Here is a 45250-nt window from a genome sequence, read left to right on the forward strand (position 1 = left end):
CTACTACACCGACCCGGCCGTCTTCCCGAACTCGTGTCTCGCCCCGCTGTGGGCACCGCCGTACTACGCCTTCAAGATCGTGCCCGGCGACCTCGGCACCAAGGGCGGCATGGTCACCGACGCCCGTGCGCGCGTGCTGAGGCCCGACGGTTCGGTCATCCCAGGGCTGTACGCGGCGGGCAACGTGAGCTCGGCCGTGATGGGCCACAGCTACGCCGGTGCGGGCTCGACGATCGGGCCGGCCATGACGTTCGGCTACATCGCGGGCAACGACGTCTAGGCTGTTCCGACAGGACGCTGCGCTTCGCTCCCGCAGCCCTACTGGCTCAAGGTCCCCGCGCCAGCTCCGTCGTTGTGGAGCGGGCGCCACGCGGCCTACCCACGCACCGTGGTGGTGTGGACGCCTACCTGCTCAACCTCACGATCCCGGCCGCTGTGTGCCCGACACCAGGCCCCGCCCGGTGGTCAGCGGCAGGTCGAGTGCGGTGAGCAGGCCCGGTGGGGCGTCCACGACCGCGGGGACGGCGTTGACCAGGCGCATGGCCGTGGACGCCACACCCGCCGTGTTGTGGTCGCCGTCGCCGCCGGTCAGTCTCAGGTCGAGCACGTAGTTGGGTTCACCGGTGATCTCCACGCGGTAACAGCCGGTGCCGGCCGGCTGCGGCCAGTCCGGGGCGAGGTCGGGCCGCAGCCTGGTGACGTGTTCGAGCACGAGCACCGGCCGGTCCGCGACCATGCCGCTGACGGTGAACCGCAGTGCCGCCATGGTGCCCTCGGCGATCGTCCGTCCCGCGGCCGGGAACGACTCCGGCGCAGGGAACCGCTCGTACTGCTCGACGACCGCGTCCAGCGTGACGTCCAGACCGGCGGCCAGCTGGCGGACCACGCTGCCCCAGGCGAGCGTGAGCACGCCGGGCTGCAGCAACAGCGGAGTGTGGTCGGGCGAGGTGCCGAAACCCATGATGTCGAACAGCACCAGCGGGTTGTCGTAGGTGGAGTAGTCCGTGATCTCCGAACAGCGGACCTGGTCGATCCGCTGACACGTGCCGGACAGCAGGAGGGGGAGCCAGTCGTTGGCCCAGCCGGGGTCGATCCCGTTGACCCACAGCGAGCTTCCGCCTTCCGCGGCGGCCTGGCGCACGGGCTCGACCACCTCGGGCGGCACGGTGCCCTCTGGATAGGACAGGAACACCGGGCCGCTGGCCACGACGTTGATGCCCGCGCGCAGCAGCCGGCACAGGTCGTCGACCGCCTCGGTGAGCCGGTTGTCGGCCATCGACGTGTAGACCACGCAGTCCGGCCTGGCGGAGATCAGCTCGCCGGCGTCGGTGGTCGCGGTGACGCCGACGAGGCGGTCCAGGCCGGCCAGGTCTCCCGCGTCCCGGCCCTTCTTGGCGGGATCGGACACCCACACGCCCGCCAGGTCCAGGCCGGGGTGGTCGATGATGCCCCGCAACGCCCATCTGCCGACGTTGCCGGTGCTCCACTGCACCACGCGAAGTGCCACCAGCGTCTCCTTCTCGAGTCTCAGAGATCCGGGAGGTCGAAGTCGAGGTTGGGCGCGCCGATCCCGCCGTCGACCCGCAGCACCGATCCGGTGGTGTAGCCGGATGCCCGGGATGCCAGGTAGAGCACCGCGGCCGCGACCTCGTCGGGCCGTCCCAGCCGGCGCAGCGGGGTCGCCTGTTCCATCGAGGTCCTGATCTTCTCGTCGCGGGCGACCACGTCCAGCGCGGAAGTGTGGACCGAACCGACGTCGATCGCGTTCACCCTGATCCGCGGCGCGAGATCCACCGCGGCCAGCCGGGTGTAGTGGGTCAGCGCGGCCTTCGCCGTGCCGTAGGCGAGGAAACCGCGACCGGCGAGCCTGCCCATCACGGAGGCGATGTTGACCACCGAACCGCCGCCGTGGCCGAGCATCAGCGGCACCGCCGCGCTCGTCAGCGCGTGAGCGGTGGTGACGTTGAAGTGAAAGGCTTCTTCGAGGTAGTCCGGTGTCGTCGTGAGGAACGTGTTCGGCATCGTGCCGCCGACGTTGTTCACGACGACGTCCAGTCGCCCGAACTGTTCGGCGGCCAGGTGCGCCAGCCCGGCCGCGGCGTCCACATCGGACAGGTCTGCCGCGACGACGACCGCCTTCCGTCCCAGCGCCTCGATCTTGGCGGCGACCTCGGCCAGCTGTTCCCCGGTGCGCGCGCTGATCACCACGTCCGCACCCGCCTCGGCGAGCGCGATCGCCGAGGCCGCACCGATGCCGCGTCCCGCGCCGGTCACCACGGCGACCGCGCCGGGCAACCCGAACATCTCCGTTACCACTCGGCCAACCTCTCTAGCGACCTTTGAACTCCGGCTTGCGTTTCGCGGCGAAGGCGCGCGGGCCCTCCTTCGCGTCCTCGCTGCGGAACACCTCCATGCCGAGCCGGGCGTCCACTTCGAACGCCTCGTTCTCGTGCACGGCCTCGGTCTCCCGCATGGTCTTCAGAATCGCCCGCACCGCCAACGGCCCGTTCGCGGTGATCAGCTCGGCGAGCTCCATGGCCTTGTTCAACGCCTCGCCGTCCGGCACGACGTGACCGATCAGGCCGATTTCCTTGGCCTCGGGTGCTTTGATGTGCCGCCCGGTCAGCAACAGGTCCGCCGCCACCGTGTAGGGGATCTGGCGCGGTAGCCGCACGGCCGACCCGCCGAGCGGGAACAGGCCCCAGCGCGCCTCCGAGACGCCGAACCGCGCGCTCTCGCCGGCCACGCGGATGTCGGTCGCCTGAAGGATTTCCGTGCCGCCCGCCACCGCAGGGCCTTCCACGGCGGCGATGAGCGGTTTCGTCAATCGACGACCTTTCAGCAGCGGTTCGATGACCGAGAAGTCGAACTTCCCGTCGGACTCGCTGGGGTGGTTGGTGGTCATCGCCTTGAGGTCCGCGCCCGCGCAGAACGACCCGCCCGCGCCGGTCAGGATGCAGACGCGCACGTCAGGATCGTTGTCCACGCGGTCCCACGCCTCGCGCATGATGGCCATCATCGGGCCGGACAAGGCGTTGCGGACCTCGGGCCGGTTCATCGTGACGACCAGAACGTTGCCGACCAGGTCCACCAACGCGTGGGGTTGGGTCGTAGTCGTCATTCGGGCGCCTCCTGGATCGAGTCTGACCGCACGGGGGATTGTCCAGAACAGTAACACGTTCTACTTTGCCTACCATGGCCCTCAACGTCGCAGACCTCGTTGAACACGCCGTCGACACCGTGCCCGACCGGACCGCGCTGGTGTGCGGGTCCAAGAGGGTCACCTATGCCGAACTGGAGACACGAGCCAACAAACTGGCTCACCACCTGGCAAAGAACGGCGTGACCCAGGGGTCGCACGTCGGGCTCTACGCGCGCAACTCGATCGAGCTGGTGGAGTGCCTGCTGGCGGTCTACAAGCTGCGTGCGGTGGCCATCAACGTCAACTACCGCTACACCAAGAACGAGTTGCAGTACTTGTTCGGTGAGGCGGACCTGGTCGCTCTCGTACACGAACGGCGGTATTCGCCGTTGGTCGCGGAGGTGGGCTCTCCCGGGCCCACCGTCGTGATCGACGACGAGTCCGACGAGGAGTTCGCCGGCGTCGAGTACGAGGCGGCGCTCGCGGAGGAGTCGGGGGAGCGGGACTTCGCGCCGCGCAGCCCCGACGACCTCTACATCCTGTTCACCGGCGGCACGACCGGCATGCCCAAGGGCGTCATGTGGCGGCACGAGGACGTGTGGCGCACGCTCGGCGGCGGCATCGACTTCGTGACCGGCGAACGGCTCACCGACGAGTGGCAGCAGGCCAAGTCGGGCAAGGACTACGGCCTCGTCCGGCTGTGCCTCCCGCCGCTGATCCACGGCGCCGCGCAGTGGGCCGTGCTGGGCGCGCTGTTCTGCGGCAGCACCGTGGTGCTGGTGCCGAAGTTCGACCCCGCCGAGATCTGGCGGGTGATCGAGAGGGAGAAGGTCCAGGTCGCGGCGATGACCGGCGACGCGATGGGCCGGCCGTTGATCGAGGAGTACCAGCGGGGCAACTACGACGGGTCGTCGTTGTTCATCCTCAACAGCAGCGCGGCGCTCTTCTCCTATCCGGTGAAGAAGCTGTACCAGGAACTCCTGCCGCACACGACGCTGCTGGAGTCGATCGGGTCGAGCGAGACCGGGTCGACCGGCATCGGCGCGGTGCCCAAGGAGATCGTGAAGACCGACGGCACCAAGGTGAAGCTCAACGAGGACACCATCGTCATCGACGACGACGGCAACAAGCTGGAACCGGTGCCGGGCGTGATCGGCAAGCTCGCGCGCGGCGGCCACATCCCGTTGGGCTACTACAAGGATCCCGAGAAGACCGCGCGGATGTTCGTCGAGGTCGACGGCAGGCGGTTCACCGTGCCCGGTGACTACGCGCGCTTCGAGGAGGACGGTGACATCACGTTGCTCGGCCGCGGCAACACCTGCGTGAACACCGGTGGCGAGAAGGTGTTCCCGGAGGAGGTCGAGGGTGTGCTCAAGTCGCACCCGGACGTGTTCGACGCGCTCGTGATCGGCATTCCGGACGACCTTCTGGGCGAACGCATCGGCGCGATCGTGCGACCGCGGGACGGTGCCACGCCGACACTGTCCGAACTGGACGCTCACGTGCGCGAGACGCTCGCCGGCTACAAGGTGCCGCGGTCGCTCTGGCTGGTCGACGAGATCGGCAGGACGCCCAGCGGCAAACCCGACTACCAGTGGGCCCGCCGCCACGTGGAGGAACATGCGCACCAGCCTGTGTGACCAGCTCGGCATCGAGCACCCGATCTTCGGCTTCACGCCGTCCGAGCACGTGGCGGCGGCGATCAGCCGCGCGGGCGGGCTCGGTGTGCTGGGGTGCGTGCGGTTCAACGACGCGGAGGACCTCGACCGCGCGTTGACGTGGATGGACGAGAACACCGACGGCAAGCCGTACGGGGTCGACATCGTGATGCCGGCCAAGGTGCCGACCGAGGGCACCCAGGTCGACCTCTCGCAGCTCATTCCGCAGGGACATCGCGACTTCGTGCAGCAGACGTTGCTGAAGCTCGGTGTGCCACCGCTGCCGGAGGGTGAGGACAGCGAGGGCGTCCTCGGCTGGCTGCACTCGGTGGCGCGGTCCCACGTCGACGTGGCGCTGGAGCACCCGATCCGGTTGATCGCGAACGCTCTGGGCTCGCCGCCGGTCGACGTGATCGAGCAGGTGCACGCGGCCGGGGTGCCGGTGGCTGCCCTTGCGGGCAAGGCTTCCCACGCCCAGCGCCATGTCGAGAACGGCGTCGACATCGTGGTGGCGCAGGGCTACGAGGCCGGCGGGCACACCGGCGAGGTCGCGACGATGGTGCTCGTGCCGGAGATCGTCGACGCCGTGTCCGTCCCCGTGCTCGCCGCGGGCGGCATCGGGTCAGGACGTCAAGCTGCGGCGGCGATGGCGTTGGGCGCGTCCGGTGTGTGGATGGGCTCGTACTGGCTGACCACCGCCGAGTACACGCTGGGCAACTCCAGCACGCAGCAGGCTTTGCTGGCCGCCGGTTCCAGTGACACCGTGCGCACCCGCATCTACACCGGCAAGCCGGCACGGTTGCTGAAGACGCGGTGGACCGAGGCGTGGAGCGATGAGGCGGCGCCGGAGCCGTTGCCGATGCCGTTGCAGAACCTGCTGGTGAGCGAGGCGCACCTGCGGATCGCCCGGTCCGACGACCCGTCCGTGGTGTCGATGCCGGTCGGACAGGTCGTCGGGCGGATGAACGAGGTGCGCCCGGTCGCCGAGGTGATGGCCGGGTTGCTGCGGGAGTTCGACGAAGCGGTCGAACGCCTCACAAAACTGCGCTGAGCTTCAGGAGCTGGGCGGTCGCCCCGCCCAGCTCGAACTCGGCACGCTTCGCCGCGGTGAAGTACCTGTGCACCTCGTGGCTCATGTCGATGCCCGTGCCGCCGTGGACGTGCACGGCGGTGTGCGCCACGCGGTGTCCGGCGTCGGCGGCCCAGAACTTCGCCGTCGCCACCTCGGCGGCCGCGTCCAAGCCCTCGGAGAGCCGCCACGCTGCTTGCCAGAGCGTCAAACGGATTGCCGCCACGTCGATGTACGCATCAGCGAGCCGTTGCGCCACCGCCTGGAAGCTGCCGATCGGGCGGTCGAACTGCACGCGGGTGCGGGCGTACTCGGCGGTCAGCTCCAGCGCGCGTTCGGTGACGCCGAGCTGGAAAGCGCACAGCCCCACCGTGTAGCGCGTGATCAGCCAGTCCGGGGTGAGGCCCTCGATCAAGCGGCCGCCGGTGAACTCGAACGTGCCCGCGTCCGAGCCGTCCACCAGCTCCTGGACGCTGATGTCGAGGTCGCCGGCCTCGGCGAGGAACACCTGGTCGTCGTGAGCCACCAGGATCGCTGAGGCGGAGGTGGCGAACGGGACGGCCGTCTTCGCGCCGTTCTGGTCCTCGGCGAGTGCCACCGACAGCACGGTTCCGGGACGTGGGGTGTCGAACCGTGCCAAGGCCTGCTGGGCCAGGACCGTCGGCAGGTAGGGGACCGAGGCGACGGCACGACCCAGCTCGACCAGGACCGCGCAGTGCTCCAGGACGCCGAAGTCGTCGGGCGATTCGGGTACCACGCCCGACTTCACCAGGTCGAGCCACGGCGTGTCGGAGGAGTCGAGGATCTTGCGGGTCAGCGCGGCCAGTTCCCGTTGCGCCTCGGTCAGCGTGAAGTCCATGGCAGTCTCCCTTTACCGAGGAACCGCGGGCAGCCCGAGGTCGACGCGCGCGATGATGTCCCGCTGGATCTCGTTGGTGCCGCCGCCGAAGGTCAGGATCAGCGACGACCGGTGCATGCGCTCGACCCGGCCCTGCAGCAACGCGCCCGGCGAGCCGGAACGCACGATCCCGTTGGCGCCCAGCACTTCCATCAGCAGCCGGTAACCCTCGGTGGCGAACTCCGTGCCGAACACCTTGGTCGCGGACGCTTCCGCGGGGGAGGGTGCCTCGTCGCTGCCGGAGGCGATTCGCCAGTTGACGAGCTTCAGGAACTCGGTCTTGGCGTGCACACGGGCGAGATGCAGGCGCACCCACTCCTGTTCGACAGCACCGGTTTCGTCCGCCCATTGACGAACTTCACGCAGCGCGGTCTGCAGCGGCGCGGCCGAGCAAAGGGCGACGCGTTCGTGGTTGAGCTGGTTGGTGATGAGCTTCCAGCCCTTGTGCTCCTCGCCGATCAGGTTCGACGCCGGCACGCGCACGTTGTCGTAGAAGGTCGCGCTGGTGGTCGGCCCGGACATGGTCGGCACGGGCGTCCAGGAGAAGCCGGGTGCGGTGGTCGGCACCATGATGATGCTCAAGCCCCTGTGCCGCTGCGACTCCTGGTCGGTGCGGCAGGCCAGCCAGACGTAGTCCGCGTACTGGATGAGGCTGGTCCACATCTTCTGGCCGTTGATCACGTACTCGTCGCCGTCGCGAACCGCGCGCGTGCGCAGACCCGCCAGGTCGGTGCCCGCTTCGGGTTCCGAGTAGCCGATCGCGAAGTGGATCTCGCCGGACGCGATCTTCGGCAGGTAGAACGCCTTCTGCTCGGGCGTGCCGTACGCCATGATCGTCGGCCCGATCGAGTTCAGCGTCAGGAACGGCACGGGCGCACCGGCCGCCGAAGCCTCGTCCAGGAAGATCAGCTGCTCGATCATCGGCCGGTCGCGGCCGCCGTACTCCTCGGGCCAGCCGATGGTGAGCCAGCCGTCGAGCCCCATCTGGCGGACGGTGTCCTGGTAGACCTCGGCGTTCCCGTAGTCGCTGCTGCCGGCGAGCCCTGCCCGGCGTTCCGGCGTCATGAGCGCGGCGAAGTACGCCCGCAACTCCTGGCGCAACTGCTCCTGTTCGGGCGTGAAACCGATGCGCATGACCGCTACTCTAGAACAAGTTCTACTTGCTGTCAGGAGGCCGCGATGAAGGTCGGCGTCGACCCTTCGGTGTGCGAGGCGCACGGTGAGTGCATGTCAATCCTGCCTGAGGTGTTTGACCTTGATGATGACGAGGTTCTGCAGATCCGGGAGGGTGAGCTGAGCCAGGCCGAGATCCCGCTGGCCGAGCGTGCCGTTGCTTCGTGCCCGATGGGCGCGTTGAGGTTTACACGCTGATGGGCCTTGTCAAGAACAGGAACAGATTCTAGTGTCCGTCGGGTCAGCCGTGAGCTCAGCGAGGAGTGATACCGGTGAAAGCTGCCGTGCTCAACCAGGTAGGCGACGACAAGCTCGAGCTCCGCGACGACGTGACGACCACCGCGCCGGGGCCGCAGGAAGTCAAGATCAAGATCAGGGCGTGCGGGGTGTGCCACAGCGATCTGTCCGCAATGGACGGAACGCTGCCGGCGCTCGCCCCAGGCGTCATCGGCCACGAAGGCGCCGGTGAGGTCGTCGAGATCGGGAGTGCCGTCACGCAGCTGGCGGTCGGCGACCACGTGGCGATCACGTTCGTGCCGCCGTGCGGGAAGTGCGCCCAGTGCGTCACCGGCCAGTCCCACTTGTGCTTGATACACACCATTTCCGCGTTCACCTCTCCACGCTTCGTCGTCGGCGGCAACCCGGCGTTCGGGTACGCGGGACTGGGTGCGTTCGCCGAGGAGATGGTCGTTCCGGCCGACGCCGCGGTGAAGATCGACGACGACGTGCCGTGGGAGGTCGCCGCGCTGCTGTCGTGCGGTATCCTGACCGGCGTCGGCGCCGTGCTGAACACCGCGAAGGTCGAACCGGGCTCCAGCGTCGCGGTGATCGGCTGCGGTGGCGTCGGCGTCGCGGTGATCCAGGGCGCGCGGCTCGCGGCGGCGGCGAAGATCGTCGCGGTCGACCCCGTGGTCGAGAAGCACGAGGTGGCGCAACGGTTCGGCGCGACGCACGCGACCGCACCCGACGGCGTCGCCGACCTCAACAACCAGCTCAACATGGGCATGGGCTTCGACTACGTGTTCGACGTGGTCGGCATCCCGGCCACGATCCGCCAGGCGTGGGATCTGACCCGCCGCGGTGGCCACACGGTCGTCGTCGGCGCCGGACGGGCCGACGCGATGGTGTCGTTCAGCGCGCAGGAACTCTTCCTGCACGACAAGACCTTGCACGGCTCGTTCTACGGGACGGCCAACTTCCGCCGCGACGTACCGCGCATGATCGCGCTGTGGCGGCAAGGCAGGCTCGACCTCGAAGGCATGATCAGTAAGCGGATCAAGCTCGAGGACGTCAACGAAGGTCTGCAGGCCTTGCGCGGCGGAGGTTCTCTGATCCGCCAGGTCATTCTCTTCGACTGAAACATTTCCTTTGGGAGTCTCAAGTGGACCTTGCGGGGAAGGTCGCGATCGTCACCGGCGCGGGTGCCGGGCTGGGGCGGGCGGAAGCACTGGAGCTGGCGAGAGCCGGTGCTTCGCTCGTCCTCAACGACCTGCCGGGCTCGGCCGACGCCGCTGCGGCCGAGATCGAGGAGCTGGGTGCCAAGTGCGTCGTGGTCGAGGGTGACGTGGGCGAACGCAGCACCGCGGACTCCCTCGTCAGCGCCGCGATCGAGCACTTCGGCGGGCTGCACGTGCTGGTCAACAACGCCGGTGTGCTGCGCGACCGGATGCTCTTCAACATGACGGACGAGGAGTGGGACCTGGTGATCAAGGTCCACCTGCGCGGCCACTTCCTGTTGTCGCGCAACGCGGTCTCGCTGTGGAAGCAGCAGTCCAAGTCGGCCGGCGAGCCCGTCTACGCGCGGATCGTCAACACCTCGTCGGAGGCGTTCCTGCTCGGCAGCGAGGGACAGGCGAACTACGCGGCGGCCAAGGCGGGCATCGCGGCGCTGACAGTCGCGACCGCGCGCGGTACGTCCAGGTATGGCGTGCGGGCCAACGCGATCTGCCCGCGTGCCCGTACCGGCATGACGGCGCACGTGTTCGGCGACGCACCGGAAGGCGACGACTCACTGGCTCCGGAGCACGTGGCGAAGTTCGTCAAGCACCTGGCCGGCCCACGAGGCGACAAGATCAACGGTCAGGTGTTCGTGGTGCACGGCGGCATGGTCGCGCTGATGGCACCGCCCACAGTGGAGCAGAAGTTCGACGCTCTCGAAGACATCGACGGCTACTTCGCCGACCGCGATCCGCAGAAGACCTTTGCCTGTACTGAAACGATGGCCCTGTAGGAGGAGCTGTGACGCTCACCGTCCAACCGCATCGCGAGACGCTGGGCCTGAAGGACGGCCGGCTCCTCATCGGTGGCGAGTTCCGCGAGGCGGACGAGAGCTGGACCCACCACCACCCGGCGACCGGCGAGGAGATCGGCAGCTTCGCGGTCGCCTCGGCGAAGGACGTCGACGCCGCGGTCCAGGCCGCGCGCAAGGCGTTTGACGAGGGCACGTGGGGGAAGTCCAAGGCCGGCGAACGCATCAGGATCCTGCGCAGGTACAGCGATCTCCTGCGGGAGCACGAGGAAGAGTTGCGCGGCCTGCAGGCGCTGGACAACGGCGTGCCGCTGTCGTTCGGCCAGATCTACGCGACCTCGGTCGGCATCGCGGCGGACATCTTCGACCACCACGCCGGCTGGATCGACAAGGTCGGCGGCCAGACCCTGCCGCCGTACCAGGGCGGCGACCACCTGGCGATGACGTTCCGCGAACCGGTCGGCGTCGTCGCGGCGATCCTGCCGTGGAACGCGCCGTTCGTGCTGTTCGCCCAGAAACTCGCACCAGCGCTGGCGGCCGGTTGCACCGTCGTGGTGAAACCGAGTGAGTACGCGAGCTTCTGCGTGATCCGCATGGTCGAGCTGCTGATCGAGGCCGGACTTCCCGAAGGCGTGATCAACCTCGTCACCGGACCGGGCGACCCGACCGGCGAGGCGCTGATCACCCACCCCGGCGTGGACAAGATCAGCTTCACCGGCAGTCGCGCGATCGGCCGGCGGATCGTCGAGGCCAGCGCGGGCACGATGAAGCGCGTTTCCCTGGAACTGGGCGGGAAGTCGCCCGCACTCGTGTTCGCGGACGCCCCGAACGTCGGCCTCGCCGCGATGACCTGCATGGGCATGGTCACGATGGGCCTGTCCGGGCAGGCCTGCGTCGCGCACACCAGGGCGTTGGTGGCACGCGAGGTCCAGGACGAGTTCGTCAACATGGCGACGATGCTCGCGAGCGCCGTGACGTTCGGCGACCCGTTCGACCCGGCCGTGCTCGCCAGCCCGTTGATCAACGCCAAACAGCTCGACCGCGTTCTCGGCTACATCGAAAAAGGCCAGGAGGACGGCGCGCGACTGGTCACCGGCGGCACGAGGCTCGACGGCGACTACGCGTCCGGGAACTTCGTCGCCCCCACGATCTTCGCCGACGCGACCAACGACATGACGATCGCCCGCGACGAGATTTTCGGCCCGGTGCTCACGGTTGTGCCGTTCGACGACGAAGAAGAAGCGATTCGACTCGCGAACGACACGGAATACGGCCTGGGCGCCGGCGTCTACACCAACGACGTGCGCAGGGCGTTCCGCGTGTCGAAGCGGTTGCGCGTCGGCATGGTCGGCATCAACGGGTTCCAGCTCGAACCGCACGTGCCGTTCGGCGGCTACAAGCAGTCGGGTCTGGGCCGTGAGGGCGGGCAGAGCGCCTACGAGGCCTACACCGAGCTGAAGACCGTGATGATGCCGCTGACCGACGAGCTGATGTAGATGCGGCTCGACGGCAAGATCGCCCTGATCACCGGCGCGGCCCGGGGTCAGGGCGCGGCCGCCGCGCGCCGGTTCGTCGAGGAGGGCGCGCGGGTGATGATCACCGACGTCCTCGACGACCAGGGCAAGGAGCTGGCGGCCGAGTTGGGCCCGGAGTTCAACGCTGCGTACTGCCACCTGGACGTGTCGAACGAGGACGAGTGGGCCGAGGCGGTCGCCTTCACCATCAGCACGTTCGGCGACATCACGGTGCTCGTGAACAACGCGGGCATTCTGCACTTCTCGGCGTTGGCGGACACCACCCTCGCGGACTACCAGCGGGTGGTCGGCATCAACCAGGTCGGCACGTTCCTCGGCATGCGCGCCGTCGTGGAGTCGATGACGCGGGCCGGCGGTGGGTCCATCGTGAACGTGTCCTCGGTTGAAGGCCTCGGCGGCATGCCGTACCTGGTCGCTTACACCGCGAGCAAGTTCGCCATCCGCGGCATGACCAAGGTGGCCGCGATGGAGCTCGGCCAGCACGGCATCCGGGTGAACTCGGTGCATCCCGGCGCGATCAACACCCCGATGGTCGGCGAGGCGCTGGGCCGTCCGGTCGACATCACGCCGATCGGCAAGAAAGTGGCGTTGCGCCGGGTAGGCCAGCCGGACGACGTCGCGAACGTGGTGTTGTTCCTGGCCAGCGACGACAGCGCGTACTGCACCGGCGCGGAGTTCACTGTGGACGGTGGGGCCACGGCCACTCACGCGCTGAGCTGAACCCAGGTGCTCGGCCCGCGGGACACGACCGTGGAGAAGTTCGTGCCCATCGGCACGCGCTTCTGCGCGAACCTCTGGGAGAACACGGGCGGCGGGTACGCGTTGCGCGGGGCGCCCTGCATCACCATCCGCTGAAATCAGGTGCAACCTCGGGTACGACCTCGGCGTCTTGATGATCGAGAGGTCAGACCTGGGGAGCTCAATGTGAAATCACTGCTGATCACGGCTGCGCTGGTGATCGGGCTGGCACCGGCTGCCGGCGCTGCGGAAGAAGCCGCTACACCCGTCCTGGCGTGGCAGGACTGTCAGGACGGGTTCCAGTGCTCGACCGCGAAGGTGCCGCTGGACTACGACCAGCCCTACGGCACGAAGATCGACCTCGCGGTCATCAAGCTGCCTGCGACGGATCCGTCGAAGCGCATCGGCTCGCTGTTCGTCAACTTCGGCGGGCCCGGTGCGTCCGGCGTGGAACGGCTGCGGGGTCGCGGCAAGTGGGAGTGGCTGTTCTCGCCCGAACTGCGGGCGAGGTTCGACCTGGTGTCGTGGGATCCGCGCGGCATCGGGCGTTCCGCGACCGTGCGGTGCTTCGACAGCGTCGAGGAGCAGCAGAACTTCCTCAACTCGCTGCCCGTCTACCCCGACACGGCGGCTCAGGAGCCGGCGTTCTACGAGGGGTACCGGGAGTTCGTGCGGCGTTGCGAGGCGAAGTCCGGCGACCTGCTGGACCACGTCTCGTCCGCCAACACGGCGCGGGATCTCGACCTGCTGCGCAAGGCGGTCGGGGACAAGAAGCTGACGTACCACGGCATCTCGTACGGCACGCACCTCGGCGCGATCTACGCGAACATGTTCCCGGACAAGGTTCGCGCGCTCGCGTTCGACGGCTCGCTCGACTTCGTCGGCAACGCGACCGGGCACGGCGACCAGGGCACCACGGTGCCGCTGGACACGCGTCAGGACGTGCCGCGCGGGGTCGCCGAGACGTTCGACCAGTTCCTGAAGCTGTGCGCGGCTCCTGGGGCGAAGTGCGCGTTCGCGGGTGGCGACCTGAAGCAGAAGTGGGCTTCGCTGGTGGAGAAGGTGACGGCCTCGCCCGTCACCACCCCGGACGGCCGGTTCGACCGCGTCACGCTGATCAGCACCCTCTGGGACGCGCTGGCGCAGCCGGAGACCTGGCAGGACACCGCCAGGATCATGCAGGGGGTGTGGGACGCACCGGCAACGCTGCGTGCGGCCGGCGAGCCCTACATCACCAACCGGTTCGAGAGCTACAACGCGGTGCAGTGCGCGGACAGCAACTTCCCGCGTGACACCGCCGCGTACACGGCGTACGGCAAGAGCGAGGACGAGCGCGTGCCGTACTGGGGTCGTCCGGTGGTCTACGACATGATGGCCTGCGCGTTCTGGCAGGCTCGTGACAACGACCGCTACACCGGTCCGTGGAACCGCTGGACGTCGGCGCCGGTCCTGTTCATCAACAACAGGTTCGACCCGTCGACGCCATTGCACGGTGCTCGCGACGGTGCCGCCGAGATGTCCCGCACCGGGTTCCTGACGGTCGAGGGCTACGGGCACACGTCGATGTACGTGCACAGCGCGTGCGCGGAGAAGGTGAAGCGGGAGTACCTCTTCACCGGTGTTCTGCCCACGCAGAAGACGTGCGGCATCGACAAGGGACCGTTCGCCTGAGGTAGTCGCAACGAGAGAGGGGCCTCACCCGTACCGGGTGGGGTCCCTCTTGCTTTGCCGGGAGCGCCGTGGCTACGGTAAGGAAATTGAACCGGTAAGAAAACTGAACCAGGAGGATCTCGTGCTGGCTGCCGCGCAGACCGTGGCCGATCTGGCCCGTTCGGTCGCACCCGAGACGGAGGCCGGCCGGGCGCTGGCCCCCGAACTGCTGGACCTGCTGCGTTCGGAGCGGATGTTCGGGCTCGGCGTGCCGCGGTCGCTGGGTGGGACCGAACGCCCGCCGGGCGAGACGCTGGCCGTGGCCGAGACGATCGCGCGAGGTGACGCCTCCGCCGGGTGGTGCGTGTCGATCGCGGCGACGAGCGGGCTCCTCGGCGCCTACCTGCCTGCTGCCGGTGCGGAGGAGGTGTTCGGGGATCCCCGGACCGTGGCCGCGGGGGTGTGGGCGCCTCGTGGGCGTGCGGTCGACGTCGACGGTGGTGTGGTGGTGTCGGGCCAGTGGTCGTTCTGCTCCGGGATCGGGCACGCTTCCTGGTTGTTCGCCGGGTTCGTCGACCCGGCCGGGGCGTTGAAGGTGGCGGCGCTGCCCAAGTCGTCGCTGGAGGTGCTGGACACCTGGCACACGACCGGGTTGCGCGGCACCGGCAGTCACGACTCGGTGGCGCGTGACGTGTTCGTGCCTGCCTCGCGGATTCTGTCCGTTGTGGACGGTCCGCCGCCGGACGCGCCCGCGCTGTACCGGTTCCCGGTCTTCGGGTTCTTCGCCCTGTCGGTCGCCGCGGCCGCGCTGGGCAATGCCTTCGGCGCACTGGACGACTTCGTCGAGCTGGCGGTGGGGCGCAGTCCGATGGGATCCAGCCGGACCTTGGCGGAACGGTCGTCGACCCAGGCCGCGGTGGCGGAGGCGTCGGCTTCGCTGCGGGCTGCCCGGGCGTTGTTCTACTCGGCGGTGGACGAGGCCTGGGAAGCAGCACAGGGAGGTTCGGTGTCCGTGTCTGCCCGGGTGGCGTTGCGGCTGGCGGCCACGCACGCGACCCGGACGGCGCGGTCGGTCGTCTCGAGCCTCTACGACCTCTCGGGCGGCGGTGCGATCTACGACGGGGCGGCGATTCAGCGGCGGTTCCGTGACGCGCACACGGCGACCGCGCACTTCCAGGTGAACCTCGCTTCGTACGAGCTGCCGGGCAAGGTGCTGCTGGGGTTGCCGGCGCAGACGGGGCAGCTGTGAAGTCCGTTGGTGTGGTGACCCCGTTCTGGCTCGACCGTCCGCCCGCGGAAGCTCTCTCGATCGCGGTGGCCGCGGACGAGGCCGGGTTCGGGAGGCTGTGGATCGGGGAGATGGCCACGTTCGACGCGTTCGCGCTGGCGACGGCGATCGGTGCGCGGACGTCGGACATCTCGTTGACGGTCGGCCCGCTGGCGGCCGGTGTGCGGAGTCCTGTCGCGCTGGCGCTCGGACTGTCCACAGTGGTCGCTTGCACTGGTAGGCGAGCCGGGTTGGCTTTGGGTGCTTCGAGTCCGTTGATCGTGTCCTCGTGGCACGGGAGGCCGTTCACGCCGGTTGGCTCGGTGCGCGCTGCCGTGCGTGACGCGCGGGCGCTGCTCGACGGCAACCGGGTCGATGGTTTTCGTCTGCGGCAACCGGTTCCGGGCACGTCGATCTCAGTCGCGGCGTTCGGCCCGGCGCTGATGCGGGTTGCCGCGGCAGAGGGTGACGAGGTGGTGCTGAACCTGGTCAGCGTTGATCAGGTCGCTCACGTGGTGGAGACGCTCTCCGAGCTGACGCCTGTTCCGCCGCCGATCGCGGTGTGGATTCCGGCAGCGCTCGAGCCCGGAGCTCAGACGTTGCGGCAGTTGCGGTCGCAGCTCGCCGTCTACCTCGCGCCGCCCGGCTACGGCGAGATGTTCACCGCGCTCGGGCACGGTCCATTGGTGGAACGTGCCCGGGCCGGTGAACCCCGTGCGTCGCTGGCCGCCGACATTCCGACGGCACTTCTTGAAGCCGTCGGTGCCATCGGGTCCGCGTCCGCCATCGCCGATCGCGTCTCCGCGTACTTCGAGGCGGGCGCCTCGCACGTCGGCCTGGTGCCCGCGACGGCAGAGGACCCGGCCGGCGCGCGGCTGCTGACCACGCTCTCCCCACTGCTGACGAAGGGACACCTATGACCGACTCCCTCGACCGCCGGTTCCGCGGCGAGTCCGTCGGACGGGCGCTGGACATCGTGGGGGAGCGGTGGACGCTGCTGATCCTGCGCGAGGCCTTCTTCGGCGTGCGCCGCTACGGCCAGTTCGTGCGGAACCTCACCATCCCGCGCCCCACGCTGTCCGCTCGCCTGAAGTCACTGGTGGACTTCGGGTTGCTGCAACGGGTGCCCTACGCGGAGGACCGCGAGGAGTACCGGCTGACTCCGGCGGGGCTGGAGCTGTTCCCGGCGATCGTGATCCTGATGAAGTGGGGTGACCGGCACGTGCCGGACCCCGACGGGCCGCCGATCCTGCTGGAGCACACCGTGTGCGGGCAGGCCGGCGACGCGTACGTGGCGTGCCGGTGTTGTGGAGAGGAGATCACCGCCCACAACGTGTCGGCCCGGTCCGGAAACTAGGCTCCGAACCACTGCCGGACGACTCGGTCGAACGCTTCCCGGTCGGGTTCGCCCGCCCAGGCGACGATGCCGTCGGGCCGGATCAGGACCGCCCCGAGCCCGAAGTCCTCGACGGCGGAACCGGCCGCGTACCGCAGCTCGTTCTCCCAGGCGAGTGCCGGACTTTCCAGGTGCCGATCGGCGCTGAAGTCGAGCACGACCCCTCGGCCGTCCTGCATCAGGTCGCCGAGACGAGTGCCGTCCTCCAGGCAGAAGTCCGGGGAGTTGCGTCCCACCAGCGGGTGTTCGCTCCCGAGGTCGTACTTGGTCGAGTAACCGGCGATCTTCTGCAGCACGTAGTTCGTGCCGTCCCTGGTCGCGAGCAGATCCCGGATCACGGCCTGGATCGCCTGGCCGTGCGGATCGGGCCGCATGATCGCCACCTGCGCGCGAGTCCAGTCGAGTGCCCACGCGCCAACGGGATGGCGTTCGCCGGTGTAGGTGTCGAGCAGGCCTTCCGGCGCACGCCCCTGCACGGTCGCGGCGAGCTTCCAGCCCAGGTTCACGGCGTCGCCGAGGCCGGTGTTGAGGCCCTGGCCGCCCAGGGGAGACATGATGTGCGCGGCGTCGCCCGCGAGCAGCACGCGTCCCCGCTGGTAAGTCGTCGCCTGCATCGCCCGGTCCGTGAAGCTGGAAGCGAGCTGGACGTCGGTCAGCGTCACGTCGAGGCCGGACACGCGGCGCAGCACGGCCTGGAGATGCTCAGGCGTGAGTTCCTGCGTGCGGTCGAACGCGCCGCCGTCGAAGTCCATCATCCCGATGTGCCCCGTGGAGGGCATCTGGATGTACATGCCCGTCGGCGTGAGGTTGAAGCCCGGCTTGAGCTGCACCGGCTCGGCGACGGCGGCGAGCATGACGTAGCCGGTGAAGTTCGGCCCGGTGCCGGCGAAGCCGAACTCCGCGAGCTTGCGCACCGCACTGCGGCCGCCGTCGCAGCCCACGACCCAGCGTGCCGGGTATTCCTGTGCGCCGTCGCTCACCACGGCGGCTTCGCCGTCCTGGGTGATGGAGGAAACCTCGGCGCCGTACCGGATTTCGACGCCGAGCTTGACGGCTCGCTCGGCCAGCACGGTCTCGACCGCCGCGAGGTTCGTCATCAGGACGTCCGGTACCGGGCCGGCCAGCCGGAACGGCAGCGCGTCGATGTCGGCGTTGGCCGGATCGAGCACGATGCCGGCGAAGTGTCCCGCCCCGCGCGGCCGGTCCTCCGCGTGGAACGACAACGCCGAGTCCAGCAACGGCTCCAGCACGCCCCGGCGCGCAAAGGCGTGGAGCGAGGCGGAGAACAGGCCCCTCATCCCGAGAGGCGCGGCCCGCCACGGCGAACCGGGCTCCGGCTCCCGTTCGAGCACCAGGACGGAGACGTCCCTGAGGCCGAGCTCGCAGGCCAGCAGCAGGCCGACCGGGCCCGCGCCCACGATCACCACGTCGTGCATGTCTGAAATCCCCCTCCGCAGCCGGATCTCGGCAACGCGGTCAGGTTGCCGAGATTCGCTGTCACGCCGCGCACAGGACGCTGTCATGTGCGCACAAGCGCTGCTCAGGCGATCTTGTACGCGCGGATCACCGTCACCTCGGAGCTGTGGCCCAGATCGCGCCGGGTCAGCCGCGGGTGCGTTCGTAGTGCCGGGCGACGCGGGCGCGGTTGCCGCAGAGGTTGGCGGTGCACCACACGCGGCGCTTGTTCTCGGCCAGGAACAGCATCGAACACGCGGGGTTCGCACAGCGCCGCAACGAGGACAGCTTGGCCGGATCGGACAGCAGCCCGATCGCCCCGCCCGCGATCGCCGCGAGCGCCGGGTGGCCGTCGTGGCCGTCGTGCCACCGGACCACGAGCTGGGCCTGCTCGCCCCAGCCTTCGAGCCGGGGGCTGGTCGGCGCTCCGGCCGAGAAGGCGTTGAGGTCCTCGATCGCGGACTGGTCGGGGGTGCGCTCCGCCAGTGCGGCGTCGAACAGCTCGCGCAGCACCGAACGCAGCCTGCGGGTCGCGCTGACGGGCGGCGGCGGTACGTCCGGGAGCCGATCGGCCTGCAGCTCCCACCACTTCGCGTACTTCGTCTCGTCGCCGATGTGGTCGGTGTCCGTGACGAGCATCAGCGTGTCCACCAGGTCGAGCGCGACGACCGGCTCGGCGGCCATCGGGAACCCGGCGGCCTGGAACTCGGCCAGTGTCGTGGTCACGCTCGTCCTCTCCGCCTGACAGGTGCTAACAGGTATACCACCCGCGCATCCATTACGTCGGGAGTGATCGTCAGGCGATGAGTTTCCGGCGCCGTGCCAGTCTGACTGCCATGCGGAAACTCAGCTACGGCATGAACGTGACCCTCGACGGGTATGTCGCCGCTCCTGGCGACGACATCAGCTGGGGCGGGCCGTCCGACGAGTTGTTCCAGTTCTGGCTGGACCACGAGAAGGCGAACGGACTGGTCCTGTACGGGCGCAAGCTGTGGGAGGCGATGAGCTCCCACTGGCCGACCGGCGACGAGCAGCCCGATGCCACCCCCGCGCAGGTCGAGTTCGCCCGGAACTGGCGCGACACGCCGAAGGTCGTGTTCTCCTCCACGCTCGAGAACGCAGACTGGAACACGCGCGTGGTGAGGACCGACGCCGTTGCCGAGATCTCCCGGCTCAAGGCCGGGGACGGTGCACGGATCAGTGTCGGCGGCGCCACGCTCGCCGCGGCGGCCATGCGCGCCGGGCTGATCGACGAGTACGTGATCGTCACCCACCCGGTGCTGATCGGTGGCGGCACGCCGTTCTTCACCGCGCTGGACAGCTGGGTGAACCTCAGTCTGGTCGAGACGCGGACGTTCCCCGGCGGCGTGGTGCTGACGAGGTACGAGACGAAACGCTGAGCGCGCGCCCATCAACCGTCCGCGGCCGGATCAGCGGGTGAGGCCGCAATCGGGACAGATCGCCTGAATCCGCTCAACCCGGCGACTCTCTGCGGTATCTGTGTCACGGAGGGCGACATCGCCCTTCGACGCCGAACAAGGGGAGTTCGCGTTGAAGAAATCCATTCTCGCCGCAGGGCTCGCGGCCGCCGTGGCCGCCAGCGCGGTGACCGTGCCCCCGGCCGTGGGGGAGACCACCGCGCCGGAACCGGGCGGGCTGACGACAACGGTCACGTTGCTCACGGGCGATCTCGTGCACGTGACGAACGGGCAGGTGCGGACGTACGCCGCGAAGGGGCGTGAGGACGTCCGCTTCCACCACTACACCGACGAGCGGGGCGATCTGCACGTCATCCCGCTCGACGTGCAGGGGCAGCTCACCGCCGGCGCGCTCGACCAGCGGCTGTTCGACGTCTCGCTGCTTTCGCGGTCCGGTTACGACGACGCGAGCCGCGACACGATCCCGTTGATCGTCCAGGGCGGCGCGGGGCTGCGGTCGGCGGACGCGAAGTCGTTGCCCAGCATCGACGCGTACGCCGTCAAGGCGGACAAGAAGGGCGGGTTCCCCTCGGCGGCGCGGACCAGTGGCGCGGCCAAGGTGTGGCTCGACGGCAAGATCACCGCCACGCTCGACCGCAGTGCCGCGCAGATCGGTGCTCCGCAGGCGTGGCAGCAGGGCTTCACCGGCGCCGGCACCACGGTCGCCGTGCTCGACACCGGCATCGACGCCACGCACCCCGACCTGCAGGGTGCCGTGGTGGAGGAGAAGAACTTCACGCCGGCTGCCACGACCGACGACAGGTTCGGGCACGGCACGCACGTCGCGTCGACGATCACCGGTGACGGCAGGTACAAGGGCATCGCGCCGGGCGCCAAGCTCGTCAACGGCAAGGTGCTCGACGACAACGGCAGCGGCTCCGAGTCCGGCGTCATCGAGGGCATGGAGTGGGCCGCCACCAAGGCCAAGATCATCAACATGAGCCTGGGGAGCAACACCCCCAGTGACGGCACCGACATCATGTCGCAGGCCGTCAACCGGCTCACCGCGGAGCACGGCGCGTTGTTCGTGGTCGCGGCGGGCAACTCCGGCCGCGCGGTCTCCTCGCCCGCGGCCGCCGACGCCGCGCTGACCGTCGGCGCGGTCGATCGCGCCGACAAGCTGGCGGACTTCTCCAGCCGCGGCCCGCGCGTCGGCGACGGCGCGATCAAGCCGGACATCACCGCGCCCGGCGTGGATATCGTCGCGGCGAAGGCGAAGAACGGCACCATCGGCACCCCGGTCGACGCGAACCACGTGTCGCTGTCCGGCACGTCGATGGCGACGCCGCACGTCGCGGGCGCCGCGGCGATTCTCGCGGCGAAGAACCCCGCGTGGTCCCCGGCGGACATCAAGACGGCGTTGATGAACAGCGCCAAGCCCAGCGCCGACGCCGGAGTCTTCGACCAGGGTGCCGGACGTGTCGACGTGGCCCGCGCGGTCGCCACCAGCCCGGTCGCGACCCCGGCCAGCGTCAGCTTCGGCACCGCCCAGTGGCCGCACGACGACGACCAGCCGGTCACCAGGAAGATCACCTACCGCAACACCGGCACCGAGCCGCTCACGCTCGACCTCTCCATCGCTGAAGAGAAGCCGGCGGGCGGTCTGTTCAGCCTGTCCCCGGCGAAGCTGACCGTCCCGGCGGGTGGCACGGCCGAGGCCTCGGTCACCGCCGACACCCGCGTGGCCGGTCCGGACGGCGTCCACGGCGCCGCGGTCGTCGCGTCGAACGGCATCCGTGTGCCGATCGGCGTGCACAAGGAACAGGAGAGCTACGACGTCACGCTCAACTACATCGGCCACGATGGCAAGCCGGCCGACGCGTTGCGCTACCAGCTGATCAGCCACGTCAAGCCCACTCCGTACGAGGGCGCCGCCCCGACCGGCACGGCGAAGCTCCGGCTGCCTAAGGGCAAGTACTTCCTGAACACCGTCTACGAAACGCCCACCACCGACCCGGCCGTGCGTCCCAAGCTGATCACGGCGTACGAACCGGCCATCGAGATCACCGGGAACAACAGCTTCACCTTCGACGCCCGCAAGGCGGTAGAACCCTCGATCACCGTCGACCGCGAGGAGGCCTCGCTCGCGTCGGGTTCGCTGAGCGTGCAAATATCCACTGAGGACTTCGGCTACTTCGGCGGCTGGGGCCTGCGCGACTGGAACGGCTTCTACGTCCAGCCGTCCGCGACGACGCACCCGGCCTTCGCGTGGTCGGCGGGCAGCGTGCTCGCGAAGAAGAACGCCGAGGGCGGCTTCTACGGGAGCCCGTACCAGTTCCACTCGCAGACCGGCGGCAAGGAGGGCATGCCCGCCGCGATCAGGCACAGCGACCGCGAACGGGACATGGCTCGGGTCGAGGCCACGCACAAGGCCCGCGTCCCCGGCGCGAACGGCAGCCGCAACAACGGCGTCCGCGGCCCGTTGCCGTTCAAGCTGACCGAGTACTACACGCCCGGCGTGGCGTGGAGCCGCTCGCTCATGGAGGACACCGGCCCGACCACGATGCCGGTGTTCCTCGACGACGCCCAGCCGAAGACGTTCCGGCGCGGCGCCAGGAGCACGGAGCAGTGGAACACCGCGGTCTTCGGCCCCGCGTTCCCCGCTGTCGCGGCCGACATGCCCGGTTACTGGGCAGGCCGGCGGGGTGACCAGCTGATCGTGAACGCGCAGCTGTACGCCGACGGCAGCGGTGAGCACTCGGTGTTCGACTTCGACAGCACCACCGGCGGCACCGAGCTGACGGCGAACGGCACCGTGGTGGCCTCCTCCACGACTCCAGGCCGCCTGTTCGCCTCGGTGCCGGCGGCGAAGACGACCTACCGGCTGCACACCGAGGGCAACCGCATTCCGTTGACGTCGAAGGTGATCGCGGACTGGACGTTCACGTCCGAGACCGTCCCGGGCACCGCGCCGAAGGACCTGCCGCTGCTCGCGGTGCGGTTCGCGCCGAAGCTCGACGACCAGAACCAGGCGCGGGCGGGCAGCCGGCTGACGGTGCCGATCACCGTGCAGCGCAACGGTTCCAAGTCCGATGTCACCGATGTCCGCACGCCGCAGGTCGAGGTCTCCTACGACGAGGGCAGGACGTGGCAGCGGGTCGTCGTGTTCAGGGCGGGGCACAAGTGGCTGACCACGCTCGTTCATCCGAAGGACGCGAAGTCGGTGTCCTTCAAGGCGAAGGTCGGTGACGCGCACGGGTCCGCCGAGCAGACGGTTCTCCAGGCGTACACGCTGAAGTGAGCTGGGGTGGGGAGAGGCTCGTCGGCCTCTCCCCACCTGTTCGGTCAGCGGATCCGGCGTGCCTCGGCCGGGCTGATCGAGCCCGCGCCGTGCAGCACGTGAGCGAGCACCTCGGCGCCGCGCACCACTCGTGGCCCCGGCCGGTTGAAGTAGGACGGACCGTCGAGCACCCACACCTCGGGCAGGTCGTCCCACCCCGGCAGGCCGGTCATCGCGTGGAGCTCGGCCATCGTGCGTTCCGGCGGGAACCCGCACGGCAGCAACAGGACCACGTCCGGCCGTGCGTCGAGGACCGCTTGCCACTCGATCGGCCTGGTGTGCTCACCGGGCGAGGCCAACAGCGGAATGCCTCCGGCACAGGTGATCTGCTCCGGCACCCAGTGCCCGGCGGGCCAGATCGGGTCCAGCCACTCGATCGCGGCCACCCGCGGCCGAGGGCGCCCCTCGACCTCGGCACGCACCGCGTCGAGCCGCGCCCGAAGTGCGGCGATCTGCGCCGACGCCGTGGTGCCGAGCGCGGTGGCCACCGTCTCCAGGCAGCCGAGCACCTCGCCCAGGGTCCGGGGTTCCAGGCTGAGCACCCTCGGTCCGGCGTCGAGCACCCGCACCGCCTCGGAGACCCGTTGGTAGGACACCGCGCACACGTCGCACAGGTCCTGGGTGAGCACGACGTCGGGTGCGAGCGAGGCGAGCAGTTCCGCGTCGATGTCGTACAGCCCGGAGCCCTGGTGACTCCCGCCCACCGCGGCGGAGATCTCCTTGCTGCTCAACACGTTCTGGTCGATGCCGGTCATGGTGACCACCGGGACGGAGCTCACCCCGGCCGGCCAGTCGCACTCGTGGGTGCGGCCGACCAGTGCGGTTAGCAGCCCCAACTCGGCGACGATGTCGGTCGCGGCGGGCAGCAAGGACACGATGCGCACGTGGTGAACCTACTCTATAACTTCAGTGTTGACTAAACTCAGTCCGCCGACATCTCGCTCGCGCTGTCCCGCCGGGCGGCCAGGAGGTGACGCAGCTCAGGGCTGGAGCCGCTCCGGCGTCCAGCCCTGCTCGTCACGGGTGTAGCGGAGCCGGCGGTGCAGCCGGTCCGGCCTGCCCTGCCAGAACTCGATGCCGTCCGGGACCAGCCGGTACCCGAACCACTCGTGCGGCCGGTCCAGCGGAACACCGCTCTCGACCAGCGACTCGACGCCCGCCCGCAACACGTCCTCGTCCTGCAGCGGCGCGCTCTGCAGCGACACCATCGCGGCGGCCTGGGCGGCGCGGGGCCGTTCCGCGAAGAGCTCGTCGGACGTTTCGGCCGGCAAGCGCTCGACCGAGCCCGTGACGGTGATCTGCTGCAGCGTCTCGCGCCAGTGGAAGTTCACCGCCGCGAACGGGTTCGCGGCCAGCTCCCGGCCCTTGCGGCTGCTGCTCGATCCGGCGAACACCAGCGCGCCGTCCTGAAGGTGCTTGAACAGCACCACGCGGCTCGACGGACGACCGGCGTCGGCGGTGGACAGCACCATCGCGAACGGCTCGCGCACCTCCCGGCGCACCGCGGCGTCGAACCACTCGGCCAGCAGCGCGATCGGATCGGCGGGTGGTGCGTCGAACTCGGGCAGGACCAGGGTGGCGTCACCGCTCAACGTCATGCCGTCACGCTAGCCGCACCCGATCATGGGCGGACGGGTCCTCCAAGCGGTCTACCGGGGGTTAGTGCTGCGGGCGCGGACGCACTTGGGAGAATCTCCGGGACCGCCCGGTCCAGCTCCAGGAGGATTGTTGATCCACAAGTTCTCGGTTCGCTCCGCCGGCGTCGCGGAGCCCGACATCCGCGAACTCGGCCGCTCGTGGGAGCTCGACGACCTCGAGGTGTGGCGCGACTACTACGTCGAGTTCGAGACCGACCCGGCCCCGGCCGCGCTGGCCGACGTGGCCGCCGTGCTCGGCGACCAGCTCGACGTCGAGGTCACCGTGGACCAGCCGCTGGAGCAGGGCGCCGTGCAGGTCGCCTACAAGCGCGGCGTGGTCGACAACGAGAGCGACTCGATCATCACCGTGTGCGGGCTGCTCGGCGTCAAGGCGCGCGCGGGCAAGGTCGCGACCACGTACCGGTCGGAGTCGCCGAAGCTGCGTGACCTGGTCGTGTCGACGCGGTTCAACGCGACGATCGAAGAGGTCCACGACGAGGAGCCGCAGTACGACACGCTCGTGCCGCAGGGCCACTACGAGCCCGCTGCCCAGCACGACCTGCGCGGACTCGACGACGCGGCGCTCGCCGAGCTGGGTCTGGCCGGTGGCCGCAACCTCTCGCTCGCCCAGATGAAGCACGTCCAGCACGTCCAGGTGACGCTCGGTGACGAGTTCGTCACGGACGTCCTGCTGGAGGCGCTGGACGCCCGCTGGAGCGACCACTGCGCGCACACCACGTGGAAGTCGCTCGGCAGCCTGCTCGGCCGGCTCGTCCAGGCCGCGAAGGACGTCGACAACCCCAACGTGCTGAGCATGTTCCACGACAACGCGGGCGTCTGGGACTTCTACGACGGCCACGCCATCGCGATCAAGGCCGAGACGCACAACGGCCCGTCCGCGATCTCCGGCTACTTCGGCCAGCTGACCAAGCTGGGCGGCGTGTTGCGCGACATTCTGGGCACCGGCCTGAGCGCCGACCCGATCGGCAGCTTCGAGTACACGGCGGTCGGCGAGCCCGAGGCCCCCGCGCCGATCGCGGGCCGGCCGGACGCGCGCAGGCTCGCCGGCGAGACGATCCGGGCGATCAAGGAGTACGGCAACACGTTCGGCGTGCCGATGATGTCGTCGCGCATGACGTTCCACCCCGCGTACCGCGCCAAGCCGTTCGCGCTCGGCGGCAGCATCGGCCTGCTGCCGGTGTCGGCGGCGCAGCGCGGCACCCCGCGTCCCGGTGACTTCGTCGTGCTGATCGGCGGCCTGACCGGCAACGAGGGCATCCACGGCGCGTCCGCCAGCTCGGCCGGCGCCACGATGGACACGGCCGCGGTGCAGATCGGCGCGCCGCTGGAGCAGGTCAAGTTCCGCAAGGCGCTGATCGAGCTGCGCGAAGAGGGCTGCATGAGCGCCCTGACCGACGTCGGCGGCGCGGGCCTGAACAGCGCTGTCGGCGAGATCGGCGAGGCGTGCGGGGTGTGGATCAACACCGCGCTGGTCCCGTTGAAGACCGCCGCGCTGCCGATGTGGCGGATCCTGCTGTCGGAGTCGCAGGAACGCATGCTGCTCGCGGTGCCGCCGGAGCACCAGGAGCGCGCGCGGAAGATCCTCGACAAGCACATGGTCCGTTCCACGGTCATCGGCCGGTTCGCGGACACGGGTCGCTACCACGTGTTCCACGCACCGGACCTGACCGAGGAGGCGCTGATCGCCTCCGCGCCGGACGCCGTGCCCGCGCACCAGGGCGAGACCGGCTTCGACGTGGCGTACGACCTGCTCGACATCGAGGTCGAACGCGTCGAGGTCGGCCCGCCGCCGCGTCCGTCCGGTGTGCCTTCGTGGCCGTCGCTGGCGCCGGCCGAGCTGGCCGGGCTGCTGGAGCAGGTCGTGTCCGACGCGGAGATCGCGTCGCAGCACCACGCCGACTCGCAGTACGACTCCACGGTCCAGGGCAACACCTTCTACGGCCCGCACTACGGGACCGTTCAGCAGGTCCGCACGGCCTACTGGGCGGGCACGCCGGTCGCGGGTTCGCCTGCAGCCGCCGTGCTGAACACCGCGTTCAACCCGTGGATGTTCGACGCCGACCCGGTGGCCGCGACGCGCCAGATGTTCTGCTCGGCGATCGCGGGCCAGGTGCTCGCGGGCGTCGCGGTGCACGACATCTGCATGTGCGACAACTTCTACACCCCGCACCTGTCGGAGAACTGGCGCGAGTGGCTGGTCGGCATGGTCGACGAGCTGGCCGTGCTGGTGCGCCACTTCGGCGTGCCGCTGATCTCCGGCAAGGACTCCTCGGCCGGTTCGGTGCACACCGACGAGGGCCTGGTCAGCGTGCCGCCCGCGGTGTTCCTGACCGCGCTCGGCAAGGTGCCGCACCACGACCACCTGCTGCGCGAGCAGTGGACCGCTTCGGACAACGTGCTCGTCCGGATCGGCCTGTCCACGTCGTCGCCGGTCGGCACCGTCGCCGCGCGCAAACTCGGCCTGGGTACCGGCGCACTGGACGACCTGGCACTGTCCGATGTGGACAGCTACCTGACCGCGCTGGCCGCGTCGAGGAACCTGTTCCGCAGCGGCGCCCGCATCGGTTCCGGCGGTGTGGCCGGAGTCCTCGCCCAGGGTGTGCTCGCGAGCGGCACCGGCGTGCGGCTGGAAACCGCGACCACCGAGTCGCTCTTCGCCGAGCACCGCGTCGGCGCGGTCGTCGAGGTGGCCCAGTCCGACGTCGCCGTCCTGCCCGCCGAGCTCAACCCGGTCGTGCTCGGCACCCTCGTTCCCGGCGCCGGCATCCAGCTCGACGGCACCGACCTGTTCACCCCGGCCGCGCGCGACGGCTGGCTCAACTCGTTCACGGCGAGGATCGCATGAAGCCGACCGTCAACGTCCTGTACCTCCCCGGCACCAACTGCCAGGAGGAGACCGTCAAGGCGTTCGCCGCCGCGGGCGCGATCCCGCGGCTGCGTTTCGCGGCCGATCTGCTGTCCGGCGACGAGCGCCTCGACGACGCGGACATCCTCTGCATCCCCGGCGGCTTCTCGTTCGGCGACCACCTCGGCGCCGGTGCCGTGGCGGGTGCGTTGCTGCGCAGCCACCTCGCGGACCAGTTCGAGGCCTGCCGCACCCGCCCGCTGATCGGCATCTGCAACGGCTTCCAGATCGCCGTGCGCGGAGGCTGCTTCGGCAAGGTGGGCCTGAAGGTGAACAGCTCCGGCACCTTCCGCAACGACGAGCACGTTCGCCACGTCGTCGAGGAGGACAACGACAGCCCGTGGCTCACGGGCCTCGCCGGCCAGACCCTCGAGTTCCCGTGCGCACACGGCGAGGGCCGCTTCCACCCCGACGCCGAGGGTGCCGCGTACCGAGTCGCGCTGCGGTACGAGAAGGAGTCGAACCCGGACGGCTCGTTCGACAACATCGCGGGCATCACCAGCCTGGACGGCCTCTCGTTCGGCCTGATGGACCACCCGGAACGGGCCGTGGACCGCGAGGTGCGGCTCGCGTTCTTCGAGAACGGCGTGCGCGCCGCCCGTTGATGCATTTCAGCTGGTGCTCGCGACCTCCGCGAGCACCAGCTGATCGTTAGCATGGCGACCGTGCGCGCCTTGTTCCCCGGCTCCTTCGACCCGGCCACCCAGGGCCACCTCGACGTGGCGCGCCGAGCCGCGGCCCTGTTCGACGAGCTCGTCGTGTGCGTCTTCACGAACCCTCAGAAGACCGGCCGCCTCGCGCTCCCCGAACGACTGGCGCTGCTGGCGGAGATGACCAGCGACCTGCCCAACGTCACGGTGGACTCCAGCACCGGGCGACTGCTGGTCGACTACTGCCGCGCACACGGCATCGGTGTGATCGTGCGAGGCACGCGCACCAAGCGCGACCTGGAGCACGAACTGCCCATGGCGCAGATGAACCTGCGCCTCAGCGGCATCGAAACGCTCTTCTTCCCGGCCGATCCCGTGCACGGGCACATCTCCTCGACGGTCATCGCGGCGACGGCTCGGCGGTAGTTCTCAGCCGGCAGCTCGCCGTTCCAGGAAGACGGTGTCGCGCCACACGCCGTGGTGCTGCGCGATGCGTTCGCGGACCCCGAGGGTGCGGAAACCCGCGGCGTGGTGCAGGGCGAGGCTGGCGCGGTTCTCGGGGAAGATCGAGGTCTGCAACGTCCACAGGCCGGCGTTGTCGGCGGCGGTGACGAGCTTGTGCAGCAAGGCTTTGCCGACGCCTCGGCCGCGGAAGCCGGCTCCGACGTAGACGGAGTGCTCGGCCACACCCGCGTAGCAGTCGCGGGTGGACACCGGTGTGGCCGCCGCCCAGCCCGCGATCTCGCCGTCGGTCTCGGCGATCCAGCGGTGGTCGCGCAGCCACTTGGCGTCGAGTGCTCTGCGTTGGGGGACTTCGGTTTCGAACGTGGCGTCGCCGGTGGCGATGCCCTCGGCGTAGATGTGGCGCACGGCGGTCCAGTCGTCGTCGCGCATCGCACGGACGGTGACGTCGAGCGGCAGGTTGTCCGGGCAGCACGGGCGCGGTGCGAGCACACCCATGACGACGTCGGCGGCGTGGGGGAGGCCGGTACAGCACGACGGGTTCACGGTGACGTGGGTGGCCGTGCCTTCCTTGTGCGACTTCAGGAAGCCGACCTCGACGAGCTTGCGCACGTGGTGGGAGCAGGTGGACTGGCTGATGCCGAGCAGTTCTGTCAGTTCGCCGACGGTCATCGCGCGGCCCGAGGTCGCGACGGCGTGCAGCAGCCGCACGCGGGTCGGTTCGGCGAGGCACGCGAACCAGTCCGCGTAGGTTGCGGCGTCCTCGGTGGGCAGGAGCGCCGGAGAGACCACTGTCATGAGCGAAGTATCGACGAGGATCGATGGTTGCGTCAATCGACCCCGATCGATAGAGTCCCGGTCCTGGTTCGAAAAGATTCGATGCAGGGAGTGTGCTGTGAGCGAGTTGCCAGTTGTCGTGGTCGGTGCGGGACCTGCGGGTTTGTCCGCGGCGGCGCATCTGGTCGAACGGGGCGAGCGGGTGCTCGTTCTGGAAGCGGGCGGCCGGGCCGGTGCGGCCGTGTCGCAGTGGAACCACGTCCGGTTGTTCTCGCGGTGGAGCGAGCTGGTCGACCCGGCCGCCGAGCGGTTGCTGGCCCAGGCGGGGTGGGTGCGCCCGGACGGCGGCCTGTATCCGACCGGTGCGGAGTGGGCCGATCTCTACCTGACGCCGCTGGCTGAGGTTCTCGGTGACGTGGTGCGCTTCGGGGCACGCGTGGCCGGGGTCGCGCGACGTGGCCGGGACCGGGTCGTCGACGCCGGCCGTGAGGACGAACCGCTGACGGTGCACGTGCGGACCGCTGCGGGCGAGGAGCGCATCGCGGCCCGTGCGGTGATCGACGCTTCCGGCACGTGGGGTTCGCCCAACCCGCTCGGCGGAGACGGACTGCCCGCGGTGGGGGAGCAGGCGGCGGCGTCGCAGATCAGCTACCGCGTGCCGGACCTCGCGCTCGACCGTGCTCGCTACGCGGGCAAGCGGATCGCCGTCGCGGGCAGCGGACACTCCGCGCTCACCGCGCTGGTGGCGCTCGCGAGCCTCGCCGAACAGGCACCCGGAACGAAGATCGTGTGGTTGTTGCGGCGCGGTGCCGTCGGCAACGTCTTCGGCGGTGGCGAGGCTGACCAGTTGCCCGCTCGTGGTGCGTTGGGGCTGCGGGCCAAGGAGGCGGCCGAGGCCGGTCACGTCGAGATCGTCTCCGGATTCCGCACCGCCGCGGTCGAACAAGGTGACGACGGCAGGCTCGCGCTGGAGTCGTTCGACGGCTATCGCGTCGAGGGGATCGACGAGGTCGTGGTGCTGACCGGGTTCCGGCCGGACCTGTCGTGGCTGTCCGAGATCCGGCTCGACCTGGACCCCGTGCTGCAGGCGCCCGCAGAGCTCGCGCCGTTGATCGATCCGAACGTCCACTCGTGCGGCACCGTCTACCCGCACGGCGAAAAGGAGCTGCGGCACCCCGAGCCGGGTGTTTACCTGGTGGGCATGAAGAGCTACGGCCGCGCGCCGACGTTCCTCGCGCTCACCGGGTACGAACAGGTCAGGTCGGTCGTCGCGGCGATCGCGGGCGATCACGAGTCGGCCGCGCGGCTCGAGCTGGTGCTGCCGGAGACCGGTGTGTGCGGTGGCGCCGGTGTGTTCGACGCCACTGAACAGGCGAGCGGCTGCTGCGGCGCGCCCGAGCCCGTCGACGTGACGATCGGCCTCGCGCCCAGTGCACGCTGACACGACGACGCGGCCCGGCCTTGAGGCCGGGCTGCGTCGGGTGCTGATCGTGTTGTGCACCACCGAGATCATCAGCTGGGGCGTGCTCTACTACGCCTTCCCGGTGCTGCTGCCGACCATCAGCTCGCGCACCGGGTGGTCGCTCGCGGCGATCACGGCCGGGTTCTCCGCGAGCCAGATCGTCGCGGGCCTGGTGGGCATACCGGTGGGCAGGCTGCTCGACCGGCACGGCCCGCGCGCCATCATGACCACCGGCTCGGTCGTGGCCGTGCTCGCCCTCGTCGCATTGGCGAGCGCGCGTTCGCTGGCCTTGTTCACGGCGGCGTGGCTGCTCGCCGGGGTGGCGATGGCCGGGATCTTCTACGCACCCGCCTTCGCCGCGCTGACCCGCTGGTACGGGCCTCGCCGGGTGTCCGCGCTGACCGCGCTCACCCTGGTCGCCGGGCTGGCCAGCACGGTGTTCGCGCCGCTGACCGCCGTGCTGAACACCGCGCTGGACTGGCGCGGCACCTACCTCGTGCTCGCCGGATTGCTCGCCGTCACCACGATTCCGCTGCACCTGTGGGGCTTGCGGCTGCCGTGGCCCGCGATCGAGCACGAGACCGCCCACACCCCGTCGGCGGTGGCGCGCAGCAGGCCGTTCCTCGTGCTCGTGGTCGCGATGAGCCTGGCCGCGTTCAGCGTGTACGCGGTGGTGATCAACCTCGTCCCGCTGCTGACCGGACGCGGCATGACGACGTCCGCCGCCGCGGTCGCGCTCGGTCTGGGCGGGGTCGGGCAGGTGCTCGGCCGGCTCGGTTACGCCAGGCTGGCCGCGCGAACCTCGGTGCGCACCCGCACGTTGGTGGTGCTGCTGGTCAGCGCGGTCGTGACCGCACTGCTCGGCGTGGTGCCCGGCCCGGCTCTGCTGCTGATCACGGGCTCGGTGCTCGCCGGGGTCGCGCGCGGGATCTTCACCCTGGTGCAGGCGACCGCGATCACCGACCGCTGGGGTTCTGTCCACTACGGACAGCTCAACGGCTTGCTCACCGCCCCGGTCATGCTCACCGCGGCGGTCGCACCGTGGGCGGGCAGCGCGCTGGCGGCGTGGCTCGGCGGCTATCCGGCCGTGTTCGTGGTGCTGGGCGTGATCGGGGTGGTGGCGGCCGCGTTGTCGACCGCGAGCGTGCCGCGCTAGCCGAGCAGTTCGGCCACCAGGCCACGCACCCGGCGGTCGATCTCGTCGCGGATCGGCCGGACGGCGTCGATGCCCTGACCTGCGGGATCGTCGAGCTGCCAGTCCAGGTAGCGCTTGCCGGGGAACACCGGGCAGGTGTCGCCGCAGCCCATCGTGATCACGACATCGGACGCCTCGACGTCCTCGGTCGTGAGCTTCGAGGGCACCTCGGCGGTGATGTCCAGCCCCCACTCGGCCAGTGCGGCGGCAGCGGCCGGGTTGACCTTCTCGGCGGGAGCCGAGCCCGCCGAACGAACGGCGATGCGGCCCATGCCGTAGTGCTGCAACAGGGCGGCGGCCATCTGGGAGCGGCCCGCGTTGTGCACGCAGACGAACAGCACCTCGGGAGTCTTGAGCACGGTGCAGATCACACCTCCTGTATCGACTTTTGTCAATCCAAGGAGCTAGGGTGATCGGCATGACGAGCCAGGACCGGACGCTGCTCGACTCGACGGCCGCCGCACGCCTGTTCAAGGCGCTCGGCGACCCGATTCGCGTCGAGCTGGTCAGCCTGGTGCGCCGCACCGAGGGGCAGGAGGCGTGCTTCTGCGACCTCGCTGACCGGTTCGACATGCCGCAGTCCTCGCTCAGTCACCACCTCAAGATCCTCGTGCAGGCCGGCCTGCTCAGCCGCGAGCGCCGCGGCACCTGGAGCTGGTACCGGATCGACAACGCCGCGTTCGACACCCTCGCCGCGGTGCTCGCGCCGGGTGGACCGTTGCGCGACGCCAGTGCCTGCTGCGACTGACCGGAGAACCTCGTTGAGCATCAAGGAATCCGCGGCACCTGACGTGCTGCACCGACTGTCCTTTCTGGACAGACTGCTGCCTGTGTGGATCGGCGTCGCCATGTTCGCCGGTGTGTTGCTCGGCCGGTTCGTCCCCGGTCTGCAGGGCGTGCTGGACGCGGTGAAGATCGGCGAGGTGTCGCTGCCCATCGCGCTCGGGTTGCTGCTGATGATGTACCCGGTGCTCGCGAAGGTCCGCTACGACAGGCTCGGCACCGTCACCCGCGACCGCCGCACGATGCTGTTGTCGTTGGTGCTGAACTGGATCCTCGGCCCGGCGCTGATGTTCGCCCTGGCCTGGATCTTCCTCGCGGACCTGCCCGAGTACCGCACCGGCCTGATCATCGTCGGCCTCGCCCGCTGCATCGCCATGGTCATCATCTGGAACGACCTCGCCTGCGGCGACCGGGAAGCCGCCGCGGTGCTGGTCGCGTTGAACTCCGTGTTCCAGGTCGTGATGTTCGGCGTGCTCGGCTGGTTCTACCTCGAACTGCTGCCGGGCTGGCTCGGCCTGGACACCGCCGCGGCCGGCTTCTCCGCGTGGGAGATCGCCAGGTCCGTGCTCATCTTCCTCGGGATCCCGCTGCTGGCCGGCTACCTGAGCCGCAGGCTGGGGGAGCGGTCACGCGGCCGGGACTGGTACGAGTCGAGGTTCCTGCCCCGCATCGGCCCGATCGCGCTGTACGGCCTGCTGTTCACGATCGTCGTCCTGTTCGCGTTGCAGGGCGGGACCATCACCGACCGGCCGCTCGACGTCGCCCGCATCGCCCTGCCGCTGCTCGTCTACTTCGCGATCATGTGGACAGGCTCGTACGCGCTCGGCAAGGCGTCCGGGCTGTCCTACGAGCGCACCACGACGCTGGCGTTCACCGCCGCGGGCAACAACTTCGAGCTCGCCATCGCGGTCGCGATCGGCGTGTTCGGCGTGACCTCCGGCCAGGCGCTCGCGGGCGTGGTCGGCCCCCTGATCGAGGTGCCGGTGCTGGTGGCGCTCGTCTACGTGAGCCTGTGGCTGCGCCGGCGGTGGAGTGCAACACCGCGCTGACTCAGGACGATTCACCCATGAGGGGGAAAGCAGACATGCGGAGGTACCCTCATGCGTGCGACCAGACGGCTCACCGCCGCTGCGGCGGTCGTCCCTCTGATTCTGTTCAGCCTGGCACCGGCGGCGTCGGCGGCACCGTTCTCCGTCGGCGCTGACGTGCTGGTCAGCGGCCCGTCGGCGCTGACCAGCTGCCCGTTCGGCGGCTCGGCGGCCTTCGCCGCCGCCTACGACGACACCGAGGTCGAACCCCAGGTCGCGGTCAACCCGGTCAACCCGGCCGAGATGATCGGCGCCAGCCAGCAGGACCGCTGGCCGGACGGCGGCGCGCGCGGCCTGAGCTCGTGGATCTCGCACAACGGCGGCGCGTCGTGGAGCAAGCTGCCGGACGTGCCGTGGAGCGCCTGCCAGGGCGGCCCGACCCGGTTCGGCCGCGTCACCGACCCGTGGGTGACCTACGACAAGGCCGGCAACGCCTACTTCATCGGCCAGCCCATCGACTCGGCCGAACTCGGCCTGTCCGCGATCTCGGTGACCAGCCTCGACCGGTCCACCGGCACCTGGCGGCCGCCGCAGATCATCCAGGAGGACAACGGCGACCGCTTCGTCTTCAACGACAAGGTCTCCATCACCGGCGACCCGACCCGCGCCGGCTACGCGTACGCGACGTGGCTGCGCGGGGCCTACCCCAACAACGGCAAGCAGAGCCCGACCGCGGATCTGCACTCGTTCGCCTACCGCGGCCAGGCGATGTTCTCCCGCACCACCGACGGCGGCCTGACCTGGTCCACCCCGGTGCCGATGCGCAACTCGAACACCTACCTGCAGGGCAACCAGATCGCGGTCGGCCCGGACGGCACGCTGTACGACGCCGCCGCGAACCTGTTCACCGGTGGCACCGTCAACGACAACGGCGTGTACATGAGCGTCATGACCTCCCGCGACGCCGGCCTGCACTGGTCGGCCCCCGCGAAGGTCGCGCCGCTCACGTTCGCGCAGCTGTTCGTGCCCGACGACAACTTCCCGATCCGCGCGGGCGACTACATCCCGGACATCGCCGTCGACATGACCAGCGGCGCGGTCTACGTGGTCTGGGGCGACGGCCTCGGCACCGCGGTGAACCGGGTCGTGCTGGCCCGCTCCACCGACGGCGGCCGGCACTGGAGCGGCCCGGCCGTGGTCGCCACCGGTGGCCCCGGCGTGCAGTCCTACAACCACGCGATCGACGTGTCGGACACCGGCATGGTGACCCTGACCTACTGGGACGACCGCAACAACGTGCTCGGTGACGGTGTGGCGACCACCGACATGTGGGTCCGCCACTCGCACAACGGCACGCTGAGCTGGGAGCCCGAACAGCACCTGCACGGCCCGTTCGACCTCTACCGGGCGCCGGTCTCGTACTTCGCGCCGGGCGATCCGAGGGGCTTGTTCCTCGGTGACTACATGGGGCTCGAAACGATCTCGGGCAACGCCACCATCGCGTTCTTCACCTCGACGATCGCCGACGGAGCGGACGTGCACGCGGTGCGGCTGAACCACACCTGAGGGTCAATTCGGGCGAAGGTTCAGGGAGAACCCTGATGGCAGCTCGCGCGATCACGGGCAAGCTGTGGTTGTCAGGGGAGATCCGCAGTTCAGGGAGAACAATGAGCGAGTCCAAGTCCGAGTCCGCCCGTTCCGCCGTCGACTCGGTGGTCGACGCCGTTCGCGGGCTGGTCAGCGAAGGCATCAACCGCCGCGTGGTGGTGCGTGACAGCAAGGACGAGGTGGTGCTGGAGGTGCCGGTCGCCCTCGGGGTGGTCGCCGCGTTCGCCGCTCCGGTGGCCACGACGATCGGCGCGGGGGTCGCGCTGGTCAGCAAGTGCGGGATCAAGCTGGAGAACCGCCAGCCGGAGCCCACCGCCCAGCCCGCGACGACGGTCGAGTCCGAGCGGATCTAGATCAGATGTTCAGCAACGGGGCGTCGGTGACGGCGCCCCGTTCTCAGTTGCCGGCGTCCTCGAAGATCAGGAACGTCTTGGTCGACAGCACGCCCGGAATGGTCTGCAGCTGCTCCAGCACGACGCGCCGCAACGCGTTGTTGTCCTCGGCCCGGACGAGCAGCATCACGTCGAACTCGCCGCCCATCAACGCCATGTGCCGCACCTCCGGGATCGCCCGCAGCTGTGCCTGCAGATCGCGCCAGTTGTGCTGGCGCACCGTCATCGCCACGTAGGCCGACGTGGTCAGGCCGACCTTGACCGGGTCGACGCGGGCGGTGAATCCGGTGATCACGCCGTCCGCCACCAGCCGGTCGAAGCGGGCGTAGGCGTTCGCGCGCGAGATCGTCACGCGCTCGGCCAGTGCCCGGCCCGACAACCGGCCGTCGGCCTCCAGCTCACGCAGAATCCGGCGGTCGATCTCGTCCAGCTCGGTGTCCACGTGTCTCGCTCCCGAGGTCAGCAGGGCTTTGCATCAGGCCAACTGGTCCGGCTGAATCGTCCCAGGAAGTCAATCGTCTCGCGATAGCGCCCAGACCTGGCCGAACGACCGCCATTCTAGGCAACATTCCGGCTCATGAGTCAGCTCAAGGCGGCCCTCACCCCTGCGCGGTTGCTGGACGAGTCAGGACGACTCGTGCGCGGTGCCACGGCGCCCGACGCCGAGACCCTGCTCGAGGGCTACCGCGGGCTCGTGTTCGCCCGCCGCCTGAACGAGCAGGCCGGGGCACTGGTCCGCCAGGGACGGCTGGCCGTGTACCCGTCCTCGCGCGGGCAGGAGGCGTGCCAGGTCGCGTGCGCGTCGGTGCTCGAGGAAGGCGACTGGTTGTTCCCGACCTACCGCGACACGGCCGCGATCGTCGCCCGCGGGGTCGACCCGGTCGAGGCGCTCACGTTGCTGCGCGGTGACTGGCACTGCGGCTACGACCCGAACGAGCACAAGGTCGCGCCTCAGGCCACACCGCTGGCGACGCAGCTGCTGCACGCCGTCGGTGTCGGGCACGCCGCACGTCTGAAGGGCGAGAACACCGTCGTGATGGCGTTGTGCGGTGACGGCGCGACGAGCGAGGGCGACTTCCACGAGGCGTGCAACTTCGCCGCGGTGTTCCGTGTGCCGGTGGTGTTCTTCGTGCAGAACAACAAGTACGCGATCTCGGTGCCGCTCGCGCGCCAGTCGGTCGCGCCTTCGCTGGCGGCCAAGGCGATCGGGTACGGCATGCCCGGCATCCGGGTCGACGGCAACGACCTGCCGGCGTTGGAGAAGGTGCTGGGCGAGGCGGTCGCACGGGCACGCGCGGGCGAGGGGCCGACGCTGGTCGAGGCGGACACCTATCGCATCGACTCCCACACCAACGCCGACGACGCCAGCCGTTACCGCGCCGACGACGAGGTGAACGACTGGCTCCCGCGTGATCCGCTGCTGCGGGTCCGCACCTATCTCAAGGCCAAGGGCACCCTCGACGACGCGCGCGAACAGGAGATCGCGGACGCGGCGGAGGAGATGGCGGCAGCGGTCCGGGCCGGAGTCGGCGCCGAGACGCCCGTCGATCCCGAGGAGATCTTCGCCCACGTCTACGCCACCCCCACGCCGCAGCTGGCCGAACAGCGCGCGGTGCTGCGGGCCGAGCTCGAGGAGGCCTGATGAGCACCCCGAAGATGACCATGGCGCAGGCGATCAACGCCGCACTGCGGGACGCCATCGCCCAGGACGACTCGGTGGTCGTGTTCGGCGAGGACGTGGCCCAGCTGGGCGGGGTGTTCCGGGTGACCGACGGGCTGCACCGCGAGTTCGGTGAGAGCCGCGTGTTCGACACCCCGCTCGCCGAGTCCGGAATCGTCGGCATGGCGGTGGGCATGGCCATGAACGGGATGCGCCCGGTCGTCGAGATGCAGTTCGACGCCTTCGCGTACCCGGCATTCGAGCAGATCGTCAGCCACGTCGCGAAGCTCGGCAACCGAACTCGCGGCAAGGTGCGGCTGCCCATCGTGATCCGCATCCCCTACGCCGGTGGGATCGGCGGGGTGGAGCACCACTGCGACTCGTCCGAGGCCTACTACGCGCACACGCCCGGCTTGACCGTCGTCGCGCCCGCCACCAACGCCGACGCGTACGGCTTGCTGCGCGCGGCGATCGCGAGCCCCGACCCGGTGGTCTTCCTGGAGCCCAAGAAGCACTACTTCGCCAAGGAAGAAGTGGACGTGTCCGTGCCGGTGCCGCCGATCGGCCGGGCGGTGGTGCGCCGTCCTGGCAAGGACGCCACGTTGATCGCCTACGGCCCGTCCGTGCCGGTGGCGCTGGCCGCCGCCGCGCAGGCCGCGACCGAGGGCCGGGACCTGGGCGTGATCGACCTGCGCTCCATCGTCCCGTTCGACGACGAGACGGTGTGCGCCGAGGTCCGCCGGACCGGCCGGGCCGTGGTGGTCGCCGAGGCACCCGGCTTCGCCTCGGTGGCCTCGGAGATCGCGGCACGGGTCGGAGAGCGCTGCTTCCACCACCTGGAGGCGCCGGTCCGCCGGGTGACCGGGTTCGACGTGCCCTACCCCGCGCCGAAGCTGGAACACCACTTCCTGCCAGGGGTGGACCGGATCCTGGACGCCGTCGACACGCTGCAGTGGGAGGACGCCGCATGAGCGCCAGGGTGTTCGACCTGCCCGACCTCGGTGAGGGGCTGACCGAGGCGGTGCTGGTCCGCTGGCTGGTGAAGACCGGTGATTCGGTCGCGGTGGACGAACCCGTCGCCGAGGTCGAGACCGCGAAGGCGATGGTCGAGGTGCCCTCGCCGTTCGGCGGGGTGATCGCGCGGCTGCACGGTGAGGAGGGCGCGACCCTCCAGGTCGGCTCGCCGTTGATTTCAGTGAACAGCGCTGCCGAGTCCTATGTGGAGGAAGAGCGTGCCGGTTCGGGCAACGTCCTGATCGGATACGGAACGTCGGCGGCGACCACCTCCCGTCGTCGCCGGAAGGCTGTTCCGCGTTCCGTTGCGCACAACGGGGAACGTCCTGCGGTGCAGTCGCCGATCGTGCGCCGCCTCGCCCGTGACAACGGCGTCGACCTCACCGCGTTGTCCGGCACCGGACCCGGCGGCCTGATCACGCGCCGCGACGTCGAAACCGCGGCCACAAAGCCCGAACCGGTCAGTGATGTCGACCAGCGCACGGGCCTCCCGATCCGCACCCGTGTCCCGCTGACGGGCATGCGCAAGGCCGTGACCACGACGCTGACCCGCAGCCGCAGCGAAATCCCCGAGGCGACGACGTGGGTGGACGTCGATGCGACCGCGTTGCTGGAACTGCGCGCCGAACTGAAGGAAACCGGTGCGGCGCCGGGGATTCTGGCGATGGTCGCCCGGTTCGTCGTGGCCGGGCTCACCCGCTTCCCCGAGCTGAACTCCCGCGTCGACACCGAGCGCGGCGAGATCACCCACCTCGACGGCGTGAACCTCGGCCTGGCTGCACAAACCGGCCGCGGCCTCGTCGTCCCGGCGATCAAGGACGCACATCGCCTGAGCATGCGCGGCCTCGACACCGAGATCCGCCGGCTCACCACCGCCGCGCGCGAGGGCACCGCCACCGCGGCCGAACTCAGCTCAGGGTCGTTCACCCTCAACAACTATGGCGTGCTCGGGGTCGACGGCAGCGCCGCGATCATCAACCACCCGGAGGTCGCGATCCTCGGCATGGGCCGGATCCTGCCCCGCCCGTGGGTGGTCGACGGTGAGATCGTGGTGCGGCACCTCGTGCAGCTGTCGCTGGTGTTCGACCACCGCGTGTGCGACGGCGGCACCGCGGGCGGGTTCCTGCGCTTCGTCGCCGACTGCGTCGAGAACCCGAAGTCGGCGCTGGCTGACCTGTAGCGATCAGTTCGGCTGCGCGTCCCGGACCCCGAACCAGAGCTGGCGCAGCATCACGGGGTGCGCCACCGCGAAGATCAGCCTGCCGAGGTCGGGCGGTTCGCCGGCGAACCCCGACCACACCTCCACGCTGTGCCCGGCGTCGATGATCGCGGTGCGGAGCGTGGCCAGCGCCAGGCCGCGCTGCCCAGCGCCCGGTCCGCGTGCGAGAATCCCCGGTGAGGGGGAACGCATGCGGGTCGAGTTCGGGCTGTTGGGGGAGCTGCGGGCAACGGTCGGCGGGACGCCCGTCGAGCTGGGTCCGCCCAGGCAGCGGGCGGTTCTCGCGGCGCTGCTCGCGGACGTCGGCCATCCCGTTTCCGCCGCCGAGATCATCCTGCGCGTCTGGGGCGACGCTCCACCTGAGACGGTGTCGATCACGTTGCGCGCGTACCTCTCGCGGCTGCGCTCGCTCGGGTTCGACATCAGCAGGCACACCGGCGGATACCTGCTGCGGGCCGAACCGGACGCGGTGGATGTGGTGCGGTTCAACGACTTCCTCGCCGAAGCCGGGCGCACCGGGCAGAGCGCGACCTACCGCAAGGCGCTCGACCTGTGGCGCGGTGAGCCGTTCGCGGGCATCGCGGGGCTGGACGCGCAACGCAAGCGGCTCGAAGCGGCGCGGTTCGGGGCGGTGCTCGATCACTACGACGCGTTGCTCGCCGAAGGCAGGTACCCCGTCGACGAGCTGGCCGAGCTGAGCGTCGCCCACCCGGCGGACGAGCGGGTGGCGGGGCAGCTGATCACGGCGTTGCTCGCGACCGGGCGGCACGCCGAAGCGTTGGCGCACTACGAGAAGGTGCGCGCCTGGCTGGCCGACGAGCTCGGCGCCGACCCCGGTGCGGCGTTGCGCGAGCTGGGGAGGCGTGCGGCGCTCGAGAGCGCGGTGCCGCGGCAGCTGCCCGCGCGGCCGCCGTTGTTCAGCGGGCGGGCGGCCGAGCTCGCCGCCCTGGACAGCGCGCACCCCGCCGACACCGTGGTGATCTCGGCGATCGGTGGCGCCGGCGGGGTCGGCAAGACGTGGTTGGCGCTGCACTGGGCGCACCAGCACGTGGCCGAGTTCCCGGACGGTCAGCTCTACGTCAACCTGCGCGGCTTCGACCCGGCCGCACCGCCGGTCGAGCCCGCCTCCGTGCTGCGGGACTTCCTGGACGCGCTCGGGGTGGCCGCGGCCGAACGTCCGTCGCACGTGGACGCTCAGGCGGCGTTGTTCCGCGAGCTGGTGGCGGACCGGAAGATGCTGGTGCTGCTCGACAACGCTCGGGAGTCGGCCCAGGTCGAGCCGTTGCTGCCGGGTGGCAGGACCTGCACGGTGATCGTGACCAGCCGGCACCAGCTCCCCGGGCTCGTGTCCGCGCACGGTGCGGTGCCGTTGTCGCTCGACGTGCTGGACCCCGAGGATGCCCGTGCAGTCCTCATCGGACACATCGGCGCCGAACGAGTGGCCGCGGAACCCGCCGCGGTGGCCGCGTTGCTCGGCTACTGCGCCGGGCTGCCGCTGGCGCTGGGCATCGTCGGCGCTCGGGCCGCGCACAGGGCGCTGACCCCGCTGGCGGCCGAGCTGGAGGACGCGGCGGGGCGGCTCGACGGGTTCGGCACCGGCGACACCGCCCTGAACCTGCGCACGGTGCTGTCGTGGTCGTACGCGGCACTGTCACCAGGGGCAGCGGCGTTGTTCGGGTTGCTGGGCCTGCACCCCGGCGCGGACATCGGGCTGGCCGCGGTCGGCTCGCTGGCCGGGCAGCCGGCGGCGCGCCTGCGAAAAGTGCTGCGGGAGCTGGAATCCGCGCACCTCGTCACGCAGCACGCCGCGGACAGGTACCGGATGCACGACCTCGTGCGGTTGTACGCGGCCGAGGTGGCGGAGCCGGACGCGGAAGCCTCCCGCAGGCTGGTCGACCACTACGCCGCGAGCGCCACGGCAGCGGAGCGGACGCTCTTCCCGTCGCGTGTTCCGCTGCCGACCGAGCCCGTCGCGGTGGGGTGTGTGCCGGAGAACCCTGCCTCTCCGCACGCCTGGTTCGCCGTCGAGTACGCGAACATCCTTGCGGTGCAACGGTTCGCGATCGACCATCAGTTGGACGAGCAGGCCTGGCAGTGCGCGTGGGCGTTGACCACCTTTCACACCCACACCGCCAACATCGCGGATCAGCTCGCCGTGTGGAAGATCGCGCTCGAAGCCTCGCAGCGGATGGCCCACGTCAAGCGCGAGACGTTCGCACGTCGTTACATCGCAACGGCTTTGGCGCGAACCGGGGCGCACGGCGAGGCGATGCACCATCTCGAACAGGCACTGGCGCTGGCGGAACGCGCAGGCGACCACGCCGTGCAGGCACAGGTGCACTACGTGCTTTCCGACGCGTGGGCGACCAAGGGCGACAACTCACGCGCGCTGGAGCACGCGGCAGAAGCGTTGCGGTGCTTCGAGCACACCGGCCAGACCGGCAACATCGCCCAGGGCCTCACCGCGGTCGGCTGGTTCTCGGCGCTGACCGGGCGCTACGCCAGCGCGCGCGAACACTGCGAACGCGCCCTGGCGATCTTCGAGGCCAACGGCAACCAGGCCGGCGAGGCGGGCACGCTGGACACGCTCGGCTACATCGCCTTCCACAGCGGGGACTTCGCGGCCGCCGTGCCGTGGTACGAACGGTCGCTGGAGGTGTTCCGGGAGGTCGGCGACCAGCGTTACGAGGCCACCATCCTGGATCACCTCGGCGACGCGCACCGGGCTCTCGGTCGCGTTGACGAAGCACGCGCGGCGTTCACGCTGGCTGCTGAGCTGATGCGCGGCCAAGGCCGGGCGGACGAGGCACACACGATCGACGAGAAGCTGCGATGACGGCATTCCGCGTGCTCGGGCCGATCGGAGCGGAGGTCGACGGTGTCGAGGTGCCGCTCGGTTCTCCGCGTGAACGCCTGGTGCTCGCCGCGTTGCTGATGGACGTCAACCGCCCGGTGCAGGTCCCGCATCTCGTCACGCGGGTGTGGGGCGATGACGCGCCGCCGACGGCTGCGGCGACGTTGCGGAGTTACGTGTCGCGGTTGCGCGGCAGGGGAGTGGTGATCGAGCGCGCGTCGGCGGGCTACCAGCTCGTGACCGACCCTGAAGCCGTTGACCTGCACCGGTTCCGCGCGCTCGTCAGCCGTGCCCGCGCGGCCGCCGATGCCGAGGCGTCAGCGCTCTTCGCGCAGGCCCTGGCGTTGTGGTCGGGTGAGGCGTTCGCCGGCGCCACGACGCCGTGGTTCGCCGCCGCCCGCACCCGGCTCCACCTGGATCATCTCGCCGCGCGCCTGGACCACCACGACGTCCGGCTGCGCCTCGGTGAGCACAGCCGGATGGTCGGCGAGCTGACCGAACTGGCCGACCAGCACCCGATCGACGAACGTGTCGGCGCCCAGCTGATGCTCGCGCTGTACCGGTGCGGCAGGCAGAACGAGGCGCTCGAGCACTACCAGCGCATCCGCACCCGTCTGGTGGCCGAGTTGGGCACCGAACCCGGTCCGGCGTTGCGGCAGCTGCACGAACAGGTGCTGGCCGCCGCTCCGGCACTGGACCTGACCACCCGGCCGCGCGCGGTCCCGCGCCAGCTGCCCGCACCCCTGCGGGCTTTCCGGGGCCGCGACGACGAGTTCGCCCGCATCGGCCACACGCCGATCACGGTGATCAGCGGCGTGGGCGGCATGGGCAAGTCGTGGCTCGCGCTGCGCTGGGCCCACGCGCACCTGGCCGAGTTCCCCGACGGCCAGCTGTTCGCGAACCTGCGCGGCTTCGACCCGGCCGGTCCTCCAGTCGAACCGGCGGTGGTCGTGCGCGGTTTCCTGGACGCGCTGCGGATTCCGGCGGAGTCCATCCCGCCGGGCGTGCAAGCGCAGGCGGCGTTGTTCCGCGAGCTGGTCGCGGACCGCCGGATGCTGGTCGTGCTGGACAACGCGCTGGAGACCGCGCAGGTCGAACCGCTGCTGCCGGGCGGCGACTCGTGCACGGTCGTGATCACGAGCCGCCACCAGCTCGGCGGCATGATCACCAAGCACGGCGCGGTGCCCGTCACGCTCGGCGCGCTCGACGACGACCAGGCGCGCGAGGTGTTCGGCAGCCACCTGGGCGCGACCCGCACCGCCGCCGAACCCGCCGCCGTCGACGAGCTCGTGCGCTACTGCGCGGGTCTGCCGCTGGCGCTTGGCATCCTCGCCGCCCGCGCCGCGACCAAGCCGGCGTTCTCACTGGCGGTGCTGGCCGAGGAGGTCGCCGACGTGGTGACGCGGCTGGACGCGATGGACGCGGGGGAACGCCCGGCGAGCCTGCGCGCCGTCTTCGAGTGCTCCTACCGCGTGCTGGACCCGGACGCCGCGCGGCTGCTCGGCCTGCTCGCGCTCGCGCCGGGCCCGGACATCGGCCTGACGGCGGCGGCACTGCTGGCCGACCGCCCGCCGGCCGCGGTGCGCCCGGTCCTCGCCGCGCTGGAGCACGCCAACCTGGTCACCCAGTACCTCCCGAACCGCTACCGCCTGCACGACCTGGTTCGCCTCGACGTCTACGAACGCGCTGCGAAGGACATCCCGGAGCCGGAGCGCACCGCCGCGTTCCACCGCATGATGGACTTCTACCTCCGCGCCTCAGCCGACGCCGCACTCGCGTTCACCCCCGGCCGGAAGCTGATCGAGCAGATCCCGCCGCTGGACCGCCCGCTGCCGCTCGACCGCGCCACCGAGTGGTTCGACCAGCAACACCAGTCGCTGCTGGCGATTCAGCAGGGCGCGACCGACTGCCCGCTCTACGTGTGGCAGCTGGCCTGGTGCCTCGACCCGTACCTGCTGCGAACGGGCCGGGTCGACGAACACCTCGCCGCCTGGCGGGCGGGCCGTGCGGTCGGCGAACGCCTCGGCGTGGGCGAGGACCTGGCGCTGGCGTCCGTGCTGCTCGGTCTCGCCTGCACCCGCGCCGGCCACCACGACGAGGCGTTGCACCACTTGACCGACGCGCTGAACCGGAGCAGCGACGACCTGTACCGCGCCCACGCGTTCTCGGTGCGTGCGGCCGTGCGGGAGGAGCTCGGCGACGACGTCCGCGGCATCGCCGACGCGACCGAGGCGATGCTGATCTACGCACGGCACGGCCGCACCACCTGGGAAGCCAAGGCGCTCAACGGGATGGGCCGTCTGTCCGCGCGCCTCGGCGACCTCGCCAGCGCCCGTGCGTCCTGTGAGCGTGCGCTGGAGATGTTCCGCGCGTGCGGCGACGAGGAAGGCGTGGCGGAGACGCTCAACAACCTCTCGTTCGTCGCGCTGTGCGGCGGCGAACCCGAAGCGGCGCAACACCATGCGCGTCAGGCGCTGGAGCTGTCCCGGCGTCTTGGGTTCACCGCGGAGGAGAACACCGCGCGGCGACGGCTGGCCGAGTCGGCTGCTAGTGGCGCGACCCAGAACGTTGGCGGGTGATTCACGCTCAGTGGGAC

The 45250-nt window shown here is 70.1% G+C and carries 42 protein-coding genes; 29 read left to right on the top strand and 13 right to left on the bottom strand.

The genetic code is table 11. The annotated features are described in order from the left end of the window. The coding region (locus tag UK23_RS22830; protein ID WP_045313642.1) for an FAD-binding protein at positions 1-280 on the top strand (280 nt) is incomplete at its 5' end. Positions 281-418: 138 nt separating this feature from the next. On the opposite strand, the gene UK23_RS22835 is transcribed toward UK23_RS22830, so the two are convergent. Genes UK23_RS22835 through UK23_RS22845 form a run of 3 tightly spaced genes read right to left on the bottom strand, consistent with a single transcriptional unit; the run spans position 419 to position 3121 of the window. After that, positions 419-1507 (bottom strand): diacylglycerol kinase, encoded by a 1089-nt coding sequence (locus tag UK23_RS22835; protein ID WP_045313643.1) that lies wholly within the window; start codon positions 1505-1507, stop codon positions 419-421. Between the two features lie 20 nt (positions 1508-1527). Continuing rightward, positions 1528-2316 (bottom strand): SDR family oxidoreductase, encoded by a 789-nt coding sequence (locus UK23_RS22840; RefSeq protein WP_045313644.1) that lies wholly within the window; start codon positions 2314-2316, stop codon positions 1528-1530. A gap of 13 nt (positions 2317-2329) precedes the next feature. Then, complete coding sequence (locus UK23_RS22845; protein ID WP_045313645.1) at positions 2330-3121, bottom strand: crotonase/enoyl-CoA hydratase family protein; 792 nt, start codon at positions 3119-3121, stop codon at positions 2330-2332. A gap of 74 nt (positions 3122-3195) precedes the next feature. Here UK23_RS22845 and UK23_RS22850 point away from each other — a divergent pair, with 74 nt between their 5' ends. Both UK23_RS22850 and UK23_RS22855 read left to right on the top strand, forming a co-directional pair. Beyond that, positions 3196-4782 carry an acyl-CoA synthetase gene (locus UK23_RS22850; RefSeq protein ID WP_045313646.1) on the top strand — a complete coding sequence of 529 codons (1587 nt, stop codon included), beginning with the start codon at positions 3196-3198 and terminating at the stop codon, positions 4780-4782. Then, positions 4763-5851, top strand: coding sequence for an NAD(P)H-dependent flavin oxidoreductase (locus UK23_RS22855; RefSeq protein ID WP_045313647.1), 1089 nt, complete (start codon positions 4763-4765; stop codon positions 5849-5851). The genes UK23_RS22850 and UK23_RS22855 overlap by 20 nt, the downstream gene beginning before the upstream one ends. Here the strand turns inward: UK23_RS22855 and UK23_RS22860 are convergent. Continuing rightward, the gene (locus UK23_RS22860) at positions 5835-6728 is read right to left on the bottom strand and encodes an acyl-CoA dehydrogenase family protein (protein WP_045313648.1); all 894 of its coding nucleotides are present in this window, start codon (positions 6726-6728) and stop codon (positions 5835-5837) included. The genes UK23_RS22855 and UK23_RS22860 overlap by 17 nt on opposite strands. Positions 6729-6740: 12 nt before the next feature. Then, on the bottom strand, positions 6741-7901 hold the full coding sequence (locus UK23_RS22865) for an acyl-CoA dehydrogenase family protein (RefSeq protein WP_045313649.1): 1161 nt from the start codon (positions 7899-7901) through the stop codon (positions 6741-6743). Between the two features lie 45 nt (positions 7902-7946). Here UK23_RS22865 and UK23_RS22870 point away from each other — a divergent pair, with 45 nt between their 5' ends. The 10 genes from UK23_RS22870 (at position 7947) to UK23_RS22910 (ending at position 16735) form a co-directional block, all read left to right on the top strand. Further along, on the top strand, positions 7947-8138 hold the full coding sequence (locus UK23_RS22870; RefSeq protein WP_045313650.1) for a ferredoxin: 192 nt from the start codon (positions 7947-7949) through the stop codon (positions 8136-8138). 74 nt (positions 8139-8212) lie between these two features. Further along, positions 8213-9298, top strand: a complete 1086-nt coding sequence (locus UK23_RS22875) for a Zn-dependent alcohol dehydrogenase (RefSeq protein WP_045313651.1) — start codon at positions 8213-8215, stop codon at positions 9296-9298. Positions 9299-9321: 23 nt separating this feature from the next. Next, entirely contained in the window at positions 9322-10170 is an 849-nt protein-coding gene (locus tag UK23_RS22880) for an SDR family NAD(P)-dependent oxidoreductase (protein ID WP_045313652.1), read from the top strand. 8 nt (positions 10171-10178) lie between these two features. Beyond that, on the top strand, positions 10179-11684 hold the full coding sequence (locus UK23_RS22885) for an aldehyde dehydrogenase family protein (RefSeq protein ID WP_045313653.1): 1506 nt from the start codon (positions 10179-10181) through the stop codon (positions 11682-11684). Continuing rightward, positions 11685-12443 (top strand): glucose 1-dehydrogenase, encoded by a 759-nt coding sequence (locus tag UK23_RS22890; RefSeq protein ID WP_045313654.1) that lies wholly within the window; start codon positions 11685-11687, stop codon positions 12441-12443. A 6-nt stretch (positions 12444-12449) separates the two neighbouring features. After that, positions 12450-12578 (top strand): hypothetical protein, encoded by a 129-nt coding sequence (locus tag UK23_RS54635; RefSeq protein WP_269112298.1) that lies wholly within the window; start codon positions 12450-12452, stop codon positions 12576-12578. A 69-nt stretch (positions 12579-12647) separates the two neighbouring features. Beyond that, positions 12648-14132: an alpha/beta hydrolase gene (locus UK23_RS22895; RefSeq protein ID WP_045313655.1), complete on the top strand. Its 1485-nt coding sequence runs from the start codon at positions 12648-12650 to the stop codon at positions 14130-14132. Between the two features lie 121 nt (positions 14133-14253). Beyond that, positions 14254-15360, top strand: coding sequence for an acyl-CoA dehydrogenase family protein (locus UK23_RS22900; RefSeq protein WP_231114628.1), 1107 nt, complete (start codon positions 14254-14256; stop codon positions 15358-15360). Next, positions 15357-16298, top strand: coding sequence for an LLM class F420-dependent oxidoreductase (locus UK23_RS22905; protein WP_045313656.1), 942 nt, complete (start codon positions 15357-15359; stop codon positions 16296-16298). Before UK23_RS22900 ends, UK23_RS22905 begins: the two co-directional genes overlap by 4 nt. Continuing rightward, complete coding sequence (locus UK23_RS22910) at positions 16295-16735, top strand: winged helix-turn-helix transcriptional regulator (RefSeq protein ID WP_045313657.1); 441 nt, start codon at positions 16295-16297, stop codon at positions 16733-16735. Before UK23_RS22905 ends, UK23_RS22910 begins: the two co-directional genes overlap by 4 nt. Here UK23_RS22910 and UK23_RS22915 read toward each other — a convergent pair. Both UK23_RS22915 and UK23_RS22920 read right to left on the bottom strand, forming a co-directional pair. Beyond that, the gene (locus UK23_RS22915; RefSeq protein WP_045313658.1) at positions 16732-18210 is read right to left on the bottom strand and encodes an FAD-dependent oxidoreductase; all 1479 of its coding nucleotides are present in this window, start codon (positions 18208-18210) and stop codon (positions 16732-16734) included. The genes UK23_RS22910 and UK23_RS22915 overlap by 4 nt on opposite strands. Positions 18211-18376: 166 nt before the next feature. Then, positions 18377-18955, bottom strand: coding sequence for a CGNR zinc finger domain-containing protein (locus UK23_RS22920; protein WP_052684948.1), 579 nt, complete (start codon positions 18953-18955; stop codon positions 18377-18379). A 110-nt stretch (positions 18956-19065) separates the two neighbouring features. Here UK23_RS22920 and UK23_RS22925 point away from each other — a divergent pair, with 110 nt between their 5' ends. Further along, positions 19066-19629 (top strand): dihydrofolate reductase family protein, encoded by a 564-nt coding sequence (locus tag UK23_RS22925; protein ID WP_045313659.1) that lies wholly within the window; start codon positions 19066-19068, stop codon positions 19627-19629. Between the two features lie 151 nt (positions 19630-19780). Beyond that, positions 19781-22948: a S8 family peptidase gene (locus tag UK23_RS22930; RefSeq protein WP_196777829.1), complete on the top strand. Its 3168-nt coding sequence runs from the start codon at positions 19781-19783 to the stop codon at positions 22946-22948. 44 nt (positions 22949-22992) lie between these two features. Here UK23_RS22930 and UK23_RS22935 read toward each other — a convergent pair whose 3' ends face one another. Both UK23_RS22935 and phzG read right to left on the bottom strand, forming a co-directional pair. Beyond that, positions 22993-23871, bottom strand: a complete 879-nt coding sequence (locus UK23_RS22935; protein ID WP_045313660.1) for a cobalamin-binding protein — start codon at positions 23869-23871, stop codon at positions 22993-22995. 96 nt (positions 23872-23967) lie between these two features. Further along, positions 23968-24585 carry a phenazine biosynthesis FMN-dependent oxidase PhzG gene (phzG, locus tag UK23_RS22940; RefSeq protein ID WP_045313661.1) on the bottom strand — a complete coding sequence of 206 codons (618 nt, stop codon included), beginning with the start codon at positions 24583-24585 and terminating at the stop codon, positions 23968-23970. A gap of 130 nt (positions 24586-24715) precedes the next feature. On the opposite strand from phzG, the gene UK23_RS22945 reads away from it, so the two are divergent. Genes UK23_RS22945 through coaD form a run of 3 tightly spaced genes read left to right on the top strand, consistent with a single transcriptional unit; the run spans position 24716 to position 28626 of the window. Then, complete coding sequence (locus tag UK23_RS22945) at positions 24716-27490, top strand: AIR synthase-related protein (protein ID WP_196777830.1); 2775 nt, start codon at positions 24716-24718, stop codon at positions 27488-27490. Further along, the gene (locus UK23_RS22950; RefSeq protein ID WP_045313663.1) at positions 27487-28155 is read left to right on the top strand and encodes a phosphoribosylformylglycinamidine synthase subunit PurQ; all 669 of its coding nucleotides are present in this window, start codon (positions 27487-27489) and stop codon (positions 28153-28155) included. Before UK23_RS22945 ends, UK23_RS22950 begins: the two co-directional genes overlap by 4 nt. Positions 28156-28215: 60 nt before the next feature. After that, positions 28216-28626 carry a pantetheine-phosphate adenylyltransferase gene (gene coaD / locus UK23_RS22955; protein ID WP_052684954.1) on the top strand — a complete coding sequence of 137 codons (411 nt, stop codon included), beginning with the start codon at positions 28216-28218 and terminating at the stop codon, positions 28624-28626. A gap of 3 nt (positions 28627-28629) precedes the next feature. On the opposite strand, the gene UK23_RS22960 is transcribed toward coaD, so the two are convergent. Continuing rightward, on the bottom strand, positions 28630-29460 hold the full coding sequence (locus UK23_RS22960; RefSeq protein WP_045313665.1) for a helix-turn-helix domain-containing GNAT family N-acetyltransferase: 831 nt from the start codon (positions 29458-29460) through the stop codon (positions 28630-28632). A 97-nt stretch (positions 29461-29557) separates the two neighbouring features. Here UK23_RS22960 and UK23_RS22965 point away from each other — a divergent pair, with 97 nt between their 5' ends. Together UK23_RS22965 and UK23_RS22970 are read left to right on the top strand one after the other, a co-directional pair. After that, on the top strand, positions 29558-30880 hold the full coding sequence (locus UK23_RS22965; RefSeq protein ID WP_045313666.1) for an FAD-dependent oxidoreductase: 1323 nt from the start codon (positions 29558-29560) through the stop codon (positions 30878-30880). Then, positions 30870-32057: an MFS transporter gene (locus tag UK23_RS22970; protein WP_052684950.1), complete on the top strand. Its 1188-nt coding sequence runs from the start codon at positions 30870-30872 to the stop codon at positions 32055-32057. The genes UK23_RS22965 and UK23_RS22970 overlap by 11 nt, the downstream gene beginning before the upstream one ends. Here UK23_RS22970 and UK23_RS22975 read toward each other — a convergent pair. Next, positions 32054-32455: an arsenate reductase ArsC gene (locus tag UK23_RS22975; RefSeq protein WP_045313680.1), complete on the bottom strand. Its 402-nt coding sequence runs from the start codon at positions 32453-32455 to the stop codon at positions 32054-32056. The two genes, UK23_RS22970 and UK23_RS22975, sit on opposite strands and share 4 nt — an antisense overlap. A 59-nt stretch (positions 32456-32514) precedes the next feature. On the opposite strand from UK23_RS22975, the gene UK23_RS22980 reads away from it, so the two are divergent. The 4 genes from UK23_RS22980 to UK23_RS22995 all read left to right on the top strand — a co-directional run bounded on the left by UK23_RS22980 (position 32515) and on the right by UK23_RS22995 (position 35868). Then, entirely contained in the window at positions 32515-32844 is a 330-nt protein-coding gene (locus UK23_RS22980) for an ArsR/SmtB family transcription factor (RefSeq protein ID WP_045313681.1), read from the top strand. A 13-nt stretch (positions 32845-32857) separates the two neighbouring features. Beyond that, a complete protein-coding gene (gene arsB / locus UK23_RS22985) occupies positions 32858-33928 on the top strand; it encodes an ACR3 family arsenite efflux transporter (RefSeq protein ID WP_045313667.1) in 1071 nt (356 codons plus the stop codon). Between the two features lie 51 nt (positions 33929-33979). Further along, a complete protein-coding gene (locus UK23_RS22990; protein WP_045313668.1) occupies positions 33980-35473 on the top strand; it encodes a sialidase family protein in 1494 nt (497 codons plus the stop codon). Between the two features lie 101 nt (positions 35474-35574). Then, entirely contained in the window at positions 35575-35868 is a 294-nt protein-coding gene (locus UK23_RS22995) for a DUF4342 domain-containing protein (protein WP_045313669.1), read from the top strand. A gap of 43 nt (positions 35869-35911) precedes the next feature. On the opposite strand, the gene UK23_RS23000 is transcribed toward UK23_RS22995, so the two are convergent. Further along, positions 35912-36349, bottom strand: a complete 438-nt coding sequence (locus UK23_RS23000) for an Lrp/AsnC family transcriptional regulator (protein WP_082114891.1) — start codon at positions 36347-36349, stop codon at positions 35912-35914. Positions 36350-36484: 135 nt separating this feature from the next. Between UK23_RS23000 and pdhA the strand changes: the two genes are divergently transcribed. Genes pdhA through UK23_RS23015 form a run of 3 tightly spaced genes read left to right on the top strand, consistent with a single transcriptional unit; the run spans position 36485 to position 39761 of the window. Beyond that, positions 36485-37549 carry a pyruvate dehydrogenase (acetyl-transferring) E1 component subunit alpha gene (pdhA, locus tag UK23_RS23005; protein ID WP_045313671.1) on the top strand — a complete coding sequence of 355 codons (1065 nt, stop codon included), beginning with the start codon at positions 36485-36487 and terminating at the stop codon, positions 37547-37549. Beyond that, a complete protein-coding gene (locus UK23_RS23010; protein WP_045313672.1) occupies positions 37549-38538 on the top strand; it encodes an alpha-ketoacid dehydrogenase subunit beta in 990 nt (329 codons plus the stop codon). The genes pdhA and UK23_RS23010 overlap by 1 nt, the downstream gene beginning before the upstream one ends. Continuing rightward, positions 38535-39761, top strand: a complete 1227-nt coding sequence (locus UK23_RS23015; protein ID WP_045313673.1) for a dihydrolipoamide acetyltransferase family protein — start codon at positions 38535-38537, stop codon at positions 39759-39761. The genes UK23_RS23010 and UK23_RS23015 overlap by 4 nt, the downstream gene beginning before the upstream one ends. A gap of 3 nt (positions 39762-39764) precedes the next feature. On the opposite strand, the gene UK23_RS23020 is transcribed toward UK23_RS23015, so the two are convergent. Continuing rightward, entirely contained in the window at positions 39765-39992 is a 228-nt protein-coding gene (locus tag UK23_RS23020; protein ID WP_045313674.1) for a hypothetical protein, read from the bottom strand. Between UK23_RS23020 and UK23_RS23025 the strand changes: the two genes are divergently transcribed. Further along, a complete protein-coding gene (locus tag UK23_RS23025) occupies positions 39991-42636 on the top strand; it encodes an AfsR/SARP family transcriptional regulator (RefSeq protein ID WP_045313675.1) in 2646 nt (881 codons plus the stop codon). The genes UK23_RS23020 and UK23_RS23025 overlap by 2 nt on opposite strands. Further along, on the top strand, positions 42633-45233 hold the full coding sequence (locus tag UK23_RS23030; RefSeq protein ID WP_052684952.1) for an AfsR/SARP family transcriptional regulator: 2601 nt from the start codon (positions 42633-42635) through the stop codon (positions 45231-45233). The genes UK23_RS23025 and UK23_RS23030 overlap by 4 nt, the downstream gene beginning before the upstream one ends. Positions 45234-45250 lie beyond the last annotated feature (17 nt).

The organism is Lentzea aerocolonigenes (assembly GCF_000955955.1).
Taxonomy (GTDB): Bacteria; Actinomycetota; Actinomycetes; order Mycobacteriales; family Pseudonocardiaceae; genus Lentzea; species Lentzea aerocolonigenes_A.

Bases quoted from the DNA above. Each gene is read 5' to 3' on its own strand.
- UK23_RS22860 (WP_045313648.1), bottom strand. From the start codon at position 6,728: ATGGACTTCACGCTGACCGAGGCGCAACGGGAACTGGCCGCGCTGACC.
- UK23_RS22865 (WP_045313649.1), bottom strand. From the start codon at position 7,901: ATGCGCATCGGTTTCACGCCCGAACAGGAGCAGTTGCGCCAGGAGTTG.
- UK23_RS22910 (WP_045313657.1), top strand. From the start codon at position 16,295: ATGACCGACTCCCTCGACCGCCGGTTCCGCGGCGAGTCCGTCGGACGG.
- UK23_RS22925 (WP_045313659.1), top strand. From the start codon at position 19,066: ATGCGGAAACTCAGCTACGGCATGAACGTGACCCTCGACGGGTATGTC.
- UK23_RS23020 (WP_045313674.1), bottom strand. From the start codon at position 39,992: ATGCGTTCCCCCTCACCGGGGATTCTCGCACGCGGACCGGGCGCTGGG.
- UK23_RS23025 (WP_045313675.1), top strand. From the start codon at position 39,991: ATGCGGGTCGAGTTCGGGCTGTTGGGGGAGCTGCGGGCAACGGTCGGC.
- UK23_RS22950 (WP_045313663.1), top strand. From the start codon at position 27,487: ATGAAGCCGACCGTCAACGTCCTGTACCTCCCCGGCACCAACTGCCAG.
- pdhA (WP_045313671.1), top strand. From the start codon at position 36,485: ATGAGTCAGCTCAAGGCGGCCCTCACCCCTGCGCGGTTGCTGGACGAG.
- UK23_RS22995 (WP_045313669.1), top strand. From the start codon at position 35,575: ATGAGCGAGTCCAAGTCCGAGTCCGCCCGTTCCGCCGTCGACTCGGTG.
- UK23_RS22980 (WP_045313681.1), top strand. From the start codon at position 32,515: ATGACGAGCCAGGACCGGACGCTGCTCGACTCGACGGCCGCCGCACGC.
- UK23_RS22990 (WP_045313668.1), top strand. From the start codon at position 33,980: ATGCGTGCGACCAGACGGCTCACCGCCGCTGCGGCGGTCGTCCCTCTG.
- phzG (WP_045313661.1), bottom strand. From the start codon at position 24,585: ATGACGTTGAGCGGTGACGCCACCCTGGTCCTGCCCGAGTTCGACGCA.
- UK23_RS23030 (WP_052684952.1), top strand. From the start codon at position 42,633: ATGACGGCATTCCGCGTGCTCGGGCCGATCGGAGCGGAGGTCGACGGT.
- UK23_RS22960 (WP_045313665.1), bottom strand. From the start codon at position 29,460: ATGACAGTGGTCTCTCCGGCGCTCCTGCCCACCGAGGACGCCGCAACC.
- UK23_RS22870 (WP_045313650.1), top strand. From the start codon at position 7,947: ATGAAGGTCGGCGTCGACCCTTCGGTGTGCGAGGCGCACGGTGAGTGC.
- UK23_RS22845 (WP_045313645.1), bottom strand. From the start codon at position 3,121: ATGACGACTACGACCCAACCCCACGCGTTGGTGGACCTGGTCGGCAAC.
- UK23_RS22850 (WP_045313646.1), top strand. From the start codon at position 3,196: ATGGCCCTCAACGTCGCAGACCTCGTTGAACACGCCGTCGACACCGTG.
- UK23_RS22890 (WP_045313654.1), top strand. From the start codon at position 11,685: ATGCGGCTCGACGGCAAGATCGCCCTGATCACCGGCGCGGCCCGGGGT.
- UK23_RS23015 (WP_045313673.1), top strand. From the start codon at position 38,535: ATGAGCGCCAGGGTGTTCGACCTGCCCGACCTCGGTGAGGGGCTGACC.
- UK23_RS23010 (WP_045313672.1), top strand. From the start codon at position 37,549: ATGAGCACCCCGAAGATGACCATGGCGCAGGCGATCAACGCCGCACTG.
- UK23_RS22915 (WP_045313658.1), bottom strand. From the start codon at position 18,210: ATGCACGACGTGGTGATCGTGGGCGCGGGCCCGGTCGGCCTGCTGCTG.
- UK23_RS22855 (WP_045313647.1), top strand. From the start codon at position 4,763: ATGCGCACCAGCCTGTGTGACCAGCTCGGCATCGAGCACCCGATCTTC.